The 53,899-nt window shown below is 65.7% G+C and carries 61 protein-coding genes and 1 tRNA gene (1 of these 62 running past the window's edge); 39 read left to right on the forward strand and 23 right to left on the reverse strand.

The features are described from left to right. The first annotated feature begins 100 nt into the window (after positions 1-100). Positions 101-988: an MBL fold metallo-hydrolase gene (locus tag ACFOYU_RS06045; RefSeq protein WP_377032867.1), complete on the forward strand. Its 888-nt coding sequence runs from the start codon at positions 101-103 to the stop codon at positions 986-988. Positions 989-1,378: 390 nt separating this feature from the next. Here the strand turns inward: ACFOYU_RS06045 and ACFOYU_RS06050 are convergent, their stop codons facing one another. Continuing rightward, the gene (locus ACFOYU_RS06050; RefSeq protein WP_377032868.1) at positions 1,379-1,690 is read right to left on the reverse strand and encodes a metal-sensitive transcriptional regulator; all 312 of its coding nucleotides are present in this window, start codon (positions 1,688-1,690) and stop codon (positions 1,379-1,381) included. Between the two features lie 378 nt (positions 1,691-2,068). On the opposite strand from ACFOYU_RS06050, the gene ACFOYU_RS06055 reads away from it, so the two are divergent. The 8 genes from ACFOYU_RS06055 (at position 2,069) to ACFOYU_RS06090 (ending at position 6,749) form a co-directional block, all read left to right on the forward strand. Further along, positions 2,069-2,473, forward strand: coding sequence for a four-helix bundle copper-binding protein (locus tag ACFOYU_RS06055; protein ID WP_377032945.1), 405 nt, complete (start codon positions 2,069-2,071; stop codon positions 2,471-2,473). Positions 2,474-2,560: 87 nt separating this feature from the next. Further along, positions 2,561-3,442 (forward strand): manganese catalase family protein, encoded by an 882-nt coding sequence (locus ACFOYU_RS06060; RefSeq protein ID WP_377032869.1) that lies wholly within the window; start codon positions 2,561-2,563, stop codon positions 3,440-3,442. A gap of 87 nt (positions 3,443-3,529) precedes the next feature. Beyond that, positions 3,530-3,754, forward strand: a complete 225-nt coding sequence (locus tag ACFOYU_RS06065; protein ID WP_377032870.1) for a hypothetical protein — start codon at positions 3,530-3,532, stop codon at positions 3,752-3,754. 18 nt (positions 3,755-3,772) lie between these two features. Then, positions 3,773-3,979 carry a heavy-metal-associated domain-containing protein gene (locus ACFOYU_RS06070; RefSeq protein WP_377032871.1) on the forward strand — a complete coding sequence of 69 codons (207 nt, stop codon included), beginning with the start codon at positions 3,773-3,775 and terminating at the stop codon, positions 3,977-3,979. Between the two features lie 57 nt (positions 3,980-4,036). Beyond that, on the forward strand, positions 4,037-4,780 hold the full coding sequence (locus tag ACFOYU_RS06075; protein WP_377032872.1) for a c-type cytochrome: 744 nt from the start codon (positions 4,037-4,039) through the stop codon (positions 4,778-4,780). 18 nt (positions 4,781-4,798) lie between these two features. Beyond that, positions 4,799-5,254, forward strand: coding sequence for a DUF305 domain-containing protein (locus ACFOYU_RS06080; RefSeq protein ID WP_377032873.1), 456 nt, complete (start codon positions 4,799-4,801; stop codon positions 5,252-5,254). Further along, positions 5,254-5,838, forward strand: coding sequence for a DUF6692 family protein (locus ACFOYU_RS06085; protein WP_377032874.1), 585 nt, complete (start codon positions 5,254-5,256; stop codon positions 5,836-5,838). The genes ACFOYU_RS06080 and ACFOYU_RS06085 overlap by 1 nt, the downstream gene beginning before the upstream one ends. A 128-nt stretch (positions 5,839-5,966) precedes the next feature. Further along, the gene (locus ACFOYU_RS06090; RefSeq protein ID WP_377032875.1) at positions 5,967-6,749 is read left to right on the forward strand and encodes a MauE/DoxX family redox-associated membrane protein; all 783 of its coding nucleotides are present in this window, start codon (positions 5,967-5,969) and stop codon (positions 6,747-6,749) included. A gap of 1,122 nt (positions 6,750-7,871) precedes the next feature. Here the strand turns inward: ACFOYU_RS06090 and ACFOYU_RS06095 are convergent. From ACFOYU_RS06095 to ACFOYU_RS06115, 5 genes are all read right to left on the reverse strand, one after another. Then, positions 7,872-8,351 carry a hypothetical protein gene (locus tag ACFOYU_RS06095; RefSeq protein ID WP_377032876.1) on the reverse strand — a complete coding sequence of 160 codons (480 nt, stop codon included), beginning with the start codon at positions 8,349-8,351 and terminating at the stop codon, positions 7,872-7,874. Between the two features lie 70 nt (positions 8,352-8,421). Then, positions 8,422-8,802, reverse strand: coding sequence for a hypothetical protein (locus ACFOYU_RS06100; protein WP_377032877.1), 381 nt, complete (start codon positions 8,800-8,802; stop codon positions 8,422-8,424). Positions 8,803-8,966: 164 nt separating this feature from the next. After that, the gene (locus ACFOYU_RS06105) at positions 8,967-9,140 is read right to left on the reverse strand and encodes a hypothetical protein (protein WP_377032878.1); all 174 of its coding nucleotides are present in this window, start codon (positions 9,138-9,140) and stop codon (positions 8,967-8,969) included. A gap of 381 nt (positions 9,141-9,521) precedes the next feature. Continuing rightward, positions 9,522-9,854, reverse strand: a complete 333-nt coding sequence (locus tag ACFOYU_RS06110) for a hypothetical protein (protein ID WP_377032879.1) — start codon at positions 9,852-9,854, stop codon at positions 9,522-9,524. 68 nt (positions 9,855-9,922) lie between these two features. After that, entirely contained in the window at positions 9,923-10,300 is a 378-nt protein-coding gene (locus tag ACFOYU_RS06115) for a hypothetical protein (protein ID WP_377032880.1), read from the reverse strand. Positions 10,301-11,122: 822 nt separating this feature from the next. On the opposite strand from ACFOYU_RS06115, the gene ACFOYU_RS06120 reads away from it, so the two are divergent. The 7 genes from ACFOYU_RS06120 (at position 11,123) to ACFOYU_RS06150 (ending at position 17,163) form a co-directional block, all read left to right on the forward strand. Next, a complete protein-coding gene (locus tag ACFOYU_RS06120; RefSeq protein WP_377032881.1) occupies positions 11,123-12,850 on the forward strand; it encodes a replication initiation protein in 1,728 nt (575 codons plus the stop codon). A gap of 149 nt (positions 12,851-12,999) precedes the next feature. Then, a complete protein-coding gene (locus ACFOYU_RS06125) occupies positions 13,000-13,323 on the forward strand; it encodes a hypothetical protein (protein WP_377032882.1) in 324 nt (107 codons plus the stop codon). After that, on the forward strand, positions 13,320-13,670 hold the full coding sequence (locus ACFOYU_RS06130; RefSeq protein WP_377032883.1) for a hypothetical protein: 351 nt from the start codon (positions 13,320-13,322) through the stop codon (positions 13,668-13,670). Before ACFOYU_RS06125 ends, ACFOYU_RS06130 begins: the two co-directional genes overlap by 4 nt. Before the next feature lie 80 nt (positions 13,671-13,750). Next, positions 13,751-15,286, forward strand: a complete 1,536-nt coding sequence (locus ACFOYU_RS06135; protein ID WP_377032884.1) for a hypothetical protein — start codon at positions 13,751-13,753, stop codon at positions 15,284-15,286. Positions 15,287-15,298: 12 nt separating this feature from the next. After that, complete coding sequence (locus ACFOYU_RS06140; protein WP_377032885.1) at positions 15,299-15,670, forward strand: hypothetical protein; 372 nt, start codon at positions 15,299-15,301, stop codon at positions 15,668-15,670. 2 nt (positions 15,671-15,672) lie between these two features. Then, positions 15,673-16,461 carry a metallophosphoesterase gene (locus tag ACFOYU_RS06145; RefSeq protein WP_377032886.1) on the forward strand — a complete coding sequence of 263 codons (789 nt, stop codon included), beginning with the start codon at positions 15,673-15,675 and terminating at the stop codon, positions 16,459-16,461. Between the two features lie 342 nt (positions 16,462-16,803). Then, positions 16,804-17,163, forward strand: a complete 360-nt coding sequence (locus tag ACFOYU_RS06150) for a hypothetical protein (protein ID WP_377032887.1) — start codon at positions 16,804-16,806, stop codon at positions 17,161-17,163. A gap of 287 nt (positions 17,164-17,450) precedes the next feature. On the opposite strand, the gene ACFOYU_RS06155 is transcribed toward ACFOYU_RS06150, so the two are convergent. Continuing rightward, positions 17,451-19,223: a hypothetical protein gene (locus ACFOYU_RS06155; protein WP_377032888.1), complete on the reverse strand. Its 1,773-nt coding sequence runs from the start codon at positions 19,221-19,223 to the stop codon at positions 17,451-17,453. A 198-nt stretch (positions 19,224-19,421) separates the two neighbouring features. Further along, positions 19,422-19,495: transfer RNA gene (locus ACFOYU_RS06160), tRNA-Gln, on the reverse strand. Positions 19,496-19,779: 284 nt separating this feature from the next. Here ACFOYU_RS06160 and ACFOYU_RS06165 point away from each other — a divergent pair. Then, the gene (locus ACFOYU_RS06165; protein WP_377032949.1) at positions 19,780-20,217 is read left to right on the forward strand and encodes a hypothetical protein; all 438 of its coding nucleotides are present in this window, start codon (positions 19,780-19,782) and stop codon (positions 20,215-20,217) included. 3 nt (positions 20,218-20,220) lie between these two features. Here the strand turns inward: ACFOYU_RS06165 and ruvX are convergent, their stop codons facing one another. The 5 genes from ruvX to ACFOYU_RS06190 form a co-directional block, all read right to left on the reverse strand. Next, positions 20,221-20,784 (reverse strand): Holliday junction resolvase RuvX, encoded by a 564-nt coding sequence (gene ruvX, locus ACFOYU_RS06170; protein WP_226742069.1) that lies wholly within the window; start codon positions 20,782-20,784, stop codon positions 20,221-20,223. 66 nt (positions 20,785-20,850) lie between these two features. Next, positions 20,851-21,975: an ABC transporter ATP-binding protein gene (locus ACFOYU_RS06175; protein WP_377032889.1), complete on the reverse strand. Its 1,125-nt coding sequence runs from the start codon at positions 21,973-21,975 to the stop codon at positions 20,851-20,853. A gap of 17 nt (positions 21,976-21,992) precedes the next feature. Continuing rightward, positions 21,993-22,817, reverse strand: coding sequence for a carbohydrate ABC transporter permease (locus ACFOYU_RS06180; protein WP_377032890.1), 825 nt, complete (start codon positions 22,815-22,817; stop codon positions 21,993-21,995). Beyond that, positions 22,814-23,785 carry a carbohydrate ABC transporter permease gene (locus ACFOYU_RS06185; protein ID WP_377032891.1) on the reverse strand — a complete coding sequence of 324 codons (972 nt, stop codon included), beginning with the start codon at positions 23,783-23,785 and terminating at the stop codon, positions 22,814-22,816. The genes ACFOYU_RS06180 and ACFOYU_RS06185 overlap by 4 nt, the downstream gene beginning before the upstream one ends. 1 nt (position 23,786) lies before the next feature. Beyond that, a complete protein-coding gene (locus tag ACFOYU_RS06190; protein ID WP_377032892.1) occupies positions 23,787-25,055 on the reverse strand; it encodes an ABC transporter substrate-binding protein in 1,269 nt (422 codons plus the stop codon). 124 nt (positions 25,056-25,179) lie between these two features. Here ACFOYU_RS06190 and ACFOYU_RS06195 point away from each other — a divergent pair, with 124 nt between their 5' ends. The 4 genes from ACFOYU_RS06195 (at position 25,180) to ACFOYU_RS06210 (ending at position 28,333) form a co-directional block, all read left to right on the forward strand. After that, entirely contained in the window at positions 25,180-25,881 is a 702-nt protein-coding gene (locus tag ACFOYU_RS06195; protein ID WP_226742064.1) for a metal-dependent hydrolase, read from the forward strand. Between the two features lie 242 nt (positions 25,882-26,123). Then, positions 26,124-26,411 carry an Asp-tRNA(Asn)/Glu-tRNA(Gln) amidotransferase subunit GatC gene (gene gatC / locus ACFOYU_RS06200; protein WP_226742063.1) on the forward strand — a complete coding sequence of 96 codons (288 nt, stop codon included), beginning with the start codon at positions 26,124-26,126 and terminating at the stop codon, positions 26,409-26,411. Positions 26,412-26,523: 112 nt separating this feature from the next. Next, positions 26,524-28,038: an Asp-tRNA(Asn)/Glu-tRNA(Gln) amidotransferase subunit GatA gene (gene gatA / locus ACFOYU_RS06205; RefSeq protein WP_377032893.1), complete on the forward strand. Its 1,515-nt coding sequence runs from the start codon at positions 26,524-26,526 to the stop codon at positions 28,036-28,038. Position 28,039: 1 nt separating this feature from the next. Then, positions 28,040-28,333: a hypothetical protein gene (locus ACFOYU_RS06210; RefSeq protein ID WP_226742061.1), complete on the forward strand. Its 294-nt coding sequence runs from the start codon at positions 28,040-28,042 to the stop codon at positions 28,331-28,333. Between the two features lie 4 nt (positions 28,334-28,337). Here ACFOYU_RS06210 and ACFOYU_RS06215 read toward each other — a convergent pair whose 3' ends face one another. Then, positions 28,338-28,850 (reverse strand): hypothetical protein, encoded by a 513-nt coding sequence (locus ACFOYU_RS06215; RefSeq protein ID WP_226742060.1) that lies wholly within the window; start codon positions 28,848-28,850, stop codon positions 28,338-28,340. Positions 28,851-29,060: 210 nt separating this feature from the next. After that, positions 29,061-29,372 (reverse strand): hypothetical protein, encoded by a 312-nt coding sequence (locus ACFOYU_RS06220; protein WP_377032894.1) that lies wholly within the window; start codon positions 29,370-29,372, stop codon positions 29,061-29,063. A gap of 223 nt (positions 29,373-29,595) precedes the next feature. On the opposite strand from ACFOYU_RS06220, the gene gatB reads away from it, so the two are divergent. The 3 genes from gatB (at position 29,596) to ACFOYU_RS06235 (ending at position 31,994) form a co-directional block, all read left to right on the forward strand. Beyond that, the gene (gatB, locus tag ACFOYU_RS06225) at positions 29,596-31,071 is read left to right on the forward strand and encodes an Asp-tRNA(Asn)/Glu-tRNA(Gln) amidotransferase subunit GatB (RefSeq protein ID WP_377032895.1); all 1,476 of its coding nucleotides are present in this window, start codon (positions 29,596-29,598) and stop codon (positions 31,069-31,071) included. Positions 31,072-31,073: 2 nt separating this feature from the next. Then, positions 31,074-31,580, forward strand: a complete 507-nt coding sequence (locus ACFOYU_RS06230; protein ID WP_377032896.1) for a GNAT family N-acetyltransferase — start codon at positions 31,074-31,076, stop codon at positions 31,578-31,580. A gap of 75 nt (positions 31,581-31,655) precedes the next feature. Continuing rightward, on the forward strand, positions 31,656-31,994 hold the full coding sequence (locus ACFOYU_RS06235) for a hypothetical protein (protein WP_377032897.1): 339 nt from the start codon (positions 31,656-31,658) through the stop codon (positions 31,992-31,994). A 13-nt stretch (positions 31,995-32,007) separates the two neighbouring features. Here the strand turns inward: ACFOYU_RS06235 and ACFOYU_RS06240 are convergent, their stop codons facing one another. Further along, a complete protein-coding gene (locus ACFOYU_RS06240; protein ID WP_377032946.1) occupies positions 32,008-32,418 on the reverse strand; it encodes a DUF4345 domain-containing protein in 411 nt (136 codons plus the stop codon). 96 nt (positions 32,419-32,514) lie between these two features. Here ACFOYU_RS06240 and ACFOYU_RS06245 point away from each other — a divergent pair, with 96 nt between their 5' ends. The 3 genes from ACFOYU_RS06245 to ACFOYU_RS06255 are packed head-to-tail and all read left to right on the forward strand — an operon-like array spanning position 32,515 to position 34,074. Further along, positions 32,515-33,156, forward strand: coding sequence for a glutathione S-transferase family protein (locus ACFOYU_RS06245; RefSeq protein WP_226742055.1), 642 nt, complete (start codon positions 32,515-32,517; stop codon positions 33,154-33,156). After that, on the forward strand, positions 33,153-33,611 hold the full coding sequence (locus tag ACFOYU_RS06250) for a GNAT family N-acetyltransferase (protein WP_377032898.1): 459 nt from the start codon (positions 33,153-33,155) through the stop codon (positions 33,609-33,611). The genes ACFOYU_RS06245 and ACFOYU_RS06250 overlap by 4 nt, the downstream gene beginning before the upstream one ends. Before the next feature lie 34 nt (positions 33,612-33,645). After that, on the forward strand, positions 33,646-34,074 hold the full coding sequence (locus tag ACFOYU_RS06255; protein WP_377032899.1) for a hypothetical protein: 429 nt from the start codon (positions 33,646-33,648) through the stop codon (positions 34,072-34,074). 494 nt (positions 34,075-34,568) lie between these two features. Here ACFOYU_RS06255 and aac(6') read toward each other — a convergent pair whose 3' ends face one another. Together aac(6') and ACFOYU_RS06265 are read right to left on the reverse strand one after the other, a co-directional pair. Further along, on the reverse strand, positions 34,569-35,012 hold the full coding sequence (gene aac(6'), locus ACFOYU_RS06260; RefSeq protein WP_226742052.1) for an aminoglycoside 6'-N-acetyltransferase: 444 nt from the start codon (positions 35,010-35,012) through the stop codon (positions 34,569-34,571). A gap of 68 nt (positions 35,013-35,080) precedes the next feature. Next, positions 35,081-35,329 carry a hypothetical protein gene (locus ACFOYU_RS06265; protein ID WP_377032900.1) on the reverse strand — a complete coding sequence of 83 codons (249 nt, stop codon included), beginning with the start codon at positions 35,327-35,329 and terminating at the stop codon, positions 35,081-35,083. 186 nt (positions 35,330-35,515) lie between these two features. Here ACFOYU_RS06265 and ACFOYU_RS06270 point away from each other — a divergent pair, with 186 nt between their 5' ends. Further along, a complete protein-coding gene (locus ACFOYU_RS06270) occupies positions 35,516-36,226 on the forward strand; it encodes a glutathione S-transferase N-terminal domain-containing protein (protein ID WP_226742050.1) in 711 nt (236 codons plus the stop codon). A gap of 349 nt (positions 36,227-36,575) precedes the next feature. Here the strand turns inward: ACFOYU_RS06270 and ACFOYU_RS06275 are convergent, their stop codons facing one another. After that, entirely contained in the window at positions 36,576-36,980 is a 405-nt protein-coding gene (locus ACFOYU_RS06275) for a DUF2147 domain-containing protein (protein ID WP_226742049.1), read from the reverse strand. A 176-nt stretch (positions 36,981-37,156) separates the two neighbouring features. Between ACFOYU_RS06275 and ndk the strand changes: the two genes are divergently transcribed. The 3 genes from ndk (at position 37,157) to ACFOYU_RS06290 (ending at position 40,265) form a co-directional block, all read left to right on the forward strand. Beyond that, a complete protein-coding gene (gene ndk / locus ACFOYU_RS06280; RefSeq protein ID WP_226742048.1) occupies positions 37,157-37,579 on the forward strand; it encodes a nucleoside-diphosphate kinase in 423 nt (140 codons plus the stop codon). An 80-nt stretch (positions 37,580-37,659) separates the two neighbouring features. Beyond that, a complete protein-coding gene (locus tag ACFOYU_RS06285; protein WP_377032901.1) occupies positions 37,660-39,813 on the forward strand; it encodes a molybdopterin-dependent oxidoreductase in 2,154 nt (717 codons plus the stop codon). A gap of 89 nt (positions 39,814-39,902) precedes the next feature. Further along, positions 39,903-40,265 (forward strand): hypothetical protein, encoded by a 363-nt coding sequence (locus tag ACFOYU_RS06290; RefSeq protein WP_226742046.1) that lies wholly within the window; start codon positions 39,903-39,905, stop codon positions 40,263-40,265. Positions 40,266-40,387: 122 nt separating this feature from the next. Here ACFOYU_RS06290 and purN read toward each other — a convergent pair whose 3' ends face one another. Next, positions 40,388-41,035 (reverse strand): phosphoribosylglycinamide formyltransferase, encoded by a 648-nt coding sequence (purN, locus tag ACFOYU_RS06295; protein ID WP_377032902.1) that lies wholly within the window; start codon positions 41,033-41,035, stop codon positions 40,388-40,390. After that, positions 41,035-42,102 carry a phosphoribosylformylglycinamidine cyclo-ligase gene (gene purM / locus ACFOYU_RS06300; protein WP_377032903.1) on the reverse strand — a complete coding sequence of 356 codons (1,068 nt, stop codon included), beginning with the start codon at positions 42,100-42,102 and terminating at the stop codon, positions 41,035-41,037. Before purM ends, purN begins: the two co-directional genes overlap by 1 nt. A 162-nt stretch (positions 42,103-42,264) precedes the next feature. Between purM and ACFOYU_RS06305 the strand changes: the two genes are divergently transcribed. The 5 genes from ACFOYU_RS06305 (at position 42,265) to ppx (ending at position 48,450) form a co-directional block, all read left to right on the forward strand. Continuing rightward, positions 42,265-42,795 (forward strand): CDP-alcohol phosphatidyltransferase family protein, encoded by a 531-nt coding sequence (locus tag ACFOYU_RS06305; protein ID WP_226742043.1) that lies wholly within the window; start codon positions 42,265-42,267, stop codon positions 42,793-42,795. A gap of 29 nt (positions 42,796-42,824) precedes the next feature. Beyond that, a complete protein-coding gene (locus tag ACFOYU_RS06310) occupies positions 42,825-43,925 on the forward strand; it encodes an AI-2E family transporter (RefSeq protein WP_226742042.1) in 1,101 nt (366 codons plus the stop codon). Then, positions 43,918-44,610 (forward strand): DnaA ATPase domain-containing protein, encoded by a 693-nt coding sequence (locus ACFOYU_RS06315; RefSeq protein WP_226742041.1) that lies wholly within the window; start codon positions 43,918-43,920, stop codon positions 44,608-44,610. Before ACFOYU_RS06310 ends, ACFOYU_RS06315 begins: the two co-directional genes overlap by 8 nt. A gap of 128 nt (positions 44,611-44,738) precedes the next feature. Beyond that, on the forward strand, positions 44,739-46,925 hold the full coding sequence (locus ACFOYU_RS06320) for an RNA degradosome polyphosphate kinase (RefSeq protein ID WP_377032947.1): 2,187 nt from the start codon (positions 44,739-44,741) through the stop codon (positions 46,923-46,925). 1 nt (position 46,926) lies between these two features. Continuing rightward, entirely contained in the window at positions 46,927-48,450 is a 1,524-nt protein-coding gene (ppx, locus tag ACFOYU_RS06325; protein ID WP_377032904.1) for an exopolyphosphatase, read from the forward strand. A 318-nt stretch (positions 48,451-48,768) separates the two neighbouring features. Here the strand turns inward: ppx and rnd are convergent, their stop codons facing one another. Together rnd and ACFOYU_RS06335 are read right to left on the reverse strand one after the other, a co-directional pair. Beyond that, positions 48,769-49,938 (reverse strand): ribonuclease D, encoded by a 1,170-nt coding sequence (gene rnd, locus ACFOYU_RS06330; protein WP_377032905.1) that lies wholly within the window; start codon positions 49,936-49,938, stop codon positions 48,769-48,771. Between the two features lie 45 nt (positions 49,939-49,983). Beyond that, a complete protein-coding gene (locus ACFOYU_RS06335) occupies positions 49,984-50,910 on the reverse strand; it encodes a hypothetical protein (protein ID WP_377032906.1) in 927 nt (308 codons plus the stop codon). Between the two features lie 166 nt (positions 50,911-51,076). Here ACFOYU_RS06335 and aspS point away from each other — a divergent pair, with 166 nt between their 5' ends. The 3 genes in view from aspS to ACFOYU_RS06350 are tightly spaced (each overlapping or abutting the next) and all read left to right on the forward strand, a layout consistent with a single transcriptional unit that may run on beyond the window. After that, positions 51,077-52,885, forward strand: coding sequence for an aspartate--tRNA ligase (gene aspS, locus ACFOYU_RS06340; RefSeq protein ID WP_377032948.1), 1,809 nt, complete (start codon positions 51,077-51,079; stop codon positions 52,883-52,885). Beyond that, positions 52,882-53,748, forward strand: coding sequence for a glycosyltransferase family 2 protein (locus ACFOYU_RS06345; protein WP_377032907.1), 867 nt, complete (start codon positions 52,882-52,884; stop codon positions 53,746-53,748). Before aspS ends, ACFOYU_RS06345 begins: the two co-directional genes overlap by 4 nt. Continuing rightward, positions 53,745-53,899, forward strand: partial view of an acyltransferase family protein gene (locus ACFOYU_RS06350; protein ID WP_377032908.1) — the start only. Its footprint extends 940 nt past the window's final position; 155 of the gene's 1,095 nt are visible here — the first part of the coding sequence; it begins with the start codon at positions 53,745-53,747; its stop codon lies off the right edge, out of view. Before ACFOYU_RS06345 ends, ACFOYU_RS06350 begins: the two co-directional genes overlap by 4 nt.

Raw genomic sequence — 53,899 nt, forward strand, 5'->3', positions numbered from 1 at the left:
CCTGGAGGCAGCTCCCTTTGCATTAGGTATTGCTTATTTAGTTATTACTTATATATCGTCAATACCAACCCCACGCCGAACCACCGAGGAGGTTCAGACCATGTCAGGCCAACCCATCATCCGGGCGTTCTTCGACGAGCCCACCAACACCGTCAGCTACCTGATCGCGGATCCGTCAACCAGGAAGGCGGCGATCATTGACCCTGTCTTCGACTACGACCACAACTCGGGCACGGTCGACACCCGCTCGGTCGAGGCGATGCTCAAGGCGGCCGAGGAGGCGGGCTACACGGTGGAGTGGGCGCTGGAGACCCATGCCCACGCCGACCACCTCTCAGGCGCGCCATACATCAAGGCCAGGACGGGAGCGAAGATCGGCATCGGCGAGCACATCAAGGACGTGCAGAAGATCTTCCGGCCGATCTTCAATGCCACCGACCTCAACCCGGACGGCAGCGACTTCGACCACCTGTTCGCGGACGGCGAGCGCTTCAAGATCGGCGACCTCGACGTGGAGGTGATCCACACGCCCGGGCACACCCCGGCAGACGTGTCCTACAAGGTCGAAGATGCTGTGTTCGTGGGTGACACCATGTTCATGCCGGACTACGGCACGGCCCGCGCCGACTTCCCCGGCGGTGATGCGCATCAGTTGTACCGCTCCATCCGGCGGTTGATGGAACTGCCGCCCCAGACGCGGCTGTTCATGTGCCACGATTACAAGGCGCCTGGGCGCGAAGAGTACGCCTGGGAGACCACGGTCGGCGAGCAGCGGGAGAAAAACGTGCACGTGAGGGAAGGGGTCGCCGAGGAGGAGTTCGTGGCGATGCGCACGGCCCGGGACGCCAAGCTTGCAGCGCCTCGGCTCCTGCTGCCCTCGATCCAGACCAACATACGGGCCGGCAAGTTCCCGCCGGCGGAGGCCAATGGCGTCCGTTACCTGATGATCCCTGTGAGGATGAAGGGCGGCGCGGACATCGGCAGCTAACCCGAGGGCCGGGAACGCAGGGCAGGTGCGGCGCGCCTGTCCTGCCAACGGCCGCGAAGGCCCTCCGCATTTCCTTCTGCAATGTGCCGACCGGGGGTGGCAGTTGCCCCATGGACTCCTCGTCAGCCCCATCGACTTCCATGAGGACGATGCGCCTGTAGGGCACCTAGAGGCTGTTATGGAACGCATCCGTCGTAAGTGCCTGAAATTGCTTGTAGCCCGTGTAGAATCCTGGACTGGATTTGACGGACAGTGTCGGAGCGAGTTGCACTCAACTTCCTCGTGCAGAACGCAATCTGGTCTGACACTGTCTGACGGTCAAATCCTGACTTTTACAATTTGAGGAAGTCCCAGGCTCGTCCTGAGGCCCACCAGATCCGATACCTCGTCTCAGGGGCGGCGGCCAAGGCCGGTCATCAGACGGGCGATCTCGTTCACCAGGCGCTGGCGCTCATCCTCGGAGATGTCCCTGGACAGGCTCGCCTCAATGCAGGCCTTCAGGTGATCGCCCAGCATGTCCGTCTGCACCCGACGCAGCGCGGCAACAACGGCATTGATCTGATCGGCCACGTCGCCACAGTAGCGCCCATCCTGGATCATCTGCTGAAGGCCGCGCACCTGGCCCTCGATGCGCCGCAAGCGCGGAAGCTGACGACTGTGGTCCACGGCGACGCCGCCGTGTTTCTCCTCCTGGTCGGACATGATGCGAAACCTCTTTGTCCGGCAACGCACAAAGGTGGGAGTTGGATCAGGGAACAATACCCTCCCCCAGTATGTTGGCTCGACGACCGGACTACGCCACTTCCGCTTGGTGCGGTCGAACCGAGACAGCAACGTCCCTTATCGAACCAGGGGAGCCATCTCTCGGGAAGCGAAGCCATGAACGAGTCCTGGCGCCGCCCGGCATTTCTCATGCCGAGCCGCAACGACCATTCAACCAAGGTGCTCCTGGGCGCCCTTGCCGGCGCACTCGTCGGAGCCGCCGCTGTCGCCATCTGGGGCAGCAGCACACAGACGGCCCAAGGATCCCGGCGGATCCTCAGCCGGGTCGCCCCATCCCGCAACCGAAGGAGAAAGACCATGCACGCACAGCAGATGATCAGCACCCATCCGCATGTGAAGGGCAACACCAACGACGTTCTCATCCGCTGCATCGAGGAGTGCTACTCCTGTGCCCAGGCCTGCACCTCCTGCGCCGATGCCTGCCTGGGCGAGGACATGGTGCAGCAACTGACCCAGTGCATCCGCCTGAACCTCGACTGCGCCGATGTCTGCGCCGCCACCGGGTCCGTGGCGACCCGCCGAACGGGATCGAACGAGGAGGTGATCCGACGCATGCTGGAGGCCTGCGCCACCGCCTGCCGCCTGTGCGGTGAGGAATGCGAGCGCCATGCCAGCATGCATGAGCATTGCCGCATCTGCGCCGAGTCCTGCCGCCGCTGCGAGCAGGCCTGCCAGGAGGCCCTCCAGAGCATGGCTCAGTAAGCCAAGATCCTACGCGCGGGGTGATTTGCTCAAGTCACCCCGCGACTGCGGGAAACAAGCTCGACCACATCATCAGAGGATAAGCCGATGTTCTTCCGTCAGCGGCAGTTGGCCTATCACGCCAAGCCCGAGAGACCCGATCCAATCTTCGCCAAGCAGCTCCAGGAGGTTTTGGGCGGCCAATGGGGCGAGATGAGCGTCATGATGACCTATCTCTTCCAGGGTTGGAACTGCCGTGGTCCGGAGAAGTACAAGGACATGATCATGGACATCGGCACCGAGGAAATCGGCCATGTCGAGATGCTCGCAACCATGATCGCCCGCCTGCTCGAAACCTCGCCTGTGGAGCAGCAGGAGGACATGGCCAAGAATTCCGTGATCGGCGCAGTGATGGGCGGGGCCCGCGTGGAGGATGCCATCGTCGCCGGCATGAATCCGCAGCACGTCATCGTCTCCGGCTCGGGCTCGCGGCCCACGGACAGCGTCGGGAACTTCTGGACGGCGGGCTTCACCATCGCCAGCGGCAACCTACTGGCGGACTTCCGGTTCAATGTGACGGCGGAGAGTCAGGGACGCCTCCAAGTTGCTCGTCTCTACAACATGACGAACGACACCGGTGTGCGGGACATGCTGTCCTATCTCCTTGCGCGCGACACCATGCACCAGAACCAGTGGCTCGCCGCGATCAAGGAACTGGAGGAGGACGGTCTCGAAATGACGCCTGTTCCGTCGAACTTCCCGCAGAACCTCGAGAAGAGCGAAGTCGCCTATCAGTTCCTGAACCACTCGGAGGGCACGGAAAGTCAGCAGGGCCGCTGGGCCAATGGCCCGTCGCCGGACGGCAAGGGAACTTTCACCTATGTGGATCGCCCGCCGGCCTACACGGACGATGAAGGCCAGCTCAACCCGGTTGACCCCCGCACCTACGGCACGCCGCCAATGCCGGTGCCGCCGGCGGCTGCAAAATAGATAGCCTTTGCCAAAGTGGCGGCTGCTTTCTCCTGCCTGGGCAGTCGCCACCTGAAGTCTGCAACGCTGAAGAATGGAGGTTGAGGGATGCAGTCACCAAAGACGGACGACTTTCGCCTTGAGCGGGGCGATGGGAGCATCATCGTGACCTTTACGCCCGATGGACGGAGCTACACCTTCCCCGTCGATGGAGACCAGATCTTGGAGCCCAACGTCTCGCCCGCTCAAACGAATGCAAGCGACTATGCGGATGATGAGGTCCGCAAGACAGCCGCCGAGTTGGCGAGGCTCGCGCTGAAGGGCGCACCGTGAGTTTGCGGAGGAGGGCCCATGAAAACCTACAAGGTGACCGGAATGACCTGCGGCGGGTGCGGGAAATCCGTCGTCCGGGCCATCAAGCAGCAGTTGGGCGACGACACGGCCGTGGAGGCGGATGCCAAAGCGGGCGAGGTTCGCGTCGACGCCTCGGCGGATCCGCAGATGGTGGTCTTTGCCATCGATGGCGCCGGCTACGCCGTGGAGGAGGTCAGGGACTAGCCCCGTGAACGGACCTCGCGCCGACCGGCGCCAGGGAAGCGAAGGGATTAACAGCAGATGGCTGACAAAAGGAACATGAACGCGCACGACCGGAGGAAAGGCTTGGGCCTGGGCATTGCGGTCGGAGCCCTGGGCGTGCTGGCGGTGCTCGGGATCACTGGCCTGATCGTCGTCTACAGCGGTGCTTACAACGTCGCCGCCACTGAGGAGCATGCCTCCTTCACGCGCTGGGCCTTCGACACCACGTTCCACAACTCCGTCGAGCAGCACGCGGACGACATCACCGTGCCCGGCAACTTCACGCCGGAGATGATCGCGGCGGGAGCGACGGCCTACAAATCGATGTGCCAGCATTGCCATGCCGGGCCGGGTGTCGATCGCGCCGGTTGGGCCAGCGGCATGCGGCCGAGGCCTCCGCATCTGGCCGAGGCGGCGGCCGAGTGGAAGCCGCAGGAGGTGTTCTGGATCGTCAGGCACGGCATCAAGATGTCCGGCATGCCGGCCTTTGGGCCCACGCACGACGAGCAGGCGATCTGGAACATTGCTGCCTTCGTCAAGCAACTGCCGGCCATGACGCCCGAGGAATACGCACGACTCGGCGGCGCGCAGCAAAATGGCGGGTCACATGGCGGTGGCGGTCATCACGGCGGCGCGGCGCAGACCACTGGCGCGGGTGGCGGAGGATCCCAGGGCGGTGCACCCCAGAGCGATGCACCCCAGGCGACCGGCGCACCCAGCAGGACGCAGGGCTCAGCGCCCGCAGGCGCCAGTGGTGCTGCGCACGGCGCGCATCCGCAATGATATCGGAGCAAGTTTCTGATGGGCATGTCCTACTGGCGCTTCGCCGCAATGATCGCGACCTCCACGGTGGTGATGTACGGCCTGATGTACCTGAACACCTATGCCGCGGAGCACGTGTTCTGGAGCGAGACCCGGGCCTGGATGGCTCTTGTCATGGGCGCGACCATGTCGGTGATCATGCTCGCCTTCATGATCGACATGTACAAGAAGATGGCGCTCAATCTCGCCATCTTAGGGGGCTCCATCGCCGTGTTCGCCCTGTCCTTGTGGCTCGTGCGCAGCCAGGCCACAGTAGATGATGTCGAGTACATGAAGGCCATGATCCCGCACCACTCCATTGCCATCATGACAAGCACGCGGTCCCAGATCTCGGACCCCCGCGTGCGCAAGCTTGCCGATGAGATCATCGACGCGCAGGAGCGTGAGATCGCGGAAATGAGGTACCTGATCGACGACCTGGAGGCGCGGGACTGATGCGGGCGCTTTCCTCACAAGGCCGGCAGGTTCGATCGGCCCTCGCGGCAGTGCTCGGCCTCCTCGTGGCCGGGTGCGGCGAAAGCGATGTGCCGGACGATGATCTGAGTGCGATCCGGGCGCCCGAGATCACCCGGATCGTGCCGGCACCGGAAGCGCTTGCCGGCGCTCACATCCCGAGCCTTGATCCCGCCCCGGTGGTCGACGCGGCAATCCAGAAGACGGTAGGGAGCGGACCCCGCTGTGAGTTCCGGTACACGGGTTCAGGAAAGCCGGTACTGGTCATGGCCATGCAGCCGAACGGCATGGCCACGGGCGGAATCGTCAAGCTGAATGGAAGCTTGGTGCCTCTCAGCCCGGCTCCGCCGGCCAGCGCCACTGGACAGGGAAAGAGCCTTCTGCTGGCAGCCGACCGGGTCCGGGTTGCCGTCACCCCTGTAGCCGATGGCGAGGCCGAGGATCGCGAGGGCATGCGGCGCCAGGAGGCAAACCTGATCTTTGAGGTTGGGCAAAGCCTCAGGGTCGGGTACCGCGGCTATCTCGACTGCGGGTCCGGGCCGCTTGCGGCATCGTCGGGGCAGTAAACTGCGCTGCCGGACTGGACCATGATGGCTCAATGGCAATGCCACATCAGGAAGGGACAGGCCTAGTTCATCAGACCCCTACGTCAGAAGCAGCATGAAGACAGACCCGTGAAAGGAGAGATGCTTCAATGACCTCCACGGCCCAACCCCGCCATGCCACGCTCTACCGCATGGTCATGGACAAGCATGTCTGCCCGTATGGCCTGAAGGCCAAGGACCTCCTGCATCGCCAGGGCTTCACGGTCGAGGACAAGTGGTTGACCTCGCGCGAGGCAACCGACGCCTTCAAGGCCGAGCAGGGGGTCCAGACCACGCCGCAGACCTTCATCAACGGTGAGCGCATCGGCGGCTACGACGACCTGCGTCGCCATCTCGGAAAGCCTGTCGCCGACCCGAAGGCCACCACCTACAAGCCTGTTATCGCACTGTTCAGCATGACAGCGTTGATGGCGCTTGCTGTCAGCTATGCTGTTTATGGCACCCCCTTCACGGTGCGTGCGGCCGCCTGGTTCATCGCCTTCAGCATGGCCGTGCTGGCACTCCTGAAGCTCCAGAACGTGGAAAGCTTCGCCACCATGTTCCTGAATTACGACCTGCTGGCGCGGCGGTGGGTGCCTTACTCCTATATCTACCCTTTCGCCGAAGGCTTGGCCGGCGTGCTGATGATCGCTGGTGCGCTGACCTGGCTGTCGGTGCCGGTCTCCCTGTTCATCGGTACGGTGGGTGCCGTGTCGGTGTTCAAGGCAGTCTATATCGACAAGCGCGAGTTGAAGTGCGCCTGCGTCGGCGGGTCGAGCAACGTCCCGCTCGGGTTCGTGTCGTTGACCGAGAACCTGATGATGATTGCTATGGCAGTGTGGATGACACTCGCGACCTTCGGTCTACCGATTGGTCCAGCCCACCCGATGTAGCGCGGGGGCTGCCTCTGGGTCGCGGGTGAGATCGACACACAAGTAACCGTACGGTTGGATCGGTCCGCCAAGTCTTGGACCCGCGTGTATGAGGCTGCGGGTGGAGACAGCCGCTACTCGACTGCCAGTTCGCCCCGGGATAGGTCCACCACGGCCCGGCTTGACGCCCTCCGGGCTTTTCACCTCCCGGGTTACGGATTGCGCACAGTGGCCGCAGGTTATCTCTGACACGCGGTCCCATTCCATGCTTCCTTCCTTTCCAAGTCTTCCGAGATGTCCGGGCAAGAGTTGATTATGCGCTCCGCTCGGGGAGGAGTTCCTGCTGCTGCTGCCCGACGTCGGCCTTGAGGGCGCCGTGCGCATCATCGACCGCATCCGGGACGGCTTTCCTCCGGCGGTCCTGGGGCCGGCGGGCTCGAACCGGCGCTCCGTTCCCGGCACCCGCGCTGCACGGTCCTCGCGATGGTAATGGGTCGCATCGCCGATGAGGACCTTGGCCAGCCCGTCGATCTCCTGCACCACCCTGTCGACCTGGCGGTATTCGGGGCCGCCGATCGGGATGTCGGCCAGCGTCCTCGTGAGGAGGTGGCGGGTCGGGCGCAAGGCCTCCAGCAGCCTGTCGGCAATCTCCCATGTCATGACGCGCCGGGACCGTCTGGAATGACCGTGTCTCATTGGGATCGGAGCCTCCAGGCTGCGCAGGTGTTTGGGTCGGTTGCGGGCAGCGCCGGAAGCATCATGGACGTGCCGGAGCAGGGCGGTCGGCACCCGTTCTTCCGCGGACGTAGCCAAACGACAGCGCCGATGCCAAGCGCGCGATCCGCTGCTCGAGGATCTCCTGCTTGACGAGGAGGACCTTGATGGCGGGTTCTCGGGTCGCCGCCGCAGGCCTCGATCACGGCCGTAACATCAGCTTCCATCTGGTCCGGGTCGCATACGGACTGAACCTGATCGGTCATTGTCACCTCCCTCGAGAGCAGTGACGTTACTGATTGAGGGCGTGCCCTGCCAGGAGAATGTTCTTGCTTTGTTCGTGGCCTGTGGAATCCGGGGAAAGACCGTCAGCCCCGAGAACCGCACCGGCCCCAAAGGCGTTCATGCGGCTGGGTCTCGCTCACGCCATCATCGACATGCGGTCTGGCTCCATCTCCGGCTCCCGCTTGATGGCGGCGAGTTCGGCGAAGCCGTCGAGGTACCGCTCCCTCCGTCGGCCCCGAACAGATCCTCGACGCCGAACTCCATCAGACGGTTCTGCCGGGCGTAGAGGAGGGCGACCTTCTCCACCGTGACCGGGCCAGGCGCATCGCCGTTCGGCAGCACGCCGCCGAGCTGCGCCTGGGCCGCCTTGCCGATGAGAAGGCGCAGGTCATCCCGATCGACCGCAGGTTGCGCCCTCGTCGTGACGTCGATCAAGGTGCCATCGATGAACAGTGTTGCGTTGGAGGCCTTCAGGACACCCGCGCGGGCGAGCTGCGGGTGCAGGATTGCGAGTGCACCTGGAGCGAGCACGTCCCGCTCGTCGAGCGTCTCCCAGATGGCCAGCAATTCCCGGTCTACGGCGGCATTCGGCCTTCCCGGGTCGTATGGCGGACCGCGCGACATCGGATTGCAGCAAGACCTCAAGGAGGGCCATCGATTGGCAGGCGCCGACGAGGCCGCCTTGCGTGCCATGTCAGTCTCCGATCGCCTGGTAGACCCCATTGACTGCGAGGGGGCGGCCACAGGGTTCGTTGTCAGTCGCCCCGACGACGATTTCGCCCCGGCCGGACAGGATCTCGATGCGCTGCCCCCGGGCGAAGCGCCCGGCGAGGATCGTGCTGGTTCCCGGGACGGCCTTCACGCTGCCCTTGGCATCACAGACCACCTTGCTCGCATCCATCGAGTTCGCCGCCACGTAACGGACGCGGTAGCCACCACCCTTGGCGTTGCGGATCTCGATCCAGCACTGGAGGTCCGGGCGGCAGCTCCCACCCCAGTCACCGACGAGGGGATCCCTGGCGGTGGCAGGGGTGGCGGCGAAGATGAGGGCAGCGGCGGCAAGCAGGTTCTTCATGCGGGTTCCTTCCGGGTCGCCCGATTCATAGCCGGCGCGAGGCCAAAAGGGAGCCCCGACGGGAACGGGAACCCGCCGGGGCCGAGCATGTCATCTATCGACTATGGAACCAGAGACGCGCCGTCCAAAGATGTTCGGGTCCGCCGGAGGCGCAGGCGACAAGCTCATGCCGACATCGGCCGAAGCCCCAGCCGCTCCGCGCAGCCGATGGCGAGCCTGGCCGCCCGCAGGTCCTCGGTCAGCACCATGCCGGTCTGGTCGAGGGCCCCAGTGAGCCTCCGCTCGTCGGCCATGGCCGCCTTGATTGCCTCGAGGGCCGCGCGGACGTCACTCGACATGCGACGCGCTCCTCGTGTCCAGTCCGCGGCGGCAGACCGCCTGGCCGGAGTTAAGGGATGAGTCCGCCCGCTTCAGGGCAGATCCGACTCCCCGGGCGGTCATGCAGGACTCCTCATCGACGAATTCTTGGATGGCGACAGGTTGCGTGCAGCGGGCGTCGCCGTCGGTGCAGGCAATTAGGACGAGGAGGTAGGTTGCCGTGACCCACATGATTGGCTGGCTCCGCGATGAGCCTCGAGCCTCCGGCGGCAGCGTGAAAGATTCGAGGAGCGCAGGGCCGCCGGCGGGGAGGGGCGTCACTCGGCGACCCGTCACCATGCGACGCGGGGCGTGACCGCGTTTTCCAGGAAGTAATGCGGTGCCAACCGCCTCAGACAGGGTCATCCAGTGATCGACGGCGGCGCCTGCGTCGGCAGGAGAGCCATTCGCATGCGACGCCTGGATCGCCCAGGGTCGTAGCCAGCCTCGTCGAGGCGGCGAAGGGCATCGGTTACCAGCCCCTTGATGAACGCGGACATGACCGACACCGCTCGCGGGCCGCCGTCGCCGGGGATCCGGCCCTGCCGCGCCTCGGCAATAGACCCAATCAGCGCTTGATAAATCGCGCGCTGCACGTCGTCCGTCTCCGGCTCGCGTGCCGCGGCGAGCCGCTCGCGGTAGCGCCGCTGGCGCTCACGCTGGGATGCCGCTCCTGTCGAATTTTGCCTAACCATCACCGCCCCTGTCACTTCGTACCGTCACTTGGTGAGATCATAGGAGAGGCCGACGCAAGCGACAGGTGTCAGCCCTGGAGTTTCACAAGCTTCGGCCTGAGCCTGCCCGAGCGTGCCAGCACCGTCACCGTCCCCGGAACGCCGCCACGGCCGGGGAAGGCCATAGCCAACACGTTGCGGATCTGGTCGGCCCCGGGCGCTCCCGAAGCGAGTATCATCAGAGCCGCGTCTGCGAGGGCTTCACGGATCATCGCCGATGTGGGTTCGGGAGACCCCCGCTCAATGGACTCGCGGACGCGCTGCCGCGACCTGCGCCGTGCCTCCCGGTCATAGGCCCGTCGCTCCTCCATGGTCATGTTTGCAATGGTGGCCTTGCCGGCACTCTGTGATGCGAGCGCACCGTACAGCTTCATCAGTGTGTCCGTGTCGATGGTCCTCTCTGCCATGTCGTCCTCCCCCTCCGTCCTGAGGGAATCCTCTCCCGCAGGCGCGACTGATACAAGGTCTGTTTTTGGACGCGTCCAAAATGGAATTTCCTCGCCCGCACGGAAGGGCCTTCGGCCATCCCTTCGTCGGCTACCCCTGCAATGGGATACTTCCTCTGCCCCGGGCCCCTTGTCTGCCTACGGCTCGGACCTTTTGTCGACCCGCTGGGGAGCATTTCCTTCGCCATCGGCGGGTTGTCCTGTGCCCCGGTTGTCGGTACACTTCACCCCGGCCATATTCTCGCCCTCCCTCTTCTTCAGCGCGAAGCGCCCCCTCCCGGCCTTACCCCATCCAGTCGGCCAGGTCGCGACTCAGGATACGCGCACGGAGCCAGGCCCCAATCGGCGTAGCCTTAGATTCCCCGGTGGCTTGATTCCTTTTTTATCCCGGCGGGAATATTGATCATCTTATTAGTCCTAAAGGCAAAAACCCGTTCTTCATGTGAAGGAAACTCACGTACCTTCCACCCGGGAGCTGCGATCTCGGGATCCGGCGGCGGCCACCTGCGTATCCTTGAATCCTTTTGTATCCCCCCTGCTGATGCGGCCAACCACATTGAGCGAATTCCCTTCTTCATGTGAGCCGTCCTCGCTCCCTCCTTGAATCCTTTTGTATCCTGCTAGGAACCTGTTGACGCGCCTTGTCCCCTCGTGGCCTGCCGCCGTCTGATTGTGTGAGGAAGCCTCATCTCCTTCCGATTCCCCTTGCGCCACTCGCGCCGGCAGACAACCCTCTTCATGTGAGTGATCTCAACAGGCGCTCACATGAATGGGGAGAGGGGCATGCCAGTCCAGGTTCGTGGGTCATCCGTGTGGGTGAAAAGGCTTAGTCGGGAGGACCGGGCCAAGCAGCCGCCGCCCATGGTGCAGGCAAGGGATCTCGCTGCGGCGGCATCCGGCAGGTCGGAGCTCAGCATCCAGGAGCCGCGAGCCCCAAAGCCGAAGGAGATGATCGAGAAAATCCGGATCGTCGGCGACGACAGGCTGACGGCGAGGGACCAAGCGATTTACGAACTGCTCCTTGCCTGGTCCAGGACGGACATGCTGGGCAAGGATTCCGCCGAAGCGATGAAGGACAAGGACGCCCTCTATGCCGAGGCGCGCAGCCATGAGATTCCCCTGAAGTCCGTCCGATCCTACGCTGCCTTCGAGCGCGCCGATGACCTCGTAACATCCCTGCATCGGCTGTCCACGACGTCCGTCCGATACGATATAAGAGACAACGAATTCCGCCGCCGGGGCGCGGTGCCTCTCGTCCTCGCGGAGGTGAAGGAATCCCTCGTCAAGGGCGAGGCAATAGTCTCCTTTATCATCCCGCCCCACGTGCGACGTCTCATGCTCGAGGCCCGGTCAGGATCTTACGGGTACCTCGACCTCGCGTTCATCGCGCGATTCCGACACCGCTACACGGTCCGGCTGTACCAGCGCCTTGCGCTGCGCGCCGGCTACAACGAGCACCTGAGGCGGCCTTGGTCTATCGAGCCGCGGAAACTGGCCGAGGAACTTGGCTATCGGTGGACAGGCCCATTTCGCTACTCAGTCTTCAAGCGGGATGTCCTGGGCCCAGCGATGCTTGAGATCGCCGGGTTCAGCCCCGACGCCAAGGTCCCGCCAATCGATCCGCCGATGAAGGTCTGGGTGGACGAAGAGGCGAACAAGACTACGAAGGGGCGTGGTCGACGCACAGTTGGAAACTTGGTCTTCCACATTTCCCTAGAGAAGCGCGAGGTCTTCGCGCGCATGCAGTCCATCGACCTCGGCGACTACAATCTCAAGCTCCTCCGCATCGCTAGGGAGGGAGCGCCCGACGATATCCCGAGCATCGTTGCCGTCGGCCGCACCCTCCGGGCCATCGGTTGGCAGAACATCCACGGGCTGATCCAGGCCTGGAAGGCCGTGCTCGAGGAAGCGCGGTCCGGCACGTCCCAGGAGCCTGCCCCAGGGCCGGAGGACATTCATGGCCGCGAGCTGCTCGCGATGCTCTATCGCCACGGCATTGACGAAACTTTTTTCGAGTGGTCGACCGCGACCGAGAAGACCCGGCGTTACCTCAAGAGGAAGGAGCCGGAACGGCCCATCCGGCCAGAGGGTCAGACGCGCGAGGAAAGAGTTCGCGACCTAGCGCATGAGGAGCTTGAAAAGCTGCTCGTGCTCCTCAAGGGGCGCTCTGGGGAGGTGCCCTTCAGCTTCAACGCCGACGCGCTGGAGGCCTTCTGCGATCCGGAGACCCTGCCGTGGTACTGGATCGCCGAGCAGATGGCCGAGGGCGGCCGCGTTCTCACCTCCGCCTTGCGCGCGACGTCGGACCTCGGCCTCGAGCAGGGACGCCGCACCCTCTACAACCTGGCCACGGCCGCCCTGAAGGCCGATTTCGGTCGTGTCACCAAGGTCGCCGGGGCGGTGATGGCGCGCACGAATGCGGCGAAGGCGGAGGCCGCGGTGGTCCGCAAGGCCCTGCCCCCGAGCTTCATGAGGAAGGCAGATACGCCGGCCGACGATTGCCCCTTTTGAGGGGTTCTGGAACCCCTTGACGCCATCCCTCGGGGCCGGCTACAAGCATGGCCACGAGGAGATCATTCCCATGAAGGCACTCTGCATACGAGTCTGACGCGCCCAATATCCCGCCAGGGATGCCGTCACCACATGCATGGATTGCCCCGATGTCCTCGATTCCCCGGCGTCCCACGCCGTACTCCCGCCGCCGTCTTGATCTGTCCGCGCTCCATGAGGAGAGCGCGATTGCCGACCTCATCGACGAGGAGGTGGGGCAGCCGGCCGCGCTCGATCTCATCCTCACACCCGTCCTCACGTGCTGGTCGATTACGCGCCACCGGGTTCTCATTGGCGTCGACGAGTGGAACGCGGTGGTCGCACTGGATATTGAAGTCCTCGCCCCGGATCTGACGTGGGCGCGCACGAGCCAGGGCGTCGTCCGCCTTGCCACACGCGCCCCGCTGCCGCTCAAGCCGGAAGCTCGCCGATGATCACTGTACATCCCTATGGAACCGTCGACCGCCACCGCCTCGACGCCGAGATCGACCGCCTCGAGACTCTGCTCGGAGACATGAAACGGCTGCGGGATGGCGGCTGCCCGTCGGTGGAGGAGCTGGCGGCCGCCCCGTCCATCGATCAGTGGTCGATCAACGTGCGGCCGGCACCATGCCTTGTAGGACTCGTGCAGGGCCACCCCCGGACTGAGCTGCCAACGCTGCGGCCCGTGGCGACGTCCGACCTCTGGATCTTGGACCCGGCGCGCAGCTACGCGAGGACTCTCAGCAGGATTTACGCCTTAGGCCTTGCCCGGGGCGAGCGCACCGGGAGCATCCAGTGAGCCTCATACACGCAATCAGCTCCATTACCTGACTGCCGGGCGCCCTGTGTCCGGCCTCCACCGGACATATGAGGTGCCTCATGCTCGATCCCGCTCCCGCCCCCGATCCGACTTCCCTTGAAACCCTGTCGACCCTGAAGCTGGCCGCCGAGGCTCTGCTCCTCGTCGTCGACGCCGTGGATGACAAGGGCCTCGTCTACCTCCTGGGGGAGCTGTCGGAGGAGCTCTCCGAGCAGCGCTGGCACGAGGCGGCGCTTGTCCGCGATGCGCTCCTTGAGCAACTCCCCGAGGCATTCCACGATCATGTGCGCTACGCCTGCGCCGCCGGGGGCTTCCCGGGAGCGGCCGCAGACATCGCCTGCCGCTATGCCAGCATCGCGCAGGATCTCACGCATTGGCTCAGGGAGGAGGGGTGGAAGTTTGTTTCCCCCAATGACGACGAGCGGGATCCTGTGGCGGAAGTGGCCGAGCGCCTGCGCACGGTGGCGGGGATGGTTCTGGGTTGGGGGGCGGTCGCGCAGGGGCGGACGTCAGAGGGTCTCTCCTCCGGGCACCCGGCGGACCACGCCGCTTCGATTGCCACGCTCACGGACGCGACAGTCTGGCATGGCGTGATGTCGGCTGCCTGGAAGACCGGCTTCGAGAGGGCGCTGCGGCACGAGCGTCGGATGAAGAAAATGGCCGATGCGGCGACGCGGTCGATCGACGAGGAGCGCGCCGCGGCGGCCAGGGGTGAGGCGGCGAAGGTTGACGGCGTGGTCGTGGTCCGGGCCATCGGGTCCCCGGACTCCAGTGGCGGGAAGGAGGCCGGCAAGGCCATTGCGTCGATCCTCGGAAAGGCGCTGCCCGTGGTGAAGGCCTCGACCGTGAAGGTAGAGGCCGTCCGCATCGCGCTCTCCTCCGAGTTCCCTCATGGCGCTTCGATCATTCAATCCCTCCTGGCAGACATCCGGCCGGACCAGCCGATCCGGCTCCGACCGACGGTGCTGCTAGGGGATCCCGGTGGTGGGAAGAGCCGCTTGGCGCGGCGGCTCCTCGAGGAGCTGGGCATCCCGGTGGGCACGCTGGACGCGGCGACCACCGCTGACCATGGGGTGACCGGCAGTCCCAGGCGATGGGCGTCGGGGTATCCGTCGATGCCGGTTACGCTGATCGAGCGTCACGGCACCGCGAGCGTCGGCGTAATCGTCGACGAGCTCGAGAAGGCCGGCCGCACGACCGCGGGGTCGATTCATGAGCCGCTGCTGTCTTTGCTCGAGAAATCCACGGCTGCTGCCTGGAGGGATCAGTACCTGGATGCCGAAGTCGACGTCAGCCATGTCACCTGGCTCTTCACCGCCAACGGCCTCGAGGGCATCCCGCTGCCGCTGCGGAACCGGGTGCGAATCCTTCGGCTGCCCCTCCCCGGGAGGGAGCACGTGCCCGCACTGGCGGCGCGGGTCATGCGCGACCTGCTCGCCGATCAGGGCATTGACCCCGCCTGGGAGCTGCCGCTCGACGGCGAGGAGATCGCCGCGCTCCAGCAGGTCTGCGGCGAGGAGGTGAGCGTCCGCACGCTCCAGCGCTACGTGGAGGGCATCCTCGAGGCGCGGACGCAGACGGCGACGAGGAATTGAGGGAGGCGAAGCATGCTGACGGATGACGAGATCAAGGACGACGGCTGGCGCGACGAGCTCGCGGAGCGCTTCGGCTGGATGGGTGGCGGCTACCTGTCCTTCGAGCACTTGGGGGGATGGCGCTTCATTATGCGTGACCTGCTCGAGCGCATCGACGCGACACTCAGGGATGAAGACCGCGGCAGCTTCTGCATCAGCCAGATCAAGGAGAAATGGGCCGAGCTCCGAGTGGCTCACAACGGGGGCGCCGGGATTGACCGTCTCGTCGACGCCGCCGAAGCGGCATCGCGCATCACGTGCGATGTGTGCAGCGGGCGCGGACGCGTCCAGGGCACCGGCTGGATCTCGACGCGTTGCGCGGTCCACGAGGACTGGAGGGGATGAGCATGCGCATGTGGATTCTGTCCGACCTCCATCACGAACTCCAGCCGGAGATCCCGCTCGACCTCCCCGAGGCCGACGTCGCGGTCCTCGCTGGCGACATTGACAGTCCTCTGTCCTCTTCCGTGGACTGGGCGGCATCGAACATCGCGCCGCACATGCCCGTGGTGATAATCCCCGGGAACCACGAGTACTACGGGGACTCGGTCTCGGGCGGCATCGAGCGGGGGCTGCGGGCGGCGTCGCACCACTCTGATTTACATCTCCTCGTTGACGCCTCGGTCGTGATTGGCGGCGTGCGGTTCGTCGGGAGCACACTCTGGACGGATTATGCACTCGATGTGTCGGATGCAGACCTTCGGGCACGGGGCAGCGGTATCGCTTGGGCGATGCGCGACGCGGCTTCCCTTTTGCGGGATCACACAGCCATCGCTCGGGAAGACGGCTCCCCGGCGCGGTGGATGCCAGAGGATGCCCGCACGATGCACCGGTGGTCGCTCGCTCAGATCGAATCGGAACTGGAGCACGAGTACGAAGGCCCGACCGTCGTCGTCACCCACTACGCGCCGCATCCAATGTCGATCTCGCCGCGGTTCCTGAGCAGCCCCCTGAATCCTGCCTTCATGAGCGACCTGTCTGATCTGATCCTTCGGCATCAGCCGACGGCATGGATCCACGGTCACGTGCACCACTCCTGTGGTTACCGCGTCGGCCGTACGCAGGTCCTGTGCAACCCGAGGGGATACGGGGGCGAGAACAGCGATTTCGATCGAGCATTGGTTTTGGAGGTGTGACATGGAAGAATTTGAGCGCCAGCGCCTCGACCTCTTCGCCGAGGACGCCTTCAGCACGACTGACTATAGGATCCTGGGATCCGCTTGCATGTACTGGTGCGGCTAGGAAGGCGATACCGCCGCTGCTCTCATCCGTCTTGCCGATGGCCGAGGCACCTGGGCTGTCCTCGACGGCGTCACGATCAAGCCTGACGAGGTGCCGGATGTTCTGCGGGGAAGGATAGAGGTCCACGAGCGAGCCCTCGTGGAGACGCGGGCACTGCTCGCCCTTGCCAAGAGCATAGGGGCGGCACGACGACGGACAGTACACCTGACCTCGCCAACCTCGTGCAATCCCTCCGCATGCTCATGTGGCGCACTGGGCTGCCCCTGCGGGATGCCTTGGGGCAGCGCGCGTGGCGCCTTCTGAGCGACGTGGACGACGAGCGGCCAGAATCCCTGCGCGCCGTCGCCGACGTCCTTGATGCCGGGCACCCCAAGATCGCTTCGGAATGGCGATACCTCCCGGTAGCCTTCGGCGCCAATCCGCCGCCGCGACAGCCGTCAGATGACGAGTTGGTTCGTCGCTACGTGGCCGGGGAGATCGGCGACCGCACCGTGAAATGGGTGACTGGATGGGATCACTGGCAACTGATCGACGCATGCCTTGAGCGGGGCCTGCCGCCGATGCCGATGGCGGAAGACGAAGACGAGGATGAGTGACGATGGATTCGTCTCCCTTGGCGACGTCGCCTCTCTCTGGTCGTGGAGCGCGCGAGGCTCGCCAGAAAGCCCTTGTGCCGCACGGGAAAACCCGCGGTTGTGGAAGCGAGGGCGAGTAAGGTTCGTATCGCTCGTATCGTCCTCCCAGCGGGTTGTGGGGAGGACGATACGAGACTTTGGAAGAAGGCTTGATAACTTCACCAAGCCCTCGTTGGAGATCGTACGGGTGTTTTGAAGCCAAGTCCTGCTGGCTTCTCATGCGGGAGGAAGCCCTTGTGCTGCAAGGGCTAGCCGAATTCTCGCAGGCGGTCCGGACCGTCGAGGGAGATGTCCTCCTCCTCGCCGACGACGCGCAGCCTCGCGAGGTTGAGGCGGGAGCCGCCCAATCCCGGGAGCGTTGGGAGGTGGCGGTCGAAGAGCCAAGCGTCCTCGGGAGCGAGAGTGTTCAGGATGTGGCGCAAGCTGGGGCCTGACAGCCCGAGACGGCCGAAGCGGCGGCGGCGCTCTTCCAGGAGAAGCGTGTTGTACTCGGTGATGACAGCCGACGACCACGCCTCAAGTGCGCGATGCTTCAGGTTAAGCTTGTGGCTTCTGTCGTAGTGATCCTGCGTCACCTTTGCCTGACGGCTATCAGGATCCTCCTCCCTCTCTGCGTCGGCGTGATCGAGGATCGCCGATGCGGCACCGCCGGGAAGTTCAAGGTCCGTCAGGCAGGATGCCAGCGCGTCGCGAAACTTGTGCGGGGAGAACTTGGGAACGCCCGCCAAGAGATCGATGCCCGACGGCTTCACTGCGACGCCCTTACGGCGCAACTCCTTTTCCCCCCGGAGGCGGAGGAAGAGGCCGTTCAGGACCGTGTCGCTGATGGGCTTGTCCACCTCTGGACCGTCGGGGCCGGATCCCTGCACCCGCGCTTTCGGGGATGGGAAGACATACTCTGATCCCGGCCGCCGATCCTCGGCGGCAAGGGCACGCCCGATGGTCCTGCGGTAAATCTCCGGCGAGATCGGAAGCGAATGGAAGCGCCCTGACTTCACATCCATCGGCAGCCACTCGACAAGGAACCAGCCTCGGCTGGCCATCTGGTCCTCGATGCGCGCGATCCGAAGGCTGAGGGAGGCATGCGCACGCTGCGCGGTCAGGACCACCCACCACAGAGCCGCCATGGTGACCTCTTTGGTGGGAAGGGCCAGCTCCCGGCCGGGGATGACCCGATACTTCTCTGCCGTGAACAGGATGCGGGCGACGTCCTTCACGGTCAGGACCGGAACGGATCCGCCTGCGGCTAGGATTTCCTCCCGCTCGGTGGATACGTCGAACGACTTCACGCGCAGCCACCAAGGCGCGACGTCGTCGAGTCCCGATTCCGCTCCGTGCATGTCGGACGCCCACGTCAAGGCGGCCTTGATGTAAGTCACGACCTTCCGCTGCGGGTGCTTCCTACCCGCGGCTGCTGCCTCGTTTCGGGCCTTCTCGAGGTCGCCCTTGGTCAGATCACGGAGCAGCCTGCCGTGCATGTGCGCGGTAGTGGGGTACATCAGGTGCTGCTGCACGTCGGAGACGCTCTTCGCCTTCGGCGGCTTGATCCTGCCCTTGCTTGTCTTCTTGGGCTTGGCCACTGCATCGGCGATGTACTTCTCGACCAGATCCTTATAAGTCCACGCTCCCTGTCGCCTCGCGACGATGGACTTGGCGGTGCCTGCCGCGTCGTCATGCGAGTGCCCAAGGGCTCGGGCTGTGATGTAATCGGCAGGATCCTGCCCCAGGCGAATCATCTCCCGCACGCGCCCGGCGATCTCGACGGCATCCTTGGCGGAGTAGATGTGCCCGGCCTTGCGGGCGTCGGGCTTCGTGTCGGGGTTGCCGACGGAGCCGAGCCTCGTGAAGTTCCTCTGGAAGCGCAGGTACCAGCTCGAGGACTTCCCGGTCACGCGGATTGAGACACCCGGGGCGGAGCGGTCGGACAGGATGAGAGGGGCGTTGGAAGGGTGGCGGCCGTCGGCCTCGGTGATGGCGCGTTTCAGGATGGCGGGGCCGAAGCGGACATCCTCGGATGACATGGGAACTCCCGGGTTCGAAGGGGGAGGGTGATACCAACTCCCATATCACCTTCATATCACCCTGCCGGCACCGGATTCCAGCGAAGCTTGTTCGAAGGGAACTGAGGGCGCAACACAAAAACACCCGACAATGGCTTGCCGCCTTCAGGGTTTTCTTTGCTTTTCAGCGATTTACTGGAAATTCAAAGCCTAATCAGATGGCTGGGGGACCTGGATTCGAACCAAGACTAGCGGAGTCAGAGTCCGCTGTTCTACCATTAAACTATCCCCCAACGAACTTCCTGGAACCGCTTGTTTTTCCGGAGAAAACCGTCGATCCGGCCAAGCGGCGCTGAACGTTCGCGAGTGGCGGTGAGATAGGCCGCTTTTCGGGGTGCGTCAACCCCATGGAGCTCATTTTTGGTCACCAGTTTTGCCAGCTGTCGCGGAATCTCGACGGATACGAATTCCAGGCATGTCCGCCGAAGGGCTTTGCAGTTCATATCTTGTTCAACTAGAGCGTAGCATGATGGCATCATGGTCCGGCGTCGTGGGGTGACTGGGCGGGAGATGAGACATGAGTTTCGGAAGGTGGGTTCTCGGTGCTGTGGCGGGCGGCCTCGCCCTCGGCGCCGTCGGGGCGCAGGCTGCGCCAATGCCCGTCGTGACGGCGGAGGCCCAGTCCTCCGTGCAGACGGTCCAGTTCTATTATTACGACGATCCGCCGCCGGTCTTCTACGATCCGCCGCCGCGCCGGTACTATTATGACCCGCCGCCGCGGGCGTACTACGATCCTCCGCCGCGCCCCTATTATGACCCACCGCCGCGCCGCTATGGCCGGCCGATGGGACCGGGCTACACGGTTCCCACGCCTCCGGACCGCAGGGGCCGTCCGGGCGAGGCGGTCATCTACAACAAGGAAGCCGCCAAGGATTACATGAAGGACTACCGGCGCGCCCAGAAGGAAATCTACAAGGAACAGTCCCGCGCCTGGAACCGCGCCAACGGGTTCTGATCCTTACTCGTCGTCGAGAGCGCCGCCTTCGGGCGGCGTATCCATGTCCAGGCTGGCGCGCATCTCGGCCTCGTCCTCGGCGGCCTCCGCATCGGCCGCGATGCGGTCGTAGCGGTCGAGGGCGCCCTGCAGGATGTAGGCGGCCGCCATCTTGTCCACCGCGTCGGCCCGCTTGGCGCGGGAAGCATCCGCGTCGAGAAGCGTGCGGGTCACCACCATGGTGGACATGCGCTCGTCCCAGAACAGGATCGGGAGGGGAACGAGCGGTTTGAGGTTGCGCACGAAGGCCCGCGTCGCCTGGGAGCGGGGCCCTTCGGTCCCGTCCATGTTGAGGGGCAGGCCGAATACGAGCCCTCCCACGTCGTAACGGTCGATGAGCGCCTTTATGCGTTCCACGTCCGGCGTGAACTTGACGCGCTTGATCGTCTCCAGCGGCGTCGCGATGCGCCGCTCCACGTCCGACAGGGCAAGGCCGATGGTCTTGGTGCCGAGGTCGATACCGAGCAGGCGTGCCCGCGGGCCAAGGCTCCCGAAAAGAGCGAGCAGCTCTTCGTCTCTGTTCGTCACGAACCGTCTCCTCGTCCCGTCGCGCCACCATACAGGATGTACGGCGGCAAGTCGTCCACGGAGAGATCAGGCGATGCGGCTTCGCGCCGTCCCGGTGGAGCCCGCTGCTGAGGTCAGCGCCGAAAGCGCCTCTCCCGACGGCCGGAAGACGTGACAGGATTCGCCGGAGAAATCGAGGCCGACCTCGCCCCCGGCCCTGTGCCGGGAATCGCCGGGCTCGCGGCTCGTCAGCCGCAGGCCGTCGGCATTGACGTAGAGAAGGTGGTTCTCTCCGAGCTGCTCGACGAGTTCGATTCTGCCCCTGAGGATGCCTCCCTCCCGCACATGGACGTGGTCGGGCCTCACGCCCAGGGTCACGGGTTCGCCGGGACGGAGCCCGTCCGCCTGAACCGGCACGGCCAGGGTTCCGCCGTGGGGAAGCCGGACCAGCACCCCGTCCGGACCGGCGCCGGCCACCTCGCACTGGATGAAGTTCATCTGCGGCGACCCGATGAAGCCGGCGACGAAGAGATTGGCCGGGCGGTGGTAGAGTTCGAGAGGCGTGCCCACCTGTTCGATCCGGCCCTTGTTCAGCACCACGATCCGGTCCGCCAGGGTCATGGCTTCGACCTGGTCGTGGGTCACGTAGATCATGGTCGCGCGGGTGTCGGAGTGGAGCTTGGCGATTTCGATGCGTGTCTGCACCCTGAGGGCCGCATCGAGGTTGGACAGCGGTTCGTCGAACAGGAAGACCTTGGGATCGCGCACGATGGCGCGCCCGATGGCCACCCGCTGGCGCTGTCCGCCCGAGAGCTGCTTGGGCTTGCGGTCGAGCAGCTCGTCGATCTGGAGAAGCCGTGCCGCCTCGCGCACCCTTTGGTCGATCTCGGCTTTCGAGGCCTTCGCCAGTTCGAGGCCGAAGGCCATGTTCTCGTAGACGTTCATGTGCGGGTAGAGCGCATAGGACTGGAACACCATGGCGATCCTGCGCTTGGCCGGGGCGAGATCGTTCACCCTTTCGCCGTCGATATAGAGGTCGCCCGAGGTGATGTCCTCGAGCCCGGCGATGAGCCGCAGGAGCGTGGATTTCCCGCAGCCGGAAGGACCGACGAACACGACGAACTCGCCGTCCCTGATCTCCAGGTTCACGCCGTGGATGACCTGCGCCCCGCCGAAGGATTTCCGTATGTTCCTGAGAGCCACGTCGGCCATGAAGGGTTCTCCTGTGGTCAGCCCTTGACCGCGCCGGCCGTCAGGCCCGAGACGATCTTGCGTTGGAAGACGAGGACGAGCGCGATGATGGGCAGGGTCACGATCACGGAGGCCGCCATGATGGTGCCCCAGGGCAGCTCATAGGCGGTGCTGCCCGTCATGAGGGCGATGGCGGGCGGCACGGTGCGCCGCTCGTTGGTGAGGGTGAAGGTGAGGGCGAACAGGAACTCGTTCCACGAGACGATGAAGGCGAGAAGCCCGGTCGTCACCGCAGCCGGAGCCATCAGCGGCAGGAAGACCCGCCGCACCACGATCCAGGGCGTGGCGCCGTCCACGAAGGCCGCCTCCTCGATCTCCTTGGGCATCTCGCGCATGAAGGTGGTGAGCACCCACACCGTGAAGGGCAGGGTGAGCATGAGGTTGGCCAGGATGAGGCCGGGGAGGGTGTTGTAGAGGCCGAAGCTCCGGATCAGCTCGAACATGCCCGACAGGACCGCCACCTGTGGGAACATGGAGACGCCGAGAATGGTCAGGAGCAGCAGCGAGCGGCCGCGGAAGCTGATGCGCCCGAAGGCATAGGCCGCCGTGATGCCCAGCGCCAGGGAGAGGGCGACGACCGCCCCCGCCACGATGATGGAGTTGAGGATGTTCTGGCCGAAAGGCTGGCGCTGGAACACCGCGAAATAGTTCGAGAGGTCGAACCGCTCCGGCAGATACGCGACGGTGAAGAGATCCGCGCCCGACCGGAAGGACGAGATCACGGCGTAGTAGAACGGGAACAGCGAGAATAGGGCGATGGCGAGAACGAGAAGCCAGAAGCCGACGCGGGTGAGGGTCTTCATCGCGAATCCCCTCCGAGCCTGACCCGTCCGGCCGCCATGGTGATGACGACCAGCAGGGCGATGATGAGGAAGATGAGGGTGGAGGCCGCGGAGCCGAGCCCGACCTCCTGGAAATCCACCAATTGCTGGCGCGCGAAGACGGACATGGACATCGTGTCCCGGGAATTGGCGGTCAGCACGTAGATGAGGTCGAAGACCCGCAGGGCGTCGAGGGTGCGGAAGATCACTGCGACGAGCAGGGCCGGCTTGATCAGCGGCAGCGTCACGCGGAAGAAGACGCGGACCGGGTGGACCCCGTCCACTTTCGCCGCCTCGTAGATGTCCTGCGGCAGCATCTGCAGGGCCGCCAGGATCAGGAGCGCCATGAAGGGCGTCGTCTTCCAGACGTCCACCATCACCACCGTCCAGAGGGCCGTGTCGGGATTGGCCGTCCAGGTGATCGGCGCCGCGATCAGCCCGAGGCGCAGGAGCATGTCGTTGATGACGCCGAACTGGTCGTGAAGCATCCAGTTCCACATTTTCGCGGAGACCACGGTTGGGATCGCCCAGGGGATCAGGATGATGGCGCGCATGACGCCCCGCCCTGGAAAGGCGGCATTGAGGATCAGCGCCACGATGGTGCCGAGCACGGTTTCGATGGAGACCGAGACGAGGGCGAACCATACGGTGTTCCAGACCGAGAGCCACCAGTCGGGATCCGTGAGGAGCCCGAACCATTCGCCGTCGTAATTGGCGAGATAGTTCTCGAAGCCGATGAAGGTGTAGTCGCCGAGGTTGTTGAGGTCCGCATCCGTGAGGCTGAACCAGATCGTCCGGGCGAGGGGCCATCCGGCCACGAGGGCGAGGACGATCAGGGTGGGTGCGATGAAGGTCCATGCGGCCCTGACCCGGGTTCGCGTCAGGGCCGACGATCCTCCGCGTATGGATGCATACGCGGAGGGGGTGCCGGTGGCTGCGGCCTCGGTCATGTTACCAGCCGTTGCGCTTGATCCGCTTCAGGTCGCGGTCGAGGCGCTGAAGCGCCTGCTCCGGCTCGGAGCGCTTGGAGAGGACCTGGTGCACCGCATTGAAGAATTCGGTCGAGACCTTGTTGTAGTTGTCGCCCGTGACGCCGGAGGGGCGGGTCACCGCATTCGCGAACACATCCCGAAGGTTGCCGATGAACGGGCTCGCCTTGGTGACGTCCGCATCCTCGTAAAGGGTCAGGATGGTCGGGTTGAAGGATCCCTTGACGGCGCGGCGCTTCTGCTCGTCCCGGTTCGTCAGATACATCACGAGGTCGGTCGCGGCCTCGGCATTCTTGGAATACTTGGAGACCGCGAGAAGCTGGCCGCCGAGAGTGCCCGCGTGGCGTCCGTCGGCGCCGCCTTTCGGGAGCGGGGCGACTCCGACCTTGCCCTTGATGGTGCTGTCGTCGCCCTGCGCAAGCGCCCAGGCATAGGGCCAGTTGCGCATGAAGGCGGCGTTGCCGGCCTGGAACACGCCGCGGGATTCCTCCTCCGTGTAGTTGAGGACGCCTTCCGGCGTGATCGTGCCGACCCAGCCGGCGGCGGTCTTCAAGGCTTCGGCCGCATTCGGGTTCTCGATCGTGACCTCGCCGGTGGCGTTCACGATCGTGCCGCCGTTGTTCGAGGCGATCCATTCGAGGGCGTTGGTGGTAAGGCCCTCATAGGCGCGGCCCTGCCAGACGTAACCCCAGAAATCGTTGTTGCCGGCCTTGCGCTCGCCCTCCTGGATGATGCGGGCGGTCTCCGTCAGCTCGGCCCAGGTCTGGGGCACCTTGCGGTTATACTTCTCCAGGAGGTCCTGACGGTAATAGAGGAGCCCCGCATCGGCGAACCAGGGCATGGCGACGATCTTGCTGTCCACGCGGCTGATATCGACCATGGCCGGGAGATGCTGCTCGAGAACGCCCTGGGTCTTGGGCGTCAGGTCCTGGAAGTGCTCGCCGAGGATGCCGGTCCAGACCACGTCGATCTGGAAGACGTCGATATCGCCGGCTCCGGCCGCGAGGAGCTGCTGGTAGAGGGCGAGGCGCTCGGTGGCGGAGTTCGGCGTCGAGACGATCTTGACGGTGTTGCCGGTCTTCTGCGCCCAGGCATCCACCCCTTCCTTGCAGACCTCGTATTCCTTCCCGAGGGCGCTGCAGGAAATCGAGATTTCCACCGCCCAGGCGCCGACGCCCGTCGAGAGCAGCAATCCGGCGGCGGCGGCAAGACGAGTCAGGTATCGGGGCATGACTTTCCTCCTGCATGTTTATTGCTTAGCTTGATAAAACCCTCGTCCCGGCTTTTGTTCCTCTGAAACATGGTCGGGCTGCGAACATGCTCCATCTACACACTGCTGAAACTGAGGATTTGCCATGAAGATCACTTGGCTTGGCCATTCCGCCTTCCGGCTCGACTTCGCCGACAAGGTCGTGCTCATCGACCCGTTCTTCACCGGCAATCCCGCCTTCGAGGGCGACCGGGACGCGGTGTCCGAGGGCGTGACGCACATTCTCGTCACCCATGGCCACGGGGATCATGTGGGCGACACGGTCGAGATCGCGAAGGCGACGGGCGCCAAGGTCGTCACGAATTTCGATCTTCTCATGTATCTCGCCTCCCAGGGGGTCGAGAACTTCGACCCCATGAACACCGGCGGCACGACGGACCAGGGCGGCTTCACCGTCACCATGGTGCGGGCGGATCACTCGGCCGGTCTCGTGGAAATGGGCGTGAACTATCCCTTGGGAAGTGCCAACGGCGTGATTGTGAAGGCGCCGGGCGAGCCCACGGTCTATCACATGGGCGATACGGATATTTTCGGCGACATGGCGCTGATCGCCGAGATCCATAAGCCGGACGTGATCATGGTCCCCATCGGCGACCGGTTCACCATGGGCCCCGAGGTGGCGGCGCTGGCCGTCGAGCGGTATTTCGGCAGCGCCAAGGCCGTCATCCCCTGCCACTACGGCTCCTTCCCCATGGTCGAGCCCAATGCGGACAAGTTCGTCGCCGCCCTGGACGGCAAGGGCGTTCAGGTCGTGGTGCCGCACAAGACGGTGGGGGTGAGGGTGTAGGGCGCCCCCACCGTCATTCCGGGGCCGCGTAGCGGAGCCCGGAACCCATAACCGCTGATGGTGCAGGAGGGGACGGGACGCTGGTCGCCTCTTCCTGAAATACCGGTGTTTATGGGTTCCGGGCTCGCACCTGCGGTGCGCCCCGGAATGACGGGCGTGTGCCCCGCCCCACATCCGCCGTTGCACCCCTTGGCGGGCGGGTGTTATAGCCCGCCCAACAGCATCAAGGGGTTTGGCCATTCATGTCGGTCGATCAGAAAACGGTTCGGCGCATCGCGCATCTGGCGCGCATCGCGGTGACGGACGAGGAGGTGCCGCACCTCCAGGGCGAGCTCAACGCCATCCTCTCCTTCGTCGAGCAACTCAACGAAGTGAACGTGGACGGGATCGAGCCGATGACCTCGGTCACCCCCATGACCATGAAGAAGCGCCAGGACGGCGTGACGGACGGCGGCTATCCGGACAAGATCGTCATGAATGCCCCCGCCACGGAGGACAATTTCTTCCTGGTGCCGAAGGTGGTCGAGTAAAGGCCATCCCGGCCGGCGCGTCGGCGCGGGGCCGGGATCGCGACAAACAGAATTCTTTCCAGACGATCCCGGAGCGCAGCGCTGCAGCGTCCGGGATGACCAGGATGCTACCGTGACCGAACTGACCCATCTCACCATTGCCGAGGCCCGCGACGGCCTGAAGGCCAAGTCCTTCTCCGCGACGGAGCTGGCGAAGGCCCATGTCGACGCCATCGAGAAGGCGAGGGCGCTCAACGCCTATGTGCTCGAGACGCCCGAGAAGGCGCTCGCCATGGCGAAGGCCTCCGACGAGAAGATCGCGAGAGGAGAGGCCCGGGCGCTGGAGGGCATCCCGCTCGGCGTCAAGGATCTGTTCTGCACCGAGGGCGTGGTCTCGACCGCCGGCTCCAAGATCCTCGGCAACTTCACTCCTCCTTACGAATCCACCGTCACCCGGAATCTCTGGGACGACGGCGCCGTGATGCTCGGCAAGCTCAACATGGACGAGTTCGCCATGGGTTCCTCCAACGAGACCAGCGCCTTCGGGCCGGTGGTGTCGCCCTGGCGGCGCGAGGGCTCGAACGTGTTGGGCGGTGCCTCGGGCGCCGTCGAGGGCACCCATCTCGTGCCGGGCGGCTCCTCGGGCGGCTCGGCGGCGGCCGTCGCGGCTCGCCTGTGCCTGGGCGCCACCGCAACCGACACGGGCGGCTCCATCCGCCAGCCGGCAGCCTTCACGGGCACGGTCGGCATCAAGCCGACCTACGGCCGCGTCTCGCGCTGGGGCACGGTGGCCTTCGCCTCGTCCCTCGACCAGGCCGGGCCGATCACCCGCACGGTGCGCGATTCCGCCATCATGCTCCGCTCCATGTCCGGCGCCGACCCGAAGGACACCACCTGCGCCGACCTGCCCGTGCCCGATTTCGAGGCGGCCGTCTCGCGCGGCGTGAAGGGCCTGAAGATCGGCATTCCGAAGGAATACCGGATCGACGGCATGTCGGCCGAGATCGAGAAGCTCTGGCACCAGGGCACCGAATGGCTGCGCGCCGCCGGCGCGGAGATCGTCGAGGTTTCGCTGCCGCACACCAAATATGCGCTGCCGGCCTATTACATCGTGGCGCCGGCCGAGGCTTCCTCGAACCTCGCCCGCTATGACGGCGTGCGCTACGGCCTGCGCGAGAACGGCAAGGACATCCTCGACCTCTACGAGAGGACCCGCGCCGCCGGCTTCGGCCGCGAGGTCAAGCGCCGCATCATGATCGGCACCTACGTGCTGTCGGCCGGCTATTACGACGCCTATTACGTGCGCGCCCAGAAGATCCGCACCCTCATCAAGCGGGACTTCGAGGAGGTCTATACGCAGGGCGTCCACGCCATCCTGACCCCCGCCACCCCGTCCGCCGCCTTCGGCATCGGGGAGAAGGGCTCGGACGACCCGGTGGAGATGTACCTGAACGACATCTTCACCGTGACCGTGAACATGGCGGGCCTGCCGGGCATCGCGGTTCCGGCCGGCCTCGACGCCCAGGGCCTGCCGCTGGGCCTCCAGCTCATCGGCCGCGCCTTCGACGAGGAAACCCTTTTCGCGGCCGGTCAGGTGATCGAGGACGCCGCGGGCCGGGTCTCGCTGCCGCAACCGTGGTGGGCCTGAGGTGGAGACGCCCAGCGTCCCGCTCTCGGTCTGGATCTCCGCCGCCTTCGATCCGGTCCTGATCCTGGTCGCCGTCTGGCTCGGCTGGAAGGCCGATCAGGTCGGCAAGGTGTTCATCGCGGCGCTGGCAGCCCTGGCCAGCTCCGTTCTGGTGTCCTGGCTCATCGCCAGCCTCGGCCTGCCGTGGATCGCCCCGGTCCGGGCGGACATGCCGACCCTGTTCCCGGTCCGGGTCGTCGCGGCCCTTCTCTGGGCGGGCGGGGCCTATGCCGCAAGGCGGATCTCTCGCCGCTAGCCGGTCAGACCGGGGCCGCGCCCGGCGCATCGAGGGCGTTCGAGATCTCGGCCAGCGTCGCCTTCTCGGCATCGCTGACGGCGACGCCGCCGAAGCCCAGGAAGCCGCCTTCCTGGCCGGCCTCCGCCGCTTTTCTCCCGACTTCGCGCAGCCATGCCTTGAACGCCGCCGCGTCCTCGGGGGCCTTGCTGTCGAGGATGCGGGAGACGGCGCGTAATTCCTCTACGGCCTTGCTCTTCACATCCGTGAACTGGCTGTTCTTGAACCGGTTCTGGAACGAGTCACGCACCGCGTCCCGCGTGGCCGGGTCGGCGATGTCGTCCGCCACCGCCTTCACGAGGGGATTGGCGTGAGCATCCTGCTTCGCTTCCAGAAGGGCCCAGCCGCCGGCCATCGATTCCTTCAGCAGGCTCCACACTCCGCCCGGATCCGCCGCCGTGATCGCCATGCTCACGACGATCGGACTTGCGGCGATGCGCGTCCACTCCTCGGGGGTGAAGGTTGCCTTGTCTGCCATTGCGGGGCTCCTGACTTACGGCTCAGCTGTGGTCTGCCTTGGCGTAATGACGAGGCCTCCGCTTGGTTCCGGCCCCGCCTCGCCGCGCGGATGCTTCGGCCGTGACCTGAGCGTGGCGAGAGGACAGCGCGCATGATGCGGAACGGGAAATGGGCCCGACCGTGAGGCCGGGCCCATGAAACGCATACTCTTTTTACGCGTGACGCAAACTTACTGCTGCGGGGCAGGGGTGACCGGGGCAGCCGGAGCGGCCGGTGCCGCCGGAGCAGGCGCGGTCGGGGTGGCCGGCGCCACCGGGGCGGTCGTCGTGCCCGTGGTGGACTCCACTTCCGTTCCGGTGCTTCCGGTCGTGGTCACTTCACGGTCGCCGCCATCGTAGAACAGGAACGCCAGCAGGCCGAGAGCGATAACAAGACCGCCGATCAGGTAAGCAAGTGTGTTCGAGCCGCGTTTCTCGGTCTCGTACACATTGGTTTCGCGATTGTAGACGTTGGGTTCGCGATCCATGGGATCCGTAGCCATTTTAAACTCCTTGACCGTTTTACCTCCCGTTCAACGCCCAATAGCGGATGCGGTTTCATCGCAGCTTGGCAATTATTGTAAATGCCTGTGCATAAATGATAAATCTTCTTAACGAGGTCTCCGTTAATCTGAACGGATGTTCAGATTCAAAAGGGGTTGACCGGGACACCCTCTGGCTCTTACTCCGGGCAGGAAACGTAGAGATACAAAGGCGCGAGACGTCATGAACGCTCCGGTCAATCCCAAGAAACTCATCAAAGGCGCGACAGGCGATTGGGAAATCGTCATCGGCATGGAAATCCATGCCCAGGTGACGAGCCAGGCGAAGCTGTTTTCCGGGGCCTCGACCGCCTTCGGCGGCGACCCGAACAGCCACGTCTCCCTGGTCGACGCGGCCATGCCCGGCATGCTGCCCGTGATCAACGAGGAATGCGTGCGCCAGGCCGTCCGCACGGGCCTCGGGCTCAAGGCGCAGATCAACCTCCGGAGCACCTTCGACCGGAAGAACTATTTCTATCCGGACCTGCCGCAGGGCTACCAGATCAGCCAGTACAAGAGCCCCATCGTGGGCGAGGGCGAGGTGATCGTGGACGTGCCCGAGACCGGCGAGACGATCACGGTGCGGATCGAACGCCTGCACCTGGAGCAGGACGCCGGCAAGTCGATCCACGACCTGCATCCGACCCTGAGCTTCGTCGACCTCAACCGGTCGGGCGTGGCCCTCATGGAGATCGTGTCCAAGCCCGACCTGCGCTCCGCCGACGAGGCCCGCGCCTACGTGACCAAGCTGCGCACGATCCTGCGCTATCTCGGCACCTGCGACGGCGACATGGACAAGGGCAACCTGCGCGCCGACGTGAACGTGTCGGTGCGCCGCCCGGGCGAGGAGTTCGGCACCCGCTGCGAGATCAAGAACGTCAACTCGATCCGCTTCATCGGCCAGGCCATCGAGGTCGAGGCGCGCCGCCAGATCGGCATCATCGAGGATGGCGGCGTCATCGAGCAGGAAACCCGCCTGTTCGATCCGGGCAAGGGCGAGACCCGCTCCATGCGCTCGAAGGAAGAGGCGCACGACTACCGCTACTTCCCCGACCCGGATCTGCTGCCGCTCGAATTCGACCAGGCCTACGTGGACGAGCTCGCACAGCACCTGCCGGAGCTGCCTGACGCCAAGAAGGCCCGGTTCATGGGCGATTACGGTCTCTCGGCCTACGACGCCAGCGTCCTGGTGGCCGAGCGCTCCTCGGCCGACTTCTTCGAAGAGGTCGCCCGCGGCCGCGACGGCAAGGCCGCCGCCAACTGGATCATCAACGAGCTGTTCGGGCGTCTCAACAAGGAGGGCAAGGACATCGGCTCCTCGCCGGTTTCCGCCGCCCAGCTCGGGGCGATCATCGACCTCATCGGCGAGAACGTCATCTCCGGCAAGATCGCCAAGGACCTGTTCGAGATCGTCTTCACCGAGGGCGGGGACCCGCGCGAGATCGTCGAGACCCGCGGCATGAAGCAGGTCACGGATACGGGCGCCATCGAGAAGGCGGTCGACGAGGTGATCGCGGCCAATCCCGAAAAGGTGGAGCAGGCCAAGGCCAAGCCGACCCTGCTCGGCTGGTTCGTCGGCCAGGTCATGAAGCAGACCGGCGGCAAGGCCAATCCGCAGGCGGTGAACGAACTGCTCAAGTCCAAGCTCGGGATCGAGTGATCATGACGGACGTGCTCTCGCGGGCCGATGGGATCGCCGGCCTGCGCCCGGCCGCCGACGCCGATGCGCAGGATCTCTTCGGGCTCCTGTCCCTGTGCTTCGCCGAGTATCCCGGCTGCTTCGTCGATCCGCACGACGACCTGCCGGATCTACGCGCGCCCGGCTCCTCCTTCGATCGCAAGGGCGGGGCCTTCTGGGTCGTCGACGACGAGCGCGGCCGCGTCTGCGCCTGCGTGGCCGTCGACTTTCCTGAGGAGGGGGCGGCGGAGCTGCACCGGCTCTACGTCCGCCCCGACCAGCGCGGCCGGGGCCTCGGCGCCTCCCTCGTGCGCAAGGTGGAAAGCTTCGCCAGGGAGAAGGGCGCGACCCGCATCTTCTTCTGGTCCGACACGCGCTTCACCAATGCCCACCGCCTGTACCAGCGCCTCGGCTATGTGAAGGTCGACGGTCAGCGGGACCTCGGCGACATTTCGGGATCCGTCGAGTACCGGTTCGAGAAGGATCTCTGAGGCGGGTCCGCCCTCAGCGACCTCTTGCAAGATAGGCCCGGCGCCGGAAGGGTCGGGAGCGAGATGAGCTGTCCGATGAAGTTCGTTGCTGCCCTTGCGGCTCTCGTCACCTGTGCAGTTTCGGCCGGAGCGCCGCCTGCCGTCGCGCAGGAGCGTCAGCCCCAGAGCTGGCCGGAGGTGAAATGCGCCCGCTACAAGACGGCCTGGGCCGAGGCGCTCTCGCGCCGCGGCACCCGTGGCCTGGGCCGGGAGTTCCTTGACCGTCACGAGGCCTTCATCGCTTCGGGCTGCACCACGAAGGCCGATGTGTGCCCGCGCTCCGAGGAGGAGCTGGCGCTCGCCAACATCATGGTCGTTGCGGCGATGAATGCCGGTACGGCAAGCACCTTCCCGCCCTTCGCCTGCCGTAAGTAACGGGCCGTTCCCGTCAGGGCGCTGCGACCGCGTACTCCTCCGCATGGCGGTTCGCGATCCGCGTCTGCCAGAGGCACAGGACCGGCGTCACGATCAACTCCATGACGAGCCCGCCGATCATGAAGAGCGAGGGCAGTCCCGTCAGGCCAAGCCCCACGAGCCGGCCGAGCCCGCCGATCACGACGATGAGGGTCAGGAGCCGGAAGCGGTTCGTCTTGTCCTCGATCCCGGGAACGGTGCTCCAGAAGCAGAGGCCGATCCCGAACAGCAGGCCGGACAGGAAACGGAAATGGCTCTCGGCGGAGATGCTGACCGCATCGCCGGTCAGGGCCTGTCCGAACAGGATTCCGTAGAGGCCCGTGGCCGCGGGGATAATCGCCGCGAGGGCGACCGTCTGCTGCAGGAGTTTGCGTTCCCGTTCGATGCTGGCCATGGATCCTCCTGATGAGATTCTGGTCCTTCCGACTCGTGAATCAATCCGCTAGGCTCCGCGCCAACAGCATTATCACGGGGCTCGACCATGCCGGCACGTTTCGAACTTCACGGGATCGCCTTCTCCGGACCGACCTACAAGGTCGGCCTGATGCTCTCCCTCGCGGGCGAGCCTTTCGACTACGTGCACGTGAACATGATGGCGGGCGAGCACAAGCAGCCGCCCCACCTGGCGAAGCAGCGCTTCGGGCAGGTGCCGCTTCTGATCGACCGCAACAACGGCCGGCATCTGTGCCAGTCGGCGGCGATTCTCGAATACGTGTCCGACACCCTCGGGAAATTCGGCGGCGCGACCCTCGACGAGCGCCTGCAGGCGCGCGAGTGGCTCTACTGGGATTTCGACCGCCTGGCTCCGGCCATTTACCGGTCGCGTGCGATCCGGCGCGGCTTCCGCAAGGGCGGGCCTGAGATCCTCGACATGTGCGCCTCCGACGCGGCTGCGGCCCTGACGGTTCTCGACCAGCACCTCGCCGGCAAGAACTGGATCGTGGGGGAGGGCGTCACCATTGCCGATATCGATATCTACGGCGTGCTGGTCTTCGCCGACGATGCAGCTGTCGATCTCGCTCCTTACGCGAATATCTCGGCCTGGATGAAGCGGTTCGAGGCGCTGCCCGGATTCAGTCTGCCCCTGAATCTGCTTCCCATGGAAAATCGCGAAGCGGCATGAGCGATCTTCTGATCCGCCAAGCCGGCGAGGAGGACCTCGAGGCCATCATCCGCCTGCACGAGGAGGACGAACTCGGCTCCCATGGCGATGCCTGGACGCCGGAGAACCGCCCCGCCTACGAGGCCGCCTTCGCGGCGATCGCCGAAAGCAGCGACAACGAACTCTTCGTCGCGGTGAGCGGCGACGAAGTCGTCGGCACGTTCCAGCTCACCTTCATTCCGAACCTGACCGGGCGCGGCGCTCTTCGGGTAAAGGTGGAGAGCGTGAAGGTGAAGGCCGCGCGCCGCTCCGGCGGCATCGGGGCGAAGATGATGGCCTTCGCGGAGAGGTATGCGCGCACCAGGGGCGCCGCCATGCTCGAACTCTCGTCCAACAAGACCCGCACGGATGCCCATCGCTTCTACGAGCGCCTGGGCTTCGCCCGCAGCCATGAGGGCTTCAAGAAGAAGCTTTGAGGCCGCGGTCCGTTAGGCAGGGAGCGACGTTTCCATGAAGGCTGCGAGAAGGAAGCACGTGCTTGCATTCCTGGTCCTCGGCGCGGCCTTCGCGGCTGGCGGGCAGGGCGCGGCCGGCCAGCCGGATGGCGCAAAAAGCCCTTTCGCCGATGCCGACATGAAGTCCGGCACCCAGGCCCGCTGCGAAAACCTTCGCGACCTGACGCAGGGCGTCGAAACCGGAGCGAAACGGGTGGATCTGAGCGTGGTCGGCAGGCTCACCCTCGTTCACTTCGACGGCACGCTCGCCTATCTCGGGCTCTGCGCCGCGCCGAATCCGCAGGTGCTCTGCGTGACCTATGCGACGAACGGCCTGAAGGTGGGAGACGTGGTGGCGGTGGCAGGCGGCTACGGCAGGCCCGACGCCGATCACATCGTCCTCGACCCATGCCTGGCCTCGCCGCCGGATCGGGCGGTGCCATAGGATCGGCCTGCGTTCGACAACCTTCGATTAGGCTTTTCATCCAGTCACCCGCAGCCCTCCTGAGGAGGACCGTCAGGTCCGTCTCGAAGGATGAGGGCGTTTCCAGAGCGCGCTGGACCCTCCTTCGAGACGCCGCTTCGCGGCTCCTCAGGATGAGGGTGGGACGTTCGGCAGAAGGCCGTCGTATGTGGCGGCGTTCAGCGCGGCGCCATTTCCCTCCCCCTTGTGGGGAGGGTTAGGGTGGGGGTGCCGGCGCCATCCACGATCCAGCGGAGCGCTCACACCCCCACCTCCACCTCCTCCCCACAAGGGGGAGGAGAGCAACGCGGTTTCCCGCGAGGTCCGAGGGAAGGAGAGTTCGCGCAGCGCTATTCTTGCGAGCCTTTGACCGACCCCACTCCACAGCCTTCATCTTGAGGAGGTCCAGCGCGCGCAGGAGATGCCCTTATCCGTCGAGACAATCCGCGAATGAGGGCTCCGCGACGAGCCGGTTTTCAGAGGGGCTTGCGGAAGTACACGACCCGCTCCGTTTCCTCGAAGCCGAGGGAGGCGTGCATCTGCTGGGACGCGAGGTTGTGGAGCTCGACGTCGGAGGCGAACTCGGAGCAGCCACGATCCCGGGCCCATGCTTCGACGGCTCGGCACAACAGGCCGGCGACGCCGCGCCTCCTGTAGGGCGGATCCACGTAGATCCCTTCGAGAAAGGCGACCGGAGAGCTCGTGCAACCGTTCACGTAATCCCGGCGCAGGGTGGCCTCGGCGAAACCCGCAGCCGCGCCTTCAGGCGTCCGGGCGAGAAAGGCCGTGGCGCGGTCCGGCTGCTCCAACAGCGCGGCGGCCTCCTCGCGGTGCATGTCCTTCGTCGCGTCCGGCCACAGGGCATGGCGGAGGGAGGCCCAGTCGTCGAGGTGCTTCCAGGTGCAGGGCTCGATGCGTATGAGGCCTCCTCCGCCGCCGATTCAGGCTCCGGGAGTATTCCCGGATCGGGCGCCGGAGGAAAGCCGCGTCAGACCTTGTTGCCCTTGAGGCGGGCGTTGCAGGCGCTCCAGAACTTCGGCCACTTCATGCCGGCCTCCATCTTGCCGCCGGCCTTCGCCTCCTTCCACTCGGCGCTGCACTTCGTCATGCGCTCACGGGCGGCGAGCTGCGCGGCGGTGGGCTCCTTCTTCGGCTCGGTCTCGGCGGCGGCCAGCGGCGTGCCCAGGGACATGGCGATCATGGTGGCAAGAGCGGTGCGCAGGACGCGGTTCGTCATCGAATTCCCCCATCGGCCCCTTCGTTGCGAGGGGCGCAAGTAACCTCAATGAAATAACAGAACGATATTTCTTCGTCTAAGGGGGTAACAGGCCTTTTCACCAGATTTCGTTGCGCCAGATAGTGTCCGGCCCGATCTTATGTCTTACACAGACTGACGAAGTCCTGAACCGAGGAGTGGCACGTCATGGCGGCTTCCGCCCAGCAACAGCCGATCGATCTCTATTATTGGCCGACGCCGAACGGATGGAAAATCACCATCATGCTCGAGGAGTGCGGGCTGCCCTATACGGTCCATCCGGTGAACATCGGCAAGGGCGACCAGTTCAAGCCCGAGTTCCTGGCGATCTCGCCCAACAACCGGATGCCGGCCATCGTCGATCCGGAAGGGCCGGACGGAAAGCCCATCTCGGTTTTCGAGTCGGGGGCGATCCTGCAGTATCTCGGCCGCAAGACCGGGCAGTTCTATCCCCGGGACGAGCGCCAGCGGGTCGAGGTCGACCAGTGGCTGTTCTGGCAGATGGGCGGTTTCGGTCCCATGCTCGGCCAGACGCATCATTTCCGCATCTATGCGCCGGAGCAGGTGCCCTACGCCATCAACCGCTACACCAACGAGGCCAATCGCCTCTACGGGGTGCTGAACAAGCGCCTCGCCGACCGGGAATACGTGGCGGGCGAATACTCGATCGCCGACATGTCCATCGTGGGCTGGGCCAAGCTCTGGGAGCGCCAGGGCCAGAACATCGAGGATTTCCCTCACGTGAAGCGCTGGCTCGAGACCATGCTGGCCCGCCCTGCGGTCGAGAGGGGCCTGAAGGTCAGTTCCGAAATCCGCCAGAACAACGACATGCAGGATCCGGCGGTCCAGGCTGTGCTCTTCGGCCAGAAGGCGCGGTAAGAGCTCCGTTCTTCGTCACGGCCGGGCTTGTCCCGGCCGCAGACATTCTACTCGTCGCGCCGATCCTGTGCGGAATGCCGGATTGGAACAGGGCGGGCGCCTCCACGTTGGCGCAGAAGTGCAGCGCGGAGGGACGGCAATGGAAGGCGGTGCGATCTGGCTTGGGACCATTGCTACGATCCTCGTCGTCTCCGTCGTCCTCGTCGGCGTCGCGACAATCTTGAGGAAGCGCAGGCGGTCGCAAAAGCCCTGAGACGCCAAGATAGAGTTCCCCGCACCTTCGATGGATCGGGCGAAGCCGCGGTACAGGCGTGCGCGCGAATTCGCCCGTCCATGAGGATGAGCGGCGTTACTTCAGCTTTGCCCAGGTCTGCGAGCGGCAGATGAGGCCGCCCAGGACGCAGCCGGAGAGCTGCATGGACTTGCCCTGGAAGCTCATCTTGCCCGTGTAGGTTCTCCCGTCCTTGTAGTTGTAGAGCTGGCCGGTGAAGCCGTCGCCGGACGGCTGGATGTTCGAGATCATCCGGACGCCCACGAGGCTGCGCCCGCGCAGGTTCGGATCGGGATTGGCGGCGTCCTTCGCGTCGCCCTGGACGCTGACGATCGTGCCGCAATAGGCCTGCCCGCACTTGGCGATGCGAACCCGGGTCTCTCCGGTTTCGCTCAGGTACGTGCCGCTCGGATCGGCGCCCTGGGCCTGGGCCGCGCCCGTCAGCGCGAGAAGGCCGAGGGCAGCCAGAATGGTCGATTTCATGGTTCACTCCCGATAAGCCGGTCTTCAGCCGGACCGGTCGCAAGGAGATTAGGGTCCGGGCCCGGCCTTTCCAAGCCTTGCCTTTCGCGGGCGCGAAAAGCCCCTTGAGGGGAGGGGGGAGCGCCGCTATAAGCGCCGCACTTCCTGAAATTCTTCTCTTCCAATAGCGAGTAGCCATGGCCACCGAGCGTACTTTCTCCATCATCAAGCCCGACGCGACCGAGCGGAACCTCACCGGCGCCATCAACGCCGTCATCGAGAAGGCCGGCCTGCGCATCGTGGCGCAGAAGCGCGTCCTCATGAGCCGCCGCGAGGCCGAGACTTTCTACGCCGTCCACAAGGAGCGTCCCTTCTTCGGCGAGCTCGTGGACTTCATGATCTCCGGCCCGGTGGTCGTGCAGGTCCTGGAAGGCGAGAACGCCGTGGCCCGCTACCGCGAGATCATGGGCGCCACCAACCCGGAGAGCGCTGCCGAGGGCACGATCCGCAAGCTCTACGCCAAGTCGATCGGCGAGAACTCGGTCCACGGCTCCGACAGCCAGGACAACGCCAAGATCGAGATCGCCCAGTTCTTCGCGGGCAACGAGATCGTGGGCTGAGGCTCCACCGCACCTGACGCAAAAGGCCGCCTCCGGGCGGCCTTTTCATTTGTCCCTCCCTCCCGCATCATGCCGCCGCCATGAACCAAGCGCCCCGCATCGAACACCGCCCGTCGGTCTGCCCGCATGACTGCCCCTCGACCTGCTCCCTGAAGGTGGAGGTCATCGACGGGCGCACCATCGGGCGGGTGCATGGGGCGCAGACCAACCGCTACACGGCCGGCGTCATCTGCGCGAAGGTGGCGCGCTATTCGGAGCGCATCCACCATCCGGACAGGCTCCTGCATCCCCTGAGACGCACGGGGCCGAAAGGCTCGGGGCAGTTCGAGCGGATCTCGTGGGACGAAGCCCTCGACACCGTGGCCCGCAGGTTCCTGGAAGCGGAACAGGAGTTCGGTTCGGAATCCGTCTGGCCCTATTACTACGCGGGCACCATGGGCTACGTGATGCGCGACGGCATCAACCGCCTGCGCCACGTGAAGCGCTATTCGGGCCAATACTCCACCATCTGCACCGCCACCGCCTATACGGGCTTCGTGGCCGGCACCGGCAAGCTCGCCGGGCCCGATCCGCGCGAGATGGCGGTTTCCGACTGCATCGTGATCTGGGGCACCAACCCGGTTCATACCCAGGTCAACGTGATGACCCATGCCATGCGCGCCCGCAAGGAGCGCGGGGCCAAGATCGTCGCCATCGACATCTACATGAACCCGACCATGAAACAGGCCGACATGGCGCTGCTGGTCCGGCCGGGCACCGACGGCGCGCTCGCCTGCGCGGTCATGCACGTGCTCTTCCGCGACGGCCATGCCGACTGGGATTACCTGAACCGCTACACGGATTACCCGCGCGAGCTCGAGGAGCATCTGCGCAGCCGCGACCCCGCCTGGGCCTCAGCCATCACGGGACTGACGGTCGAGGAGATCGAGGCCTTCGCCAAGCTCGTGGGCGAGCGCAGGCGCACCTTCTTCCGCCTGGGCTACGGCTTCGGGCGCCAGCGCAACGGCTCGATCAACATGCACGCCGCCTCCTGCGTCGCGGCCGTGACGGGCGCCTGGCGGCACGAGGGCGGCGGGGCCTTCCACATCAACAGCGCGATCTATCGCTGGAACAAGGCCCTGATCGAGGGACACGACGCCATCGACCCGACGATCCGCAGGCTCGACCAGTCTCAGATCGGGCGGGTGCTCACGGGCGACGCCCAGGCGCTCTACGACGGTCCGCCCGTGAAGGCGATGCTGATCCAGAACACCAATCCGGTCTCCGTCGCCCCCGAGCAGGAGTTGGTGAAGCGGGGCTTCGCCCGCGAGGATCTGTTCGTCTGCGTCCACGAGCAGTTCATGACCGAGACGGCCCTGATGGCCGATATCGTCCTGCCGGCGACCATGTTCATGGAGCACGACGATCTCTATTCGGGCGGCGGGCACCAGTATTTCCAGCTCGGCGCCAAGCTCGTCGATCCGCCCGGCGAGTGCCGCTCCAACCACGAGGTGATCCGCGAAATCGCCGCGCGCGTCGGCGCGGAGCATCGCGGCTTCGACATGGAACCGCGGGAGATCGTCGACTGGACCCTGCGGAATTCCGGCTGGGACGGCATCGAGACCCTGGAGGAGCAGGTGCATGTGGATGCGCAGCCCTCCTTCGAGGAAGCGCACTATCTCAACGGCTTCGCCTATCCGGACGGCAAGTTCCGCTTCAAGCCGGATTGGACCAAGGTGCCGTCCTCCAACAACGGCCCGATGGGGCCGTGGGCGGAGATCCCGGCCTTCCCGGACCATTGGGCGGTGATCGAGGAGGCGACCGAGGAGCATCCCTTCCGCCTCGCCACCAGCCCGGCCAGGAACTTCCTCAACTCCACCTTCACCGAAACGCCGACGTCCAAGACCAAGGAAGGGCGGCCCGAGGTGATGATCCACCCCGTCGACGCCGAGCGGCAGGGTATCGTGGACGGGGACTGGGTGAAGCTGAAGAACAACCGCGGCGAGGTATACCTGCGGGCTCGTCTCTTCGAGGGCGTCCGGCGCGGGGTGCTGATCGCGGAATCCATCTGGCCCAACGCGGCCCACCCCTACGGGCGGGGCATCAACACCCTCACGGGCGCCGATCAGGTCGCGCCCTACGGTGGGGCGGCCTTCCACGACAACCGGGTGGCCCTGGAGAAGGCGGCTCCCGACCCGGCGGCGGTGCCTCGGGCGATGACGAGGCAAGAGCGGATCGAGCCGGTCGTTGGCTAAGTCTTAAGGCTATTTCAGCCTTGCCCTTGACCCTGCCCGGCCAAGCCTATCCTTAAGCTTGAATGTTTCATTGTCTCCAAGGGGTCTCCATGACATCCGCTCTTCGCACGTTGCTGGCCGCCGCCGCCATCGCCGCTTCGACGACCGCCGCCTTCGCGGCGGCCTCCAACATGCCGACCCAGTACCAGCCCGATCCGGCCCTGAAGACCGCCAGCATGGGTGAGCTTCGCGCCCGCGTCAGCCAAGCCTGCGCCGTGACCCAGGCCCGCCTCCAGAACGTGAGCGAGACCTCGCTGTCCCGCAAATGCGACTGCTATGCCGGGCGGACCATGCGCGCCTTGAGCACCGACGAGGTCCAGGCCTATCGCGATACGGGCGTGTTCAACGACACCGCCCGCGCCAAGGCCCTCGGCGCCATCGATTCCTGCAACCTGCAGCGCCCGGCGCTGTAGTTCCGAGGATCGGGGTTCCCGTCATGGCCGGGCTTGTCCCGGCCATTTACGTTTCAGGGCCACAGCCCTGAAACGGCGTGGATCCCCGGGACCTGGAAACATGGGCGGGCGATAGCCGAGAGCTAATGCGGCGAGTGCAGCGCTCCGCCTGCGTCCCATTCTTCGGAGAACACGACGCGCCCGGCTTCCAGGCGGGCCCTGCCGCTGCAGATCAGGTCCAGCGCCTTCGGATAGAGCAGGTGCTCCTGGACGAGGATGCGCTTCGCCAGGCTCTCTTCCGTATCGCCCGGCACGACCGGCACGGCCGCCTGGGCGACGATGGGGCCCGCATCCAGCTCCGGCACCACGAAGTGAACCGTGCAGCCGTGGACCAGCACGCCTTCCTCCAGCGCCCGCCGATGGGTGTGGATGCCGCGGAACAGGGGCAGGAGGGAAGGGTGGATGTTGATCATCCGACCGGCCCAGCTCTCCACGAACCAGTCGGTCAGGACCCGCATGAAACCCGCAAGGCAGATGAACTCGATGCCCCGTTCCCGCAGCGCCGAATCCAGGGCCTGCTCGAAGCTCTCGCGGGAGGCATGGGCCTTGTGGTCGATGGCCAGGGTTTCGATCCCCGCAGCCCGCGCCCGCTCCAGCCCTTCGGCGTCGGGCCGGTTCGACAGGACGAGAGCGATTTCCGCTGGGTAATCCGGCGCGCGCGCCGCCTCCATGAGCGAGGCCATGTTGGAGCCCCGCCCCGAGATCAGGATGGCGACGCGGCGGCGGGACATCAGAGCTTCAGGCTGCCCGCCGTCCGGACCTGATCGCCGCCGTCATGGGCGATGGTCTCGCCGATGCGGACCGGGCTTTCGCCGGCGTCGCGCAGCCGCTGCATGACCGCGTCCGCCTGAGCGGCATCCGCCACCACGATCATGCCGATGCCGCAATTGAAGGTGCGCAGCATTTCGGCCTCGGCGACGCCGCCGGTCTTGGCGAGCCAGCCGAAGACGGACGGGACCGGAATGGCGTCGAGGTCGAGGCGCACGCCGATGCCGTCGGGCAGGACGCGCGGGATGTTGTCCGGAAAGCCGCCGCCGGTGATGTGGCACAGGGCGTTGACGCCCTCGCCGCCCTTCAGGACCTGCAGCAGGGACTTCACGTAGATCCGGGTCGGCTCCAGCAGGGCCTCGGCGAGGGTTTTGCCCGCCGCGAACGGGGCGGGCGCGTCCCAGGCGAGGCCGGAATGCTCGACGATCCGGCGCACGAGGGAGAAGCCGTTGGAATGCACGCCCGAGGAGGGCAGGCCGATCAGCACGTCGCCGGCTTTCACGGCCTTCGGGAGCAGGGTGCCGCGCTCGGCGGCGCCCACGGCGAAGCCGGCGAGATCATAGTCGCCCTTGGCGTAAAGCCCCGGCATTTCGGCGGTCTCGCCGCCGATCAGGGCGCAGCCCGCCTGACGGCAGCCGTCGGCGATGCCCTTGACGATGTGAACGCCCACCTCCGGCGAGAGTTTTCCGGTGGCGAAATAGTCGAGGAAGAACAGGGGCTCGGCGCCCTGGACGATGATGTCGTTCACGCACATGGCCACGAGGTCGATGCCGATCGTGTCGTGGATGCCCGTGTCGATGGCGATCTTCACCTTGGTGCCGACGCCGTCGTTGGCGGCGACGAGGATCGGGTCCTTGAAGCCGGCGGCCTTGAGGTCGAACAGCCCGCCGAACCCGCCGATTTCCGCGTCCGCTCCCGGGCGGCGCGTGGCGCGCACCAAGGGCTTGATCTGGTCGACCATGGCATTGCCCGCGTCGATGTCGACGCCCGCCTGCGCATAGGTCAGGCCGTTCTGCTGTTTCTCGCTCATCCGCAGTCCCCGTCTCACCGGGGGCAGTAAGGCGAGAGGGGGGCGAAAGGCAAGGGGCTTTCGCCGGAAAGAACCGCGATACCCCCGCCTGCCGTCCCCGCTATCCCCATGCGGTTGCGGCCCGATTGAACTCGTGCCCGCGACCCGCCATCATCTTCTCCGATGACCATTCCGAACCTCATCACCATCGGGCGCCTCATCATCGTGCCTTTCGTGATCGTCATGATCATGCAGGAGCGGTGGGGGACGGCGTTCGTCCTGTTCGCGATTGCAGGCATCTCGGACGGGGTCGACGGGTTCATTGCCCGGCATTTCGACATGAAGAGCGAGCTCGGGGCCTATATCGATCCCCTGGCGGACAAGTCGCTCCTCGTGTCGATCTATATCTCGCTCGCCGTCGTGGGGGCCATTCCGAGCTGGCTCGCCATCGTGGTCGTGTCGCGCGACGCCATGATCGTGGCGGCGGTGATGCTGTCCTGGGTCATGAGCCGCCCCGTCGAGATCAAGCCGCTCCTCGTCAGCAAGCTGAACACGGCGGCCCAGATCGGGTTTGCGGCCTTTGCCCTTGCGGCAAATGCCTATGGGGCCGACCTCGCCGGCCTCGAAGAAGTGGCCATGCTGGTGGTGGCCGCCTTGACCGTGGCTTCCGCCGGTGCCTATCTCGGTGGCTGGCTTCGGCACATGTCGGGCTGAGGTGGAGTCTTGCGGAAGATGGGACCGAGATGACGATCCAACGGCAGATCGCATTCTGGATCGCGGCGCTGGTGGTGACGGTGATCCTGCTGTTCGCCCTGCGCACCATCCTCCTGCCTTTCGTGGCGGGCTTCGCCCTGGCTTATCTGCTCGATCCCCTGGCGGACCGGCTGCAGCGTGTCGGGATCGGCCGGCTGGGCGCCAGCCTCGTCATCCTCATCCTGTTCGTGCTTTTCTTCATCCTGACCCTGGTGGTGCTGATCCCGTTCGGCGCCCAGCAGCTCGGCGCCCTGGTCGAACGCCTGCCGAGCTATGTGGCCCGCCTTCAGCAGCTGGCGGTGGAGCAGGGCGGACCGCTGATCGAGCGGCTGGGCGGGCGCACCGCGCTGCCCCAGATGCAGACCTCGGTCGGCAACCTGGTCTCCCAGGGCATCGCCTGGCTCGGAGCCTTCCTCCAGTCCCTGTGGTCGGGCGGGCAGGCCCTGCTCAGCATCTTTTCGCTGCTCGTGGTGACGCCGGTCGTGGCCTTCTACATGCTGGTGGACTGGGACCGCATGGTCAGGACGGTGGATTCCTGGCTGCCCATGAAACACCGGGAGACGGTGCGCGCCATCGCCCGCGACATCGACCACGCCATCGCGGGCTTCGTGCGCGGTCAGGCGATGGTCTGCATCATCCTCGGCACCTTCTATGCGGTCGGGCTGTCGATGATCGGGCTCAATTTCGGTGCCGTGATCGGCATGACGTCGGGAATCCTGAGCTTCATCCCCTATGTGGGCTCTCTCACCGGGCTCATCCTCTCCATGGGCGTCGCCATCGTGCAGTTCTGGCCCGACTGGACCATGATCCTCGCCACCCTGGGGATCTTCGTCTTCGGCCAGTTCGTGGAGGGCAACATCCTGTCCCCGAAGCTGGTCGGGGATTCCGTGGGGCTCCACCCGGTCTGGCTGATGTTCGCGCTCCTGGCCTTCGGCTCCCTGTTCGGCTTCGTCGGGCTCCTGCTCGCGGTGCCGCTGGCCGCGGCCATCGGGGTCATCGCGCGCTTCGCCCTGGGGCAGTACCTGGCGAGCCCGCTCTATCGCGGCGGCGAGCCCGTCATCCTGATACCGAGGGCCGATGCCGATGCGTGAGGCTCCCAAGCAGCTGGCCTTCGACCTGCCTCTCGACCCGCGCTACGGGCGCGAGGACTTTCTCGTCAGCCCCTCCAACGAGCGGGCCTATGCCTGCATCGAAGGCTGGCCGGGCTGGCCGGACACGATCCTGCTCCTGAGAGGCCCGCGCGGCAGCGGCAAGAGCCATCTGGCGTCGATCTGGGCTGAGACCGCCCATGCCTGGACCGTGGACGCCGCCGAGGTGGCCGGGGACAAGGTGCCCCATCTGGTGTCCAACGGCGCCCTGGCCATCGAGGACGTGGATCGGGGCATCCGGGACGAGGCGGCCCTGTTCCATCTCCTCAACCTGGCGCGGGAACGGAAGGCCTATCTGCTCCTCACCTGCGAGACGCCGCCCGATCAGTGGGGCATCAGGACGCCGGACCTGCTCTCGCGCCTGCGTCTCGCGCCTGCCGTCGAGCTGGAAGCGCCCGACGACGCCCTGCTGAAGGCGGTTCTGGTCAAGCTGTTCGTCGACCGGCAACTCGTGGTCGATACCAGCGTTGTCGATTACATCGCATTGCGGATCGAGCGGTCGCTGGCGAAGGCCTCCGAACTTGTGACCCTCCTCGACAAGGAAGCCCTGAGCCGGGGGCGGCGCGTCTCCCGGGCCATCGCGGCCGAGATCCTTGGCGCCGCTCAAGAAATGGATGAGACCGAGTGAAGTCCGATTCAGACGCCCTGTCCCCGATCCGTCGTGAAACCGTCACGAAGTCCAAATCAAAACGGAAGCCGCAGAAGAAGGTGGCGGAGGACGACGTGCGTAGTGCCCTGGTGTTGGACGAGGCGGAGATCGTCAGCGAGGCTCCGCTGCCGAAGGCCCCGCCCGAGGTGGAGTTCGACGGCGCGGTCCTGAGGCAGTTTCCGCAGCGTTTCATCAATCGCGAATTGTCGTGGCTCCAGTTCAACCGGCGCGTCCTCGAAGAGGCCTCGAACCGCAATCATCCGCTGCTGGAGCAGCTGCGCTTCCTGTCGATTTCCGCCGACAACCTCGACGAGTTCTTCATGGTGCGCGTCGCGGGCCTGCGCGGGCAGGTGCGTTCCGGCGTGGCCACGGCCTCGCAGGACGGCCTGACGCCGCAGGAACAGCTGGCGAAGATCGCCGTCGCCGTGTCGAACCTCGCTTCCGACCAGCAGCGGCGCTGGCGCGAGCTGAGGGATGCCTTGCAGGAGGAGGGGATCTTCCTCGTCGAGGGCACGGAGCTGACGAAGTCCGAAGCCTCGTGGCTCGAGGACTACTTCCACAACCTCATCTTCCCGGTTCTCACGCCGCTCGCCATCGATCCGGCGCATCCGTTCCCGTTCATCCCGAATCTGGGGCTTTCCATTGCGCTCAAGCTTGCGCGCCAGAGCGACGGAAAGGTGCTGAACGCGCTCATCCGCCTGCCGGCCCGGGCCGAGCGCTTCATCCGCCTGCCGGATTTCGCCGAAACCGGCGCGAGCCGCTTCATCGCCTTGGAGCAGATCATCGCGCTCTACACGACCCGGCTCTTTCCCGGCTACAACGTGCAGGGGCAGGGCGCTTTCCGGGTCATCCGCGATTCCGATATCGAGGTGGAGGAGGAGGCCGAGGATCTGGTGCGCCTGTTCGAAACGGCCCTCAAGCAGCGCCGCCGCGGCAGCGTGATCCGGCTCGAGGTCGAATCCGCCATGCCGGAGGACCTGCGCCTGTTCGTGGCCGAGGAATCGGAAATCTCCGACGAGGAGCTCTTCGTGGTCGAGGGGATGCTCGCCCTCAACGAGCTGTCCCAGCTCGTGGGCCTGGAGCGGCCGGACCTCAAGTTCAAACCCTACAACCCCCGCTTCCCCGAGCGCATCCGCGAGCATGGCGGTGATTGCTTCGCCGCCATCCGCCAGAAGGACATCATCGTCCACCATCCCTACGAATCCTTCGATGCGGTGGTGCAGTTCCTGTCCCAGGCGGCGCGGGACCCGAACGTGGTGGCGATCAAGCAGACGCTCTACCGCACCTCGAACGACTCCCCCATCGTCGCCGCCCTCGCCGAAGCGGCGGAGGCGGGCAAGTCGGTCACCGCCCTCGTGGAGCTGAAGGCCCGCTTCGACGAGGAGGCCAATATCCGCTGGGCCCGCAATTTGGAGCGGGCGGGCGCCCAGGTGGTGTTCGGCTTCATCGAGCTGAAGACCCACGCCAAGCTGTCCATGGTGGTCCGCCGCGAGGGCGGGCAGCTCATCACCTATTGCCACGTGGGCACGGGCAACTACCACCCCATCACGGCGCGCATCTACACGGACCTGTCCTATTTCACCGCCGACCCGGTGGTCAGCCGCGACGTCTCGCGCATCTTCAACTTCGTGACCGGCTACGCGGAGCCCGCCGAGCTGGAGCGCATGGCGGTGTCTCCGCTGACGCTCAAGAAGCGCCTGCTGCAGCACATCGAGGAGGAGATCGCCCATGCCAAGGCGGGGCGCCCGGCGGCGATCTGGGGCAAGTGCAACTCCCTGGTGGACCCGGTCATCATCGACGCGCTCTACGACGCCAGCGCGGCCGGCGTGCAGGTGGACCTGATCGTGCGCGGCATCTGCTGCCTCCGCCCGGGCATTCCCGGCCTGTCGGAGAACATCCGGGTCAAGTCCATCGTCGGCCGCTTCCTGGAGCACACGCGGATCTATGCCTTCGGCAACGGTCAGGCCCTGCCGAACCCGAAGGCCCACGTGGCGATCTCGTCCGCCGACCTCATGTCGCGCAACCTCGACCGCCGGGTGGAGGCCTATCTTCCGATCCTCAACCCGACCGTGCACCAGCAGGTGCTGGACCAGATCATGCTGGCGAATCTGCTCGACAACGAGCAGAGCTGGACGGTGCTGCCCGACGGCTCCAGCCAGAGGGTCGTGCCGTCGAAGGGTGAGGAACCATTCAACGCGCACAAGTATTTCATGACAAATCCGAGTCTGTCGGGCCGTGGAAAATCTCTCAAGACGTCTAGCCCCAAAGCCCTCGCGAAGCGCGGGCAACGCTGACATGCAGGCCCTGGGGCGCGAGGCGCAGGGACGGCTGAAGATCGGCCGCCCGGTCGCCACCATCGATATCGGCTCGAACTCGGTCCGCCTCGTGGTCTACGAGGGAATGACCCGCGCGCCGACGCCGATCTACAACGAGAAGGTTCTCTGCGGCCTGGGGCGCCACGTGGCGACCACCGGCCGCCTCGATGACGACGCGGTGGAGCGGGCGCTGAGGGCGCTCGCCCGCTTCCGGGTGCTGTGCGGCACCATGGGGGTCTCGGACATCTTCGTGATGGCGACCGCGGCCGCCCGCGACGCCTCCAACGGACCGGCCTTCCTGGAGGCGGCCGCCCGAACCTGCGGCCAGGACATCGAGCTCCTGTCCGGGGCCCGCGAGGCCCAGCTTTCCGCGCTCGGCGTGGTGTCGGGCTTCTATGGGCCCGACGGCATCGTGGGCGACATGGGCGGCGGCAGCCTGGAGTTGGTGGACGTGAAGGGCACGCGGGTGGGGCAGGGCATCACCATGCCCCTCGGCGGCCTCGCCCTGCAGGACCTGAGCGGCGGATCGCCCAAGAAGGCCCAGAGGATCATCCGCAGCGCCTTGGAGCGGGCGCCGGAATACCTGGAGAACCTTCATGGCCGCACGTTCTATGCGGTGGGCGGAACGTGGCGCGCACTGGCGCGGCTCCATCAGGCGGCCAAGGATTATCCTCTGCACGTGATGCACGGCTACGTCATCAATCCCGAGGACGGGCTCGACTTCCTGCATCTCGTGGAGGAGGTCGATACCAAGACCCTCAAGGACATCGAAAGCGTCTCGGAGGCCCGCCGGCCGCTCCTCGCCTATGGGGCGATGCTGCTCGAGGAGATCATCCGGCTCGGCGAGCCGAAGGAGATCGCCATCTCCGCCTACGGCGTGCGCGAAGGCGTGCTGTACGAGAAGCTCGACGGCGCGGCCCGCGAGCAGGATCCGCTGGTTTCGGCCGCCGGCGACCTCAATCTCCTGCGCTCCCGGTCTCCCGGCCACGGCGAGGAGCTGTGGGACTGGACCAACCGATTCATGGAGAGCCTGGGACTGCCCGAGACCGAGAACGAGCGCCGGCTCCGGCACGCGGCCTGCCTTCTGGCCGATATCGGCTGGCGCGCCCATCCGGACTACCGCGGCGAGCAGAGCCTCAACCTCATCGCCTACGGCGCCTTCGCGGGGCTCGACCACGCGGGCCGCGCCTATCTGGCCCTGTCGATCTTCTTCCGGCACGAGGGGCTGAACCCGGACAAGGTCAGCTCGCGGATCAAGGCCCTTGCCGGAACCCGGCTGATGGAGCGGGCCCGCCTGCTCGCGGCCCTGATGCGCGTGGCCTATCCGGTTTCGGTCGGCATGGAAGGTGTCCTGCCGAGGACCCCGCTGACCGTCCACGACGGCGAGGTGATCCTGCAGCTCCCGGGCGAGATGGGGGCCCTGGCCAACGAACGCCTCACGGGGCGCATGAAGGCTCTGGGCAAGCTGCTCAACCTGAGGGCCGGGATCGAGATCGAAGGATAGGGCCGCCCTGCGGGCGACCGTGCCTCGGCTGGGGCAGGAATGATCCCGAAGGGTGCCGGTCATCGGTTGAAACGCATCCTCGTCATGTCATTCCGGGGTCGCGAAGCGGAGCCCGGAACCCATAACCGTTGACGATGCAGGACGAGACGGGACGCATCCCGCCTTATTCCGAGACCCCAGTGTTTATGGGTTCCGGGCTCGGCCCTTTGGCCGCCCCGGAATGACGACAGAGGGTTCCCCTTCCGCCGCCTGTGCCGTTCTCGGCGAGAGACGAATGCGATCTTCAGCGTAACGCCATATGAGCCCGCTGATTGGTGCCTAAGCCACCTCGGCCCGGGCCAGATCGCGCAGGACCACGCGGCCGCGCTCCATGGCGAGGCCCAGTTGCCCGTTCTTGAGGGCGAGCGCCTTTTCGCCGAACAGGGTGCGGCGCCAGCCGTGGAGGGAGGGGACATCGGCCGCGTCGCTCTCGGCGATGGCCTCCAGCTCCTCGACCGTGGCGATGATCTTGGGGGCGACGCCTTCCTGCTCGGCCACGGCCTTCAGCAGCACCTTCAGGAGCTCGACCACGGCGCCGGCCGCCCCGCGCCCGCGGGAGCGCTCCGGCATCGGCACGGTGGCCGGGTCGCGGGTCAGGCCGCGTTCCACCGCCTCGATGATGTCGGCCCCCGTGCGGGAGCGTTCGAAGCCGTTCGGGATCGAGCGGAGGCGTCCCAGCGCCTCGACGCTGCGGGGGGCCGAAACGGCCACGTCGATGAGGGCGTCGTCCTTGAGGATGCGGCCGCGGGGCACGTCCCGGTTCTGGGCCTCGCGCTCGCGCCAGGCGGCGACCTCCATGAGGACGGCGACCTCCTTGGACTTGCGCAGGCGGCCCGCGAGGCGGCGCCAGGCGTTGTCCGGATCGGCCTGATAGGTCTCGGGCGAGGTGAGGACGGACATCTCCTCGCTCAGCCACTCGAGACGACCGTTCTTCTTGAGCTGGGCGATGAGCGCCTCGTAGACCTTCACCAGGTGGGTGACGTCGGAAAGGGCATAGGTGAGCTGGGCATCCGTCAGGGGGCGGCGCGACCAGTCGGTGAAGCGGGAGGACTTGTCCACCCGCGCCTTGGCGAGGTCGTTGACGAGCTGCTCGTAGGAGACCGAATCCCCGTAGCCGCAGACCATGGCGGCGATCTGTGTGTCGAACAGGGGCGCAGGCACGAGGCCGCCCAGGTTCCAGACGATCTCCAGGTCCTGCCGGGCGGAATGGAAGACCTTGACCACGTTCCCGTCGGCCATGAGGGCCATGAAGGGATCGAGGCTGATGCCCTCGGCCAGCGGATCGATGAGATAAGCGTCCGCCGGGTCGGGGCCCGCCATCTGGATCAGGCAGAGCTTGGGATAATAGGTGGTCTCGCGCAGGAACTCCGTATCGACGGTAACGAACGGATGAGCGGCGAGGCGGGTGCAGGCGGCAGCCAGGGCGTCGGTCGTGGTGATCAAGTCCATGTGAAGGCTTTTAGCGGAACGCGAGCGATCCCGCGACTCCCAAGTTTAGGCCGATCTGGCCGCTTTCCTACGTTCTTTCGCCTGCCGCTCCGCCCGCTTCATGAGCCAGTCGAGGATGTTGCGGTCGACCACCAGGCCGGTTTCCGCATCCTCCAGGCGCTCGATCCGGTCCACCCGGAAGCCGCGATAGCCGTCATCGGCCATGTCGATGCCCCCGAGCAGCATCTTGCCGGGCCCGACCTTCAGCTCGCGCGCGATCACCCAGCGCCGGGTCGCATTGCCGGCCTGGTCCACATAGTCGATCTCGAGAGCGCCATCGAAAGGATAGACGTGCCAATTCCCCTCGATCCGCTCCTCGTTGGGAGCGTTCCGGCCGTGATTCAGCAGGGATGTCGCCTGGTTCGTCATCATGTATAGGATATGGGAATTCACGCTTTGTTCCGCAAGATTCCCAGGGCCCGAGATCGAGCAAAACCCGCTGAAAAACAAAGGGTTCGGCTCTTGGAGGAAGGAGGGTCTGCGCTCCGCCGGTAGGCGCGCTCTGACGCCACCCTGATCGGGGCAGGAGGCCAGCCTCCGCCTAGGCCGGGACCTCGGCGAAATGCCAGAGGATTCCGGAGGGGTCGAACACATAGGCCACCCGCAATCCCACGGCTCCAGCTTCGGCGGTCGCGGGGCCTGGACCCCGTATCTCCCGGTTAGATCAAGGGAGGCGATACGGCCCCACCAGGCGTCCAGATCGTCCACGCGGGCGTGGAAGACGAAGTTCTCCGCCCAGTCCTTCACGTAGAAGTCCTGCAGGAAGAAGGCGCATTCGCCGAGCCGCACGTCGGCCATGCGGTCGCCGACCGGTGCGACCGCGAAGCCGAGGTCGGCATAGAACCGCTGGCTTCGGGCGAAGTCCCGGGCCGGCACGAAGGGCCGAAGGGACTGGATCGCTCCGCCGCCGCCGACAGGGGGTGTTTTCGCCATCTCCGGTCGCTCCTTGCCCTTCGGTTACACAGCCTCGCTTGCGAGGAATAAAAGCACGGAGACACGCTGAGCGCGACCCCATTTCAACCTTGCGCCTTGACTTCCCCGGCCTCCCATGAATGTTGCGCCAAACACCGAACCATCAGGCTCTTCCATGTCCGCCCCTATGCACCGTTACCGCTCCCACACCTGCGGCGCGCTCCGTGAAACCAATGTCGGCGAAACCACCCGCCTGTCCGGCTGGTGCCACCGCATCCGCGACCATGGCGGCGTGCTGTTCATCGACCTGCGCGACCATTACGGCATGACCCAGTGCGTGGCGGACCCGGATTCGCCGGCCTTCAAGATGGCCGAGACCGTGCGCTCGGAATGGGTGGTGCGGATCGACGGCAAGGTGCGCAAGCGCCCGGCCGGCACCGAGAACCCGGACCTGCCCACCGGCATGGTCGAGGTCTACATCACCGACATGGAAGTGCTGGGCCCGGCGGCCGAGCTGCCGATGCCGGTCTTCGGCGATCAGGAATATCCGGAGGAGACCCGTCTCACCTATCGGTTCCTCGACCTGCGCCGCGAGAAGCTGCACAACAACATCATGAAGCGCACCGCCATCATCGACGGCCTTCGCGGCCGTATGAAGCAGAGCGGCTTCTTCGAGTTCACCACGCCGATCCTCACGGCGTCGTCGCCGGAAGGCGCGCGCGACTTCCTGGTGCCCTCGCGCATCCATCCCGGCAAGTTCTACGCGCTGCCGCAGGCCCCTCAGCAGTTCAAGCAGCTCATCATGATCTCCGGCTTCGACCGGTACTTCCAGATCGCGCCCTGCTTCCGCGACGAGGACCCGCGCGCCGACCGCCTGCCGGGCGAGTTCTACCAGCTCGACGTGGAGATGAGCTTCGTCACGCAGGAGGACGTGTTCCGCACCATGGAGCCCGTGATCCGCGACACCTTCAAGGAGTTCGCCGAGGGCAAGCCGGTCACCGAGACCTTCCCGCGCATTCCCTATTCCGAGGCGATGCTGAAATACGGCTCTGACAAGCCGGACCTGCGCAACCCGCTCGTCATCGCCGACGTGTCGGAGGTGTTCGAACGCGAGGACGTGACCTTCAACGCGTTCAAGAACGTGATCAAGGGCGGCGGCGTGGTCCGCGCCATCCCGGCGCCGGGCGCGGCCACCCAGCCGCGTTCCTTCTTCGACAAGCTGAACGAGTGGGCCCGCTCGGAGGGCGCGCCCGGCCTCGGCTACATCGTGTTCGAGGAAGAGGGCGGCCAGATCGCCGGCAAGGGCCCCATCGCCAAGTTCATTCCCGAGGCCGCCCAGGCCGCCATTCGCGAGAAGGCGGGCCTCAAAGCCGGCGACGCGGTGTTCTTCTCGGCCGGCAACGAGGACAAGGCGGCTTCGCTCGCCGGCAAGGCCCGCGTGCGGATCGGCGACGAGCTGGGCCTTGGCGACAAGAACCAGTTCGCCTTCTGCTGGATCACCGACTTCCCGCAATACGAGTGGAACGAGGACGAGAAGAAGATCGACTTCTCCCACAACCCGTTCTCCATGGGCAACATGGAGCACGACGCCTTCATGGCGCTCGATCCGACGGACAAGGAGAAGATCCTCAAGATCACCGCGCTCCAGTACGACATGGTCTGCAACGGCTATGAGCTGGCCTCGGGCTCGATCCGCAACCACCGTCCCGACCGGATGGTGAAGGCTTTCGAGATCGCCGGCTACGGCGAGACCGAGGTCATGGAGCGGTTCGGCGGCATGTTCCGCGCGTTCCAGTACGGCGCGCCGCCCCACGGCGGCATGGCGGCGGGCGTGGACCGTATCGTGATGCTGCTCTGCGGGGCGCAGAACCTGCGCGAGATCACGCTCTTCCCCATGAACCAGAAGGCCGAGGACCTGCTTCTCGGCGCGCCGTCCGAGGTGACGCCCAAGCAGCTGCGCGAGCTGCATATCCGCCTGAACGTCCAGGAGAAATGACGACCGTCGCCGCTATCGTCGTGGCCTTCGACAGCGCCCATGCGCTGCCGGAGTGCCTCGGCGCGCTGCGGGCGGACGGGGTGCCGCTGATCGTCGTCGACAACGCGTCCACGGACGACAGCGCCGCCATCGCCGAGGGGCAGGGGGCACGGGTCATCCGCAACGCCCGCAACGAGGGCTATGGCCGCGCCAACAATGCCGGCGCGCGGGCCGCGCAGAGCGAATACATCCTCATCGTCAACCCCGACGTGATCGTGGACAGGGGTGCCGTCGCGGCGCTGCTCGATGCGGCGCGCCGCTACCCGGATGCGGGTTTCTTCGCGCCCCGGATCGTGGAGCCGAGCGGCCGGGTGTTCTTTCAGCCGCGCTCGCTCCTGGCGTCCTACCTGACGAACCCCACCGGAAAGCTCGTCCTGCCGGAGGGTGAGGCCTGCGCGCCGTTCTTTTCCGGCGCCTGCTTCCTCATCCGCCGCGACCTGTTCCTGCAGCTCGGCGGGTTCGACGAGAACATCTTCCTGTTCTACGAGGACGACGACCTCTGCCGCCGGGTCGCGGATGCGGGATCTGCGCTGATCTACGTGCCGCAGGCGATCGTACGCCACGGGCGCGGACGGTCGAGCACGCCCAAGCCGGGGCGCATCTTCAAGTCCCGCTGGCACCAGGCCTGGTCTCGGGCCTATGTGAGCAGGAAATACGGCCTGCCCAATCCGGCGCCTGCCATTTTCGCCGTCAATGCCGTCAAGTCGGTGGCGGCCGGACTCACGTTCCGGCGCAGCCTGATCGAGCGCTATGGCGGCTCGGCCGCGGGAGCGCTCGCGTTCCTGCGCGGGCAGGGGGCTCTGCGACAGGAGGGGCTGTCATGAGGCCGCCGCTCTTCATCCCGAAATCGCCGACGGTCTCAACCGCCATGGCGGGCGCGAACAATTTCACCATCTTGCGGCTCCTCCTCGCCGTCGCCGTGGTCGTATCCCACGCGTTCAGCGTGACGACGGGCGCCGTCATGGACGAGCCCCT

Origin of the sequence: Microvirga sp. GCM10011540, assembly GCF_042650665.1 — a bacterium.
GTDB classification, from domain to species: domain Bacteria; phylum Pseudomonadota; class Alphaproteobacteria; order Rhizobiales; family Beijerinckiaceae; genus Microvirga; species Microvirga lenta.

Excerpts from the sequence above, each read along its gene's own strand:
- ACFOYU_RS06190 (WP_377032892.1), bottom strand. The coding sequence starts at position 25,055 with ATGCCCCGATACCTGACTCGTCTTGCCGCCGCCGCCGGATTGCTGCTC.
- purN (WP_377032902.1), bottom strand. The coding sequence starts at position 41,035 with ATGTCCCGCCGCCGCGTCGCCATCCTGATCTCGGGGCGGGGCTCCAAC.
- ACFOYU_RS06155 (WP_377032888.1), bottom strand. The coding sequence starts at position 19,223 with ATGTCATCCGAGGATGTCCGCTTCGGCCCCGCCATCCTGAAACGCGCC.
- ACFOYU_RS06215 (WP_226742060.1), bottom strand. The coding sequence starts at position 28,850 with ATGGCAGACAAGGCAACCTTCACCCCCGAGGAGTGGACGCGCATCGCC.
- ACFOYU_RS06150 (WP_377032887.1), top strand. The coding sequence starts at position 16,804 with ATGCTCATGTGGCGCACTGGGCTGCCCCTGCGGGATGCCTTGGGGCAG.
- ACFOYU_RS06115 (WP_377032880.1), bottom strand. The coding sequence starts at position 10,300 with ATGGCAGAGAGGACCATCGACACGGACACACTGATGAAGCTGTACGGT.
- ACFOYU_RS06265 (WP_377032900.1), bottom strand. The coding sequence starts at position 35,329 with ATGACGAACCGCGTCCTGCGCACCGCTCTTGCCACCATGATCGCCATG.
- ppx (WP_377032904.1), top strand. The coding sequence starts at position 46,927 with ATGCAGGCCCTGGGGCGCGAGGCGCAGGGACGGCTGAAGATCGGCCGC.
- ACFOYU_RS06285 (WP_377032901.1), top strand. The coding sequence starts at position 37,660 with ATGAACCAAGCGCCCCGCATCGAACACCGCCCGTCGGTCTGCCCGCAT.
- ACFOYU_RS06080 (WP_377032873.1), top strand. The coding sequence starts at position 4,799 with ATGGGCATGTCCTACTGGCGCTTCGCCGCAATGATCGCGACCTCCACG.
- ACFOYU_RS06275 (WP_226742049.1), bottom strand. The coding sequence starts at position 36,980 with ATGAAATCGACCATTCTGGCTGCCCTCGGCCTTCTCGCGCTGACGGGC.
- ACFOYU_RS06120 (WP_377032881.1), top strand. The coding sequence starts at position 11,123 with ATGCCAGTCCAGGTTCGTGGGTCATCCGTGTGGGTGAAAAGGCTTAGT.
- ACFOYU_RS06110 (WP_377032879.1), bottom strand. The coding sequence starts at position 9,854 with ATGGTTAGGCAAAATTCGACAGGAGCGGCATCCCAGCGTGAGCGCCAG.
- aspS (WP_377032948.1), top strand. The coding sequence starts at position 51,077 with ATGCACCGTTACCGCTCCCACACCTGCGGCGCGCTCCGTGAAACCAAT.
- ACFOYU_RS06230 (WP_377032896.1), top strand. The coding sequence starts at position 31,074 with ATGACGGACGTGCTCTCGCGGGCCGATGGGATCGCCGGCCTGCGCCCG.
- ACFOYU_RS06250 (WP_377032898.1), top strand. The coding sequence starts at position 33,153 with ATGAGCGATCTTCTGATCCGCCAAGCCGGCGAGGAGGACCTCGAGGCC.
- ACFOYU_RS06130 (WP_377032883.1), top strand. The coding sequence starts at position 13,320 with ATGATCACTGTACATCCCTATGGAACCGTCGACCGCCACCGCCTCGAC.
- ACFOYU_RS06145 (WP_377032886.1), top strand. The coding sequence starts at position 15,673 with ATGCGCATGTGGATTCTGTCCGACCTCCATCACGAACTCCAGCCGGAG.
- ACFOYU_RS06195 (WP_226742064.1), top strand. The coding sequence starts at position 25,180 with ATGAAGATCACTTGGCTTGGCCATTCCGCCTTCCGGCTCGACTTCGCC.
- ACFOYU_RS06305 (WP_226742043.1), top strand. The coding sequence starts at position 42,265 with ATGACCATTCCGAACCTCATCACCATCGGGCGCCTCATCATCGTGCCT.
- ACFOYU_RS06165 (WP_377032949.1), top strand. The coding sequence starts at position 19,780 with ATGAGTTTCGGAAGGTGGGTTCTCGGTGCTGTGGCGGGCGGCCTCGCC.
- ACFOYU_RS06065 (WP_377032870.1), top strand. The coding sequence starts at position 3,530 with ATGCAGTCACCAAAGACGGACGACTTTCGCCTTGAGCGGGGCGATGGG.
- ACFOYU_RS06310 (WP_226742042.1), top strand. The coding sequence starts at position 42,825 with ATGACGATCCAACGGCAGATCGCATTCTGGATCGCGGCGCTGGTGGTG.
- gatC (WP_226742063.1), top strand. The coding sequence starts at position 26,124 with ATGTCGGTCGATCAGAAAACGGTTCGGCGCATCGCGCATCTGGCGCGC.
- ACFOYU_RS06095 (WP_377032876.1), bottom strand. The coding sequence starts at position 8,351 with ATGTCGCGCGGTCCGCCATACGACCCGGGAAGGCCGAATGCCGCCGTA.
- purM (WP_377032903.1), bottom strand. The coding sequence starts at position 42,102 with ATGAGCGAGAAACAGCAGAACGGCCTGACCTATGCGCAGGCGGGCGTC.
- ACFOYU_RS06185 (WP_377032891.1), bottom strand. The coding sequence starts at position 23,785 with ATGACCGAGGCCGCAGCCACCGGCACCCCCTCCGCGTATGCATCCATA.
- ACFOYU_RS06075 (WP_377032872.1), top strand. The coding sequence starts at position 4,037 with ATGGCTGACAAAAGGAACATGAACGCGCACGACCGGAGGAAAGGCTTG.
- ACFOYU_RS06100 (WP_377032877.1), bottom strand. The coding sequence starts at position 8,802 with ATGAAGAACCTGCTTGCCGCCGCTGCCCTCATCTTCGCCGCCACCCCT.
- gatB (WP_377032895.1), top strand. The coding sequence starts at position 29,596 with ATGAACGCTCCGGTCAATCCCAAGAAACTCATCAAAGGCGCGACAGGC.
- ACFOYU_RS06140 (WP_377032885.1), top strand. The coding sequence starts at position 15,299 with ATGCTGACGGATGACGAGATCAAGGACGACGGCTGGCGCGACGAGCTC.
- ACFOYU_RS06085 (WP_377032874.1), top strand. The coding sequence starts at position 5,254 with ATGCGGGCGCTTTCCTCACAAGGCCGGCAGGTTCGATCGGCCCTCGCG.
- ACFOYU_RS06055 (WP_377032945.1), top strand. The coding sequence starts at position 2,069 with ATGCACGCACAGCAGATGATCAGCACCCATCCGCATGTGAAGGGCAAC.
- rnd (WP_377032905.1), bottom strand. The coding sequence starts at position 49,938 with ATGGACTTGATCACCACGACCGACGCCCTGGCTGCCGCCTGCACCCGC.
- ACFOYU_RS06070 (WP_377032871.1), top strand. The coding sequence starts at position 3,773 with ATGAAAACCTACAAGGTGACCGGAATGACCTGCGGCGGGTGCGGGAAA.
- ACFOYU_RS06255 (WP_377032899.1), top strand. The coding sequence starts at position 33,646 with ATGAAGGCTGCGAGAAGGAAGCACGTGCTTGCATTCCTGGTCCTCGGC.
- ACFOYU_RS06220 (WP_377032894.1), bottom strand. The coding sequence starts at position 29,372 with ATGGCTACGGATCCCATGGATCGCGAACCCAACGTCTACAATCGCGAA.
- ACFOYU_RS06125 (WP_377032882.1), top strand. The coding sequence starts at position 13,000 with ATGTCCTCGATTCCCCGGCGTCCCACGCCGTACTCCCGCCGCCGTCTT.
- ACFOYU_RS06060 (WP_377032869.1), top strand. The coding sequence starts at position 2,561 with ATGTTCTTCCGTCAGCGGCAGTTGGCCTATCACGCCAAGCCCGAGAGA.
- ACFOYU_RS06180 (WP_377032890.1), bottom strand. The coding sequence starts at position 22,817 with ATGAAGACCCTCACCCGCGTCGGCTTCTGGCTTCTCGTTCTCGCCATC.
- ACFOYU_RS06270 (WP_226742050.1), top strand. The coding sequence starts at position 35,516 with ATGGCGGCTTCCGCCCAGCAACAGCCGATCGATCTCTATTATTGGCCG.
- ACFOYU_RS06135 (WP_377032884.1), top strand. The coding sequence starts at position 13,751 with ATGCTCGATCCCGCTCCCGCCCCCGATCCGACTTCCCTTGAAACCCTG.
- ACFOYU_RS06245 (WP_226742055.1), top strand. The coding sequence starts at position 32,515 with ATGCCGGCACGTTTCGAACTTCACGGGATCGCCTTCTCCGGACCGACC.
- ACFOYU_RS06315 (WP_226742041.1), top strand. The coding sequence starts at position 43,918 with ATGCGTGAGGCTCCCAAGCAGCTGGCCTTCGACCTGCCTCTCGACCCG.
- ACFOYU_RS06235 (WP_377032897.1), top strand. The coding sequence starts at position 31,656 with ATGAAGTTCGTTGCTGCCCTTGCGGCTCTCGTCACCTGTGCAGTTTCG.
- ACFOYU_RS06105 (WP_377032878.1), bottom strand. The coding sequence starts at position 9,140 with ATGTCGAGTGACGTCCGCGCGGCCCTCGAGGCAATCAAGGCGGCCATG.
- ACFOYU_RS06050 (WP_377032868.1), bottom strand. The coding sequence starts at position 1,690 with ATGTCCGACCAGGAGGAGAAACACGGCGGCGTCGCCGTGGACCACAGT.
- ACFOYU_RS06045 (WP_377032867.1), top strand. The coding sequence starts at position 101 with ATGTCAGGCCAACCCATCATCCGGGCGTTCTTCGACGAGCCCACCAAC.
- ACFOYU_RS06345 (WP_377032907.1), top strand. The coding sequence starts at position 52,882 with ATGACGACCGTCGCCGCTATCGTCGTGGCCTTCGACAGCGCCCATGCG.
- ACFOYU_RS06090 (WP_377032875.1), top strand. The coding sequence starts at position 5,967 with ATGACCTCCACGGCCCAACCCCGCCATGCCACGCTCTACCGCATGGTC.
- ndk (WP_226742048.1), top strand. The coding sequence starts at position 37,157 with ATGGCCACCGAGCGTACTTTCTCCATCATCAAGCCCGACGCGACCGAG.
- ACFOYU_RS06335 (WP_377032906.1), bottom strand. The coding sequence starts at position 50,910 with ATGGCGAAAACACCCCCTGTCGGCGGCGGCGGAGCGATCCAGTCCCTT.
- ACFOYU_RS06290 (WP_226742046.1), top strand. The coding sequence starts at position 39,903 with ATGACATCCGCTCTTCGCACGTTGCTGGCCGCCGCCGCCATCGCCGCT.
- ACFOYU_RS06175 (WP_377032889.1), bottom strand. The coding sequence starts at position 21,975 with ATGGCCGACGTGGCTCTCAGGAACATACGGAAATCCTTCGGCGGGGCG.